General features: G+C 69.7%; 52 protein-coding genes, 9 tRNA genes and 1 riboswitch (1 of these 62 running past the window's edge). Of the genes, 35 read left to right on the top strand and 26 right to left on the bottom strand.

The window, feature by feature from the left end:
• The 3 genes from ACH4TV_RS14720 to ACH4TV_RS14710 form a co-directional block, all read left to right on the top strand.
• Positions 1 to 366, top strand: partial view of a hypothetical protein gene (locus ACH4TV_RS14720; protein ID WP_398398805.1) — the end only. 1443 nt of this gene lie to the left of the window's left edge; the window shows 366 of its 1809 coding nt (coding positions 1444-1809); the start codon falls outside the window, past its left edge; it ends in the stop codon at positions 364 to 366.
• 353 nt (positions 367 to 719) lie between these two features.
• On the top strand, positions 720 to 2249 hold the full coding sequence (locus ACH4TV_RS14715) for a N,N-dimethylformamidase beta subunit family domain-containing protein (RefSeq protein WP_398397922.1): 1530 nt from the start codon (positions 720 to 722) through the stop codon (positions 2247 to 2249).
• Positions 2250 to 2346: 97 nt separating this feature from the next.
• Positions 2347 to 3246 (top strand): phosphoribosylaminoimidazolesuccinocarboxamide synthase, encoded by a 900-nt coding sequence (locus ACH4TV_RS14710; protein ID WP_398397920.1) that lies wholly within the window; start codon positions 2347 to 2349, stop codon positions 3244 to 3246.
• A gap of 59 nt (positions 3247 to 3305) precedes the next feature.
• Here the strand turns inward: ACH4TV_RS14710 and ACH4TV_RS14705 are convergent.
• The 8 genes from ACH4TV_RS14705 to ACH4TV_RS14670 all read right to left on the bottom strand — a co-directional run bounded on the left by ACH4TV_RS14705 (position 3306) and on the right by ACH4TV_RS14670 (position 8027).
• Positions 3306 to 3381 (bottom strand) — tRNA-Gly (locus ACH4TV_RS14705).
• 52 nt (positions 3382 to 3433) lie between these two features.
• Positions 3434 to 4063 carry a response regulator gene (locus tag ACH4TV_RS14700; RefSeq protein WP_398397917.1) on the bottom strand — a complete coding sequence of 210 codons (630 nt, stop codon included), beginning with the start codon at positions 4061 to 4063 and terminating at the stop codon, positions 3434 to 3436.
• Entirely contained in the window at positions 4060 to 5379 is a 1320-nt protein-coding gene (locus tag ACH4TV_RS14695) for a histidine kinase (protein ID WP_398397915.1), read from the bottom strand. The genes ACH4TV_RS14700 and ACH4TV_RS14695 overlap by 4 nt, the downstream gene beginning before the upstream one ends.
• A 23-nt stretch (positions 5380 to 5402) precedes the next feature.
• A complete protein-coding gene (locus ACH4TV_RS14690) occupies positions 5403 to 6197 on the bottom strand; it encodes an ABC transporter permease (RefSeq protein ID WP_398397913.1) in 795 nt (264 codons plus the stop codon).
• Positions 6194 to 7177, bottom strand: coding sequence for an ABC transporter ATP-binding protein (locus ACH4TV_RS14685; protein ID WP_398397911.1), 984 nt, complete (start codon positions 7175 to 7177; stop codon positions 6194 to 6196). The genes ACH4TV_RS14690 and ACH4TV_RS14685 overlap by 4 nt, the downstream gene beginning before the upstream one ends.
• A 150-nt stretch (positions 7178 to 7327) precedes the next feature.
• Positions 7328 to 7403, bottom strand: a tRNA-Gly gene (locus ACH4TV_RS14680).
• Between the two features lie 80 nt (positions 7404 to 7483).
• Positions 7484 to 7555: transfer RNA gene (locus ACH4TV_RS14675), tRNA-Gly, on the bottom strand.
• 154 nt (positions 7556 to 7709) lie between these two features.
• Positions 7710 to 8027 carry an Lsr2 family protein gene (locus tag ACH4TV_RS14670; RefSeq protein WP_398397909.1) on the bottom strand — a complete coding sequence of 106 codons (318 nt, stop codon included), beginning with the start codon at positions 8025 to 8027 and terminating at the stop codon, positions 7710 to 7712.
• Between the two features lie 349 nt (positions 8028 to 8376).
• Between ACH4TV_RS14670 and purS the strand changes: the two genes are divergently transcribed.
• From purS to ACH4TV_RS14650, 4 genes are all read left to right on the top strand, one after another.
• Entirely contained in the window at positions 8377 to 8640 is a 264-nt protein-coding gene (gene purS / locus ACH4TV_RS14665; protein ID WP_006377276.1) for a phosphoribosylformylglycinamidine synthase subunit PurS, read from the top strand.
• Positions 8637 to 9317, top strand: a complete 681-nt coding sequence (purQ, locus tag ACH4TV_RS14660; RefSeq protein ID WP_398397907.1) for a phosphoribosylformylglycinamidine synthase subunit PurQ — start codon at positions 8637 to 8639, stop codon at positions 9315 to 9317. The genes purS and purQ overlap by 4 nt, the downstream gene beginning before the upstream one ends.
• The gene (purL, locus tag ACH4TV_RS14655; protein WP_398397905.1) at positions 9314 to 11572 is read left to right on the top strand and encodes a phosphoribosylformylglycinamidine synthase subunit PurL; all 2259 of its coding nucleotides are present in this window, start codon (positions 9314 to 9316) and stop codon (positions 11570 to 11572) included. The genes purQ and purL overlap by 4 nt, the downstream gene beginning before the upstream one ends.
• A 99-nt stretch (positions 11573 to 11671) precedes the next feature.
• Positions 11672 to 11905 (top strand): hypothetical protein, encoded by a 234-nt coding sequence (locus ACH4TV_RS14650; protein WP_398397903.1) that lies wholly within the window; start codon positions 11672 to 11674, stop codon positions 11903 to 11905.
• Positions 11906 to 11941: 36 nt separating this feature from the next.
• Here the strand turns inward: ACH4TV_RS14650 and ACH4TV_RS14645 are convergent, their stop codons facing one another.
• The 3 genes from ACH4TV_RS14645 to ACH4TV_RS14635 all read right to left on the bottom strand — a co-directional run bounded on the left by ACH4TV_RS14645 (position 11942) and on the right by ACH4TV_RS14635 (position 14082).
• Complete coding sequence (locus ACH4TV_RS14645) at positions 11942 to 12526, bottom strand: Uma2 family endonuclease (RefSeq protein ID WP_398397901.1); 585 nt, start codon at positions 12524 to 12526, stop codon at positions 11942 to 11944.
• Between the two features lie 137 nt (positions 12527 to 12663).
• Complete coding sequence (locus tag ACH4TV_RS14640; RefSeq protein ID WP_398397899.1) at positions 12664 to 13554, bottom strand: GNAT family N-acetyltransferase; 891 nt, start codon at positions 13552 to 13554, stop codon at positions 12664 to 12666.
• Between the two features lie 3 nt (positions 13555 to 13557).
• Positions 13558 to 14082 carry a hypothetical protein gene (locus tag ACH4TV_RS14635; protein ID WP_398397897.1) on the bottom strand — a complete coding sequence of 175 codons (525 nt, stop codon included), beginning with the start codon at positions 14080 to 14082 and terminating at the stop codon, positions 13558 to 13560.
• A 212-nt stretch (positions 14083 to 14294) separates the two neighbouring features.
• Here ACH4TV_RS14635 and ACH4TV_RS14630 point away from each other — a divergent pair, with 212 nt between their 5' ends.
• From ACH4TV_RS14630 to purM, 7 genes are all read left to right on the top strand, one after another.
• The gene (locus ACH4TV_RS14630; RefSeq protein WP_398397895.1) at positions 14295 to 15191 is read left to right on the top strand and encodes a helix-turn-helix domain-containing protein; all 897 of its coding nucleotides are present in this window, start codon (positions 14295 to 14297) and stop codon (positions 15189 to 15191) included.
• Entirely contained in the window at positions 15188 to 15406 is a 219-nt protein-coding gene (locus ACH4TV_RS14625) for a DUF397 domain-containing protein (RefSeq protein ID WP_398397893.1), read from the top strand. The genes ACH4TV_RS14630 and ACH4TV_RS14625 overlap by 4 nt, the downstream gene beginning before the upstream one ends.
• Entirely contained in the window at positions 15403 to 15585 is a 183-nt protein-coding gene (locus ACH4TV_RS14620) for a DUF397 domain-containing protein (RefSeq protein ID WP_398397891.1), read from the top strand. The genes ACH4TV_RS14625 and ACH4TV_RS14620 overlap by 4 nt, the downstream gene beginning before the upstream one ends.
• A 92-nt stretch (positions 15586 to 15677) precedes the next feature.
• The gene (locus ACH4TV_RS14615) at positions 15678 to 16484 is read left to right on the top strand and encodes a sterol carrier family protein (protein WP_398397889.1); all 807 of its coding nucleotides are present in this window, start codon (positions 15678 to 15680) and stop codon (positions 16482 to 16484) included.
• A gap of 134 nt (positions 16485 to 16618) precedes the next feature.
• A complete protein-coding gene (locus ACH4TV_RS14610) occupies positions 16619 to 17455 on the top strand; it encodes an META domain-containing protein (protein WP_398397887.1) in 837 nt (278 codons plus the stop codon).
• 83 nt (positions 17456 to 17538) lie between these two features.
• Positions 17539 to 19068 (top strand): amidophosphoribosyltransferase, encoded by a 1530-nt coding sequence (gene purF, locus ACH4TV_RS14605; protein WP_398397885.1) that lies wholly within the window; start codon positions 17539 to 17541, stop codon positions 19066 to 19068.
• Between the two features lie 50 nt (positions 19069 to 19118).
• On the top strand, positions 19119 to 20210 hold the full coding sequence (gene purM, locus ACH4TV_RS14600; RefSeq protein ID WP_398397883.1) for a phosphoribosylformylglycinamidine cyclo-ligase: 1092 nt from the start codon (positions 19119 to 19121) through the stop codon (positions 20208 to 20210).
• A 264-nt stretch (positions 20211 to 20474) separates the two neighbouring features.
• On the opposite strand, the gene ACH4TV_RS14595 is transcribed toward purM, so the two are convergent.
• Complete coding sequence (locus tag ACH4TV_RS14595; RefSeq protein WP_398397881.1) at positions 20475 to 20738, bottom strand: DUF3073 domain-containing protein; 264 nt, start codon at positions 20736 to 20738, stop codon at positions 20475 to 20477.
• Between the two features lie 299 nt (positions 20739 to 21037).
• On the bottom strand, positions 21038 to 22132 hold the full coding sequence (locus ACH4TV_RS14590; RefSeq protein WP_398398803.1) for a Leu/Phe/Val dehydrogenase: 1095 nt from the start codon (positions 22130 to 22132) through the stop codon (positions 21038 to 21040).
• A gap of 241 nt (positions 22133 to 22373) precedes the next feature.
• On the opposite strand from ACH4TV_RS14590, the gene ACH4TV_RS14585 reads away from it, so the two are divergent.
• Together ACH4TV_RS14585 and bldC are read left to right on the top strand one after the other, a co-directional pair.
• Positions 22374 to 23228, top strand: coding sequence for a hypothetical protein (locus ACH4TV_RS14585; RefSeq protein WP_398397879.1), 855 nt, complete (start codon positions 22374 to 22376; stop codon positions 23226 to 23228).
• Positions 23229 to 23739: 511 nt separating this feature from the next.
• A complete protein-coding gene (gene bldC / locus ACH4TV_RS14580) occupies positions 23740 to 23946 on the top strand; it encodes a developmental transcriptional regulator BldC (RefSeq protein WP_003949541.1) in 207 nt (68 codons plus the stop codon).
• Positions 23947 to 24418: 472 nt separating this feature from the next.
• Here bldC and ACH4TV_RS14575 read toward each other — a convergent pair whose 3' ends face one another.
• The 5 genes from ACH4TV_RS14575 to ACH4TV_RS14555 all read right to left on the bottom strand — a co-directional run bounded on the left by ACH4TV_RS14575 (position 24419) and on the right by ACH4TV_RS14555 (position 29358).
• Positions 24419 to 24631, bottom strand: a complete 213-nt coding sequence (locus ACH4TV_RS14575; RefSeq protein WP_398397878.1) for a DUF6274 family protein — start codon at positions 24629 to 24631, stop codon at positions 24419 to 24421.
• Positions 24632 to 24773: 142 nt separating this feature from the next.
• Positions 24774 to 24848: transfer RNA gene (locus tag ACH4TV_RS14570), tRNA-Asp, on the bottom strand.
• Between the two features lie 94 nt (positions 24849 to 24942).
• A complete protein-coding gene (gene hrpA, locus ACH4TV_RS14565) occupies positions 24943 to 28998 on the bottom strand; it encodes an ATP-dependent RNA helicase HrpA (protein ID WP_398397876.1) in 4056 nt (1351 codons plus the stop codon).
• A 177-nt stretch (positions 28999 to 29175) separates the two neighbouring features.
• Positions 29176 to 29252, bottom strand: a tRNA-Phe gene (locus tag ACH4TV_RS14560).
• Positions 29253 to 29283: 31 nt separating this feature from the next.
• A tRNA-Asp gene (locus ACH4TV_RS14555) sits at positions 29284 to 29358 on the bottom strand.
• A 372-nt stretch (positions 29359 to 29730) separates the two neighbouring features.
• Between ACH4TV_RS14555 and ACH4TV_RS14550 the strand changes: the two genes are divergently transcribed.
• Both ACH4TV_RS14550 and ACH4TV_RS14545 read left to right on the top strand, forming a co-directional pair.
• Positions 29731 to 30738 carry a Ppx/GppA family phosphatase gene (locus tag ACH4TV_RS14550; RefSeq protein WP_398397874.1) on the top strand — a complete coding sequence of 336 codons (1008 nt, stop codon included), beginning with the start codon at positions 29731 to 29733 and terminating at the stop codon, positions 30736 to 30738.
• A 59-nt stretch (positions 30739 to 30797) separates the two neighbouring features.
• Positions 30798 to 30992 (top strand): CsbD family protein, encoded by a 195-nt coding sequence (locus ACH4TV_RS14545; RefSeq protein ID WP_398397872.1) that lies wholly within the window; start codon positions 30798 to 30800, stop codon positions 30990 to 30992.
• 165 nt (positions 30993 to 31157) lie between these two features.
• On the opposite strand, the gene ACH4TV_RS14540 is transcribed toward ACH4TV_RS14545, so the two are convergent.
• The gene (locus ACH4TV_RS14540) at positions 31158 to 31973 is read right to left on the bottom strand and encodes an ANTAR domain-containing protein (RefSeq protein WP_398397870.1); all 816 of its coding nucleotides are present in this window, start codon (positions 31971 to 31973) and stop codon (positions 31158 to 31160) included.
• A gap of 133 nt (positions 31974 to 32106) precedes the next feature.
• On the opposite strand from ACH4TV_RS14540, the gene ACH4TV_RS14535 reads away from it, so the two are divergent.
• A complete protein-coding gene (locus tag ACH4TV_RS14535; RefSeq protein ID WP_398397868.1) occupies positions 32107 to 32478 on the top strand; it encodes a helix-turn-helix transcriptional regulator in 372 nt (123 codons plus the stop codon).
• A gap of 189 nt (positions 32479 to 32667) precedes the next feature.
• A complete protein-coding gene (locus ACH4TV_RS14530; protein WP_398397866.1) occupies positions 32668 to 32916 on the top strand; it encodes a hypothetical protein in 249 nt (82 codons plus the stop codon).
• 135 nt (positions 32917 to 33051) lie between these two features.
• Here ACH4TV_RS14530 and ACH4TV_RS14525 read toward each other — a convergent pair.
• Together ACH4TV_RS14525 and ACH4TV_RS14520 are read right to left on the bottom strand one after the other, a co-directional pair.
• Positions 33052 to 33124, bottom strand: a tRNA-Glu gene (locus ACH4TV_RS14525).
• 60 nt (positions 33125 to 33184) lie between these two features.
• Positions 33185 to 34801 carry a metallophosphoesterase gene (locus ACH4TV_RS14520; protein ID WP_398397864.1) on the bottom strand — a complete coding sequence of 539 codons (1617 nt, stop codon included), beginning with the start codon at positions 34799 to 34801 and terminating at the stop codon, positions 33185 to 33187.
• Between the two features lie 102 nt (positions 34802 to 34903).
• Here ACH4TV_RS14520 and ACH4TV_RS14515 point away from each other — a divergent pair, with 102 nt between their 5' ends.
• The 6 genes from ACH4TV_RS14515 (at position 34904) to ACH4TV_RS14490 (ending at position 42724) form a co-directional block, all read left to right on the top strand.
• A complete protein-coding gene (locus ACH4TV_RS14515) occupies positions 34904 to 35254 on the top strand; it encodes a metallopeptidase family protein (RefSeq protein WP_398397862.1) in 351 nt (116 codons plus the stop codon).
• A gap of 117 nt (positions 35255 to 35371) precedes the next feature.
• A complete protein-coding gene (locus ACH4TV_RS14510) occupies positions 35372 to 35950 on the top strand; it encodes a hypothetical protein (protein WP_398397860.1) in 579 nt (192 codons plus the stop codon).
• 238 nt (positions 35951 to 36188) lie between these two features.
• A complete protein-coding gene (locus ACH4TV_RS14505; RefSeq protein ID WP_398397858.1) occupies positions 36189 to 38558 on the top strand; it encodes a DEAD/DEAH box helicase in 2370 nt (789 codons plus the stop codon).
• A gap of 214 nt (positions 38559 to 38772) precedes the next feature.
• Positions 38773 to 40863 (top strand): LamG domain-containing protein, encoded by a 2091-nt coding sequence (locus tag ACH4TV_RS14500; protein WP_398397856.1) that lies wholly within the window; start codon positions 38773 to 38775, stop codon positions 40861 to 40863.
• 92 nt (positions 40864 to 40955) lie between these two features.
• Positions 40956 to 42521, top strand: a complete 1566-nt coding sequence (locus ACH4TV_RS14495) for an amino acid permease (protein ID WP_398397854.1) — start codon at positions 40956 to 40958, stop codon at positions 42519 to 42521.
• Positions 42522 to 42651: 130 nt separating this feature from the next.
• Positions 42652 to 42724, top strand: a tRNA-Lys gene (locus ACH4TV_RS14490).
• A 102-nt stretch (positions 42725 to 42826) separates the two neighbouring features.
• Here ACH4TV_RS14490 and ACH4TV_RS14485 read toward each other — a convergent pair.
• Genes ACH4TV_RS14485 through ACH4TV_RS14475 form a run of 3 tightly spaced genes read right to left on the bottom strand, consistent with a single transcriptional unit; the run spans position 42827 to position 43976 of the window.
• Positions 42827 to 43093, bottom strand: coding sequence for a DUF4235 domain-containing protein (locus ACH4TV_RS14485; RefSeq protein WP_398397853.1), 267 nt, complete (start codon positions 43091 to 43093; stop codon positions 42827 to 42829).
• Entirely contained in the window at positions 43090 to 43560 is a 471-nt protein-coding gene (locus ACH4TV_RS14480) for a DUF3618 domain-containing protein (RefSeq protein WP_398397851.1), read from the bottom strand. Before ACH4TV_RS14480 ends, ACH4TV_RS14485 begins: the two co-directional genes overlap by 4 nt.
• Positions 43557 to 43976: a phage holin family protein gene (locus ACH4TV_RS14475; protein WP_398397849.1), complete on the bottom strand. Its 420-nt coding sequence runs from the start codon at positions 43974 to 43976 to the stop codon at positions 43557 to 43559. Before ACH4TV_RS14475 ends, ACH4TV_RS14480 begins: the two co-directional genes overlap by 4 nt.
• A 293-nt stretch (positions 43977 to 44269) precedes the next feature.
• On the opposite strand from ACH4TV_RS14475, the gene ACH4TV_RS14470 reads away from it, so the two are divergent.
• From ACH4TV_RS14470 to ACH4TV_RS14450, 5 genes are all read left to right on the top strand, one after another.
• The gene (locus tag ACH4TV_RS14470) at positions 44270 to 45691 is read left to right on the top strand and encodes an ATP-binding protein (RefSeq protein ID WP_398397847.1); all 1422 of its coding nucleotides are present in this window, start codon (positions 44270 to 44272) and stop codon (positions 45689 to 45691) included.
• A 268-nt stretch (positions 45692 to 45959) separates the two neighbouring features.
• A complete protein-coding gene (locus tag ACH4TV_RS14465; protein WP_398397845.1) occupies positions 45960 to 46424 on the top strand; it encodes a hypothetical protein in 465 nt (154 codons plus the stop codon).
• Positions 46425 to 46491: 67 nt separating this feature from the next.
• The gene (locus tag ACH4TV_RS14460; protein WP_398397843.1) at positions 46492 to 48132 is read left to right on the top strand and encodes a hypothetical protein; all 1641 of its coding nucleotides are present in this window, start codon (positions 46492 to 46494) and stop codon (positions 48130 to 48132) included.
• A 75-nt stretch (positions 48133 to 48207) separates the two neighbouring features.
• On the top strand, positions 48208 to 48906 hold the full coding sequence (locus tag ACH4TV_RS14455; protein ID WP_398397841.1) for an ABC transporter ATP-binding protein: 699 nt from the start codon (positions 48208 to 48210) through the stop codon (positions 48904 to 48906).
• On the top strand, positions 48903 to 50099 hold the full coding sequence (locus tag ACH4TV_RS14450; RefSeq protein WP_398397839.1) for an FtsX-like permease family protein: 1197 nt from the start codon (positions 48903 to 48905) through the stop codon (positions 50097 to 50099). Before ACH4TV_RS14455 ends, ACH4TV_RS14450 begins: the two co-directional genes overlap by 4 nt.
• A gap of 101 nt (positions 50100 to 50200) precedes the next feature.
• Here ACH4TV_RS14450 and ribA read toward each other — a convergent pair whose 3' ends face one another.
• Both ribA and ACH4TV_RS14440 read right to left on the bottom strand, forming a co-directional pair.
• Entirely contained in the window at positions 50201 to 50869 is a 669-nt protein-coding gene (gene ribA / locus ACH4TV_RS14445; protein WP_398397837.1) for a GTP cyclohydrolase II, read from the bottom strand.
• 129 nt (positions 50870 to 50998) lie between these two features.
• Positions 50999 to 51547, bottom strand: a complete 549-nt coding sequence (locus ACH4TV_RS14440) for a MarR family winged helix-turn-helix transcriptional regulator (protein WP_398397835.1) — start codon at positions 51545 to 51547, stop codon at positions 50999 to 51001.
• 91 nt (positions 51548 to 51638) lie between these two features.
• Between ACH4TV_RS14440 and ACH4TV_RS14435 the strand changes: the two genes are divergently transcribed.
• From ACH4TV_RS14435 to ACH4TV_RS14420, 4 genes are all read left to right on the top strand, one after another.
• The gene (locus ACH4TV_RS14435; RefSeq protein ID WP_398398801.1) at positions 51639 to 52772 is read left to right on the top strand and encodes a dihydrofolate reductase family protein; all 1134 of its coding nucleotides are present in this window, start codon (positions 51639 to 51641) and stop codon (positions 52770 to 52772) included.
• 58 nt (positions 52773 to 52830) lie between these two features.
• Positions 52831 to 52904: transfer RNA gene (locus tag ACH4TV_RS14430), tRNA-Met, on the top strand.
• A 211-nt stretch (positions 52905 to 53115) separates the two neighbouring features.
• The gene (locus ACH4TV_RS14425; protein WP_398397833.1) at positions 53116 to 54255 is read left to right on the top strand and encodes a PP2C family protein-serine/threonine phosphatase; all 1140 of its coding nucleotides are present in this window, start codon (positions 53116 to 53118) and stop codon (positions 54253 to 54255) included.
• Positions 54256 to 54509: 254 nt separating this feature from the next.
• Positions 54510 to 54666: riboswitch (cyclic di-AMP (ydaO/yuaA leader) on the top strand.
• 11 nt (positions 54667 to 54677) lie between these two features.
• The gene (locus tag ACH4TV_RS14420) at positions 54678 to 55745 is read left to right on the top strand and encodes a M23 family metallopeptidase (RefSeq protein WP_398397831.1); all 1068 of its coding nucleotides are present in this window, start codon (positions 54678 to 54680) and stop codon (positions 55743 to 55745) included.
• Positions 55746 to 55814 lie beyond the last annotated feature (69 nt).

Raw genomic sequence — 55814 nt, 5'->3', positions numbered from 1 at the left:
GAAGCGGCGGCGCCGACTGCGGCACGACCGGCACCGGCAGCAGGTCTGACAGGCGGCCAGGGCCCGGACACCGCGCTCTGGGACGACGGCACACTGCCGCTCTTCCCTCTCCAGCCCCCGCGCACGGGCCGCGAACTGCTCGCCGACCACGTCACCGCGATGGTGTGCTGCGCGGCCATGGACACCGCGGGCGCGACACCGGGCCTGGACTGGCTCGACGGCCCCTCCCTCCTCCTGAACGGCGAACGGGCCGCCGACCTGGGCCCCAGGGTCCTGACCCTGATAGAAACCGGCGACCCGACCCCCCTCCAGGCCTGGCTCCACACGACAGGGGTACGCCCGGAGAAACCGGTACGCCTGGTGTGAGGACTCTCCGGCCAAGGCGGTACCTCTCCAGCGCCGGCCGGCACCCCCAGCCCGTCCGGCGATTGAGGACAAGGCCCGTTCAGGGCCGTAGCGGGGGTCTGGGGGCGCAGCCCCCAGGAAGGGGATGGGACGGGTAGGGGCGGCGGGGGCGAGAAAACCGGCCGGAACCCTCCCTTCCGTTTCTGGCTAATTAGCGACGAACGGTGACGGAGTGCGTGCGTAATGTGATGTGCTGGGACCGATCGCGCACGTGGCAATCGCTCGGGACATAGGACAGCAAGCAAGCAAGCACAGCGCCCGGGCGCAAGACAGCCGGCACAGAGCTGACGGGGGAGCCAGGGAGGGAAACAGTCATGGGGTCGCAGTCGATCCGCCGCTGGGAGTCGGGAGCACTCGCGCACGCCGTCACGGACCCCTTCGGGCTGGGCCCCGTCCCCTGGCTCCGAGGCAGCGAGACCTACTTCGACGACACGGGCCACGTCGTCCCCTGGTACGTCGACCCCTTAGACCCCACCCCCGACCCCGCCTCATCGCCCCCCGCCGCACACCCGGCAGGCAGAATCCCCTCGCCCCGCACCGCACCCCGTGCCCTCGGAGGCCCGCGCGCGGCCGACGACGTGCACCGTCAGATCAAGGGGTTCACCTCCACCGGCCCCGCCGCCCCCGGCGAGTCCATCGACTTCCACATCACCGTCGACCCGCCGCAAGAGTTCGCCGTGGACATCTACCGCATCGGCCACTACGGCGGCGACGGCGCGACCAAGATCACCACCAGCCCCCGCCTCTCCGGCATCGTCCAGCCCCCGCCCCTCACCGCGGACCGCACCGTCTCCTGCCACCACTGGTGGCTCTCCTGGCGCCTCCAGATCCCGTCGTACTGGAACATCGGGGCGTACGTCGCCGTACTCACCACCCTCGACGGCTACCGCTCCCACATCCCCTTCACGGTCCGCGACAACCACCCGGCGGACCTGCTGCTCCTCCTGCCGGACATCACCTGGCAGGCGTACAACCTCTACCCTGAGGACGGCCGCACGGGTGCGAGTCTCTACCATGCCTGGGACGAGGGCGGCCGGCTCCTCGGGGAGTCCGAGGCCGCGACCACCGTCTCCTTCGACCGGCCGTACGCCGGCGCCGGCCTCCCCCTCCATGTGGGCCACGCCTACGACTTCATCCGCTTCGCCGAGCGCTACGGCTACGACGTCGCCTACGCCGACGCCCGCGACCTGCACGCCGGCCGTATCGACCCCAGCCGCTACCGGGGCCTGGTCTTCCCGGGCCACGACGAGTACTGGTCCACGGCGATGCGCCGCACCACCGAACTCGCCCGCGAGACCGGCACGTCCCTCGTCTTCCTCTCCGCCAACACCATGTACTGGCAGGTCGAGCTGGGCCCGTCCCCGTCCGGCGTCCCGGACCGCCTCCTCACCTGCCGCAAACGCCGGGGCCCCGGAAAACCCGCGCTCTGGCGGGAGATCGACCGCCCCGAACAGCAGTTGATCGGCATCCAGTACGCGGGCCGGGTCCCCGACCCCACTCCCATGATCGTCCGCAACGCCGACCACTGGATGTGGGAGGCGACCGGCGCGCACGAGGGCGACGAGATCGAGGGCATGGTGGCCGGCGAGGCCGACCGGTACTTCCCGCGCACCCAGCTCCCCGAGCACGACGACCGCATCCTCCTCGCGCACTCCCCGTACGCCGACGCCGAAGGCACCCTCCGCCACCAGGAGACCTCCCTCTACCGTGCCCCCTCCGGCTCCCTGGTCTTCGCATCCGGAACGTTCGCCTGGTCCCCCTCCCTGGACCGCCCGGGCCACGTGGACGCCCGTGTCCAGCGGGCCACCGCGAACCTCCTGGACCGCATCTGCAAACGAGACTGACCGCCGGCCCGAAGCCCCCCGCGACGACCCCAGGCCGGAACCAGTACCCGGCATACGGGAGAATCGAGCCACTTGGTCATCACCACGGGGAGGAACCGTGTCCGGATTCGTAGAAAAGCCCGAGCCCCTTCAGGTTCCGGGCCTGGTGCATCTGCACACCGGCAAGGTGCGCGACCTGTACCAGAACGAGGCGGGCGACCTCGTGATGGTCGCCAGCGACCGCATCTCCGCCTTCGACTGGGTGCTGCGGACGGAGATCCCCGACAAGGGCCGCGTCCTCACCCAGCTCTCGCTCTGGTGGTTCGACCAGCTCGCCGACCTGGCCCCCAACCACGTCCTGAGCACCGAACTCCCGCCGGGCGCCCCCGCCGACTGGGCGGGCCGCACCCTCATCTGCAAGTCCCTGCGCATGATGCCGGTGGAGTGCGTGGCCCGCGGCTACCTCACCGGCTCCGGACTCACCGAGTACAACGAGTCCCGTACGGTCTGCGGCCTGGCCCTCCCCGAGGGCCTCACCGACGGCTCCGAGCTCCCCGGCCCGATCTTCACCCCGGCCACCAAGGCCGCGGTCGGCGAGCACGACGAGAACGTGTCGTACGAGGAGGTCGCCCGCCAGGTCGGCGCCGAGTCCGCCGCCCAGCTCCGCCAGGCGACCCTCGCCGTCTACTCCCGCGCCCGCGACATCGCCCGCGACCGGGGCATCATCCTGGCGGACACGAAGTTCGAGTTCGGCTACGAGGACGACAGGCTGATCCTGGCCGACGAGGTCCTCACCCCGGACTCGTCCCGCTTCTGGCCGGCCGACCAGTGGGAGCCGGGCCACGCGCAGCCGTCGTTCGACAAGCAGTTCGTACGCGACTGGCTCACGTCCCCGGAATCCGGCTGGGTACGGGCTGAGGAGCAGCCCCCGCCGCCGCTTCCGCAGCACGTCACCGACGCGACGCGCGCCAAGTACATCGAGGCGTACGAACGCCTGACAGGAATCACCTGGTCATAGCCGCCGTAGTACAGACAGCGCACGACAAAGCCCCCCGGTCGAAACCGGGGGGCTTGATCTGGAGCGGACGACCAGGTTCGAACTGGCGACCTCAACCTTGGCAAGGTTGCGCTCTACCAACTGAGCTACGTCCGCATCGCGTCCCAGACACGTCGTACGAGTCGTACGTGCCGTGGCGCGAGGCCAACTATACCCAACCCCGCAGCCGTGCGAGCCGTACAGCCGCGTGCCGGTTCTCCGCCCCGAGCTTCGAGACGGCCGACGACAGATAGTTCCGTACGGTCCCCTGCGACAGCGCCGCCCGTTCCGCGATCTCCGCGACCGGCGCACCGTCGGCGGCGAGTTCGAGCACCTCGGCCTCGCGCGAGGTGAGCGGTGAGTCCCCGGCGGAGATCGCGTCGGCGGCCAACTCCGGGTCGACGTAACGGTTTCCGGCGTGCACGGTACGGATGATCTCGGCGAGCCGCTGCGCGCTGACCGTCTTGGGGACGAACCCGCGCACACCCGCCTCAAGCGCCCGCTTCAGATGCCCGGGGCGGCCGTGACTCGTCACGATCAGCGCGCGGCACTCCGGCAGTTCGGCCCGCAGGGATGTGGCGACCTTCACACCGTCCGCGCCCGGCATCTCAAGATCGAGCACCGCGACGTCGGGCCGGTGCGCCCGGGCCATGGCCAGCGCCTCGGGCCCGGTGGCCGCCTCGGCGACGACCACGAGATCGTCCTCCAGGCCGAGCAGCGCGGCCAGCGCACCCCGGATGAGGTGCTCGTCGTCGGCGAGCAGCAGCCGTACGGGATGCGCCGCCCCCGCACCCGTCATGAAGTGACCTCACTCACAGCTGCCCGCCCACTCGACCCAGACCCAGACCCAGACCCCGAACCCGACGGCAACGGCACCGTGGCGACCACCCGGAACCGCTCCTCACCTGCATCCGCATCCGCACCCGCACCCGCACCCACGACCCCGGCCTCCAGCCGCCCGTCCACAGCCGACAACCGCTCCCGCAGCCCGACAAGCCCGGACCCGGAGCCCCCGCCAGATATCCCGCCGGAGTCCCCGCTGTCGGTAACCCCGTCGTTCTCCACGGTCAGCACGACCCGCCCGTCACCGACCCGGACGCTCACCCCGCACCACCCCGCATCCCCGTGCCTCAGCACGTTGGTCGTCGCCTCCCGCACCACCCACCCGAGCGCCGACTGCACGTCACCCGGCAGCCCGACCGCTTCCCCGGTCACCTCGCACCGTATGCCTGCGGCCGTCAACACCCCTTGCGCGCCCAGGAGTTCAACACCGAGGTCGGCCTCGCGGTACCCCCGTACGACGTCCCGTACCTCTCGCTGCGACTCGCGCGCGATCCGCTGCACCTCGATCATCTGGTCGACGGCCTCGGACCGTTCACGCCGGGCGAGCTGTACGGCCAGCTCGCTCTTGAGGGCGATCACCGCCAGGTTCCGGCCCATCACGTCGTGCAGATCGCGCCCGAACCGCAGCCGTTCCTCGGCGACGGCGAGCCGTGACCGGGTCTCGCGGGCCTCGTCGAGTTCGTACACGGTGTTGAGCAGCCAGAGGGAGATGGCGCAGGTGAGCGTGATGAATCCGGCGGCGAACAGCACCGCGAGGCCCGTAGCGAGGGCCGCGGCCCCCGGGAGGCCCAGTGGGAAAGCCACGGCGACCGAGGCCGCGGCCATGCCCGCCACCAGCGCCAGCATCCGCAGCCGACTTCGCATCCCCAGGGTGAGGGTGCCGGCGCCGAAGGTCAGCACTCCGATGAACAGTCCGCCGGCGACGGTCTCGGTGTCGTCACCGCCCGGCCCGTGTGTGGCCAGGACGAGGGCCGAGACCCCGATCACCGCGGTGACCGCGCCGAGTACGGCCAGCAGCCTCAGAGGCTGTTCCCGCCTCCCACGCACCCAGTCCAGTGCCCGGGAGGCTGTCACCGCGCAGAGCACCGCGTGCATGCCCACCACCAGGAACAGCCCGCCCGCGAGCCTCGCGCCCATCTGCCCGAACAGGGGCAGCCCGAACGCGATGACCTCGACGAGGGGGAACAGGTAAAACGACCAGCGCGTGTACGTCTCCACCTTCGCCGGCGTGCTCTTGCGCCCCCACCAACTCACCGGCCCTGACCTGCCCATGTCCCCGTGCCCCCCGTCGTCCCCTACCGCCGCGGTTCCCAGCGGAACCACCGTCGTACAGCAAACACCGACAGGACGGTCCAGGCCAGGCCGGTCAGTACGGCACCCAGGGCGTCGTACGCCGACAGGTCACCGGTCCAGCCGCCGCGTATGAGTGTGATCACAGGTGTCAGCGGGAGCAGTTCGCAGAAGGAGGCGACCCGGTCGGGCAGCACCTCCAGCGGGACGGTGATCCCGGAGCCGAGGGCCGACACGAACAGCAGCGGCAGCGAGGTGACCTGCGCGCTCTCGGTGGTCCGGCTGTAACTGGCGGTGAGCGCCGCCAGGGCCACACACATCACCAACCCCAACAGCAGCCCGATGACGGCGAGATGGGGCGCCGCGGGCGCGTCGAGATCGAGCAGGACGGCACACCCGGCAGCCAGCAGCAGACTCTGTACGAGGCCTGTCACGGCCGCCGGAAGCGCCGCCCCGGTGAGTATCTCGACGTCGCGCAGCTCCCCGGTGCGCAGCCGCTTGAGGACGAGTTCCTCGCGCCGGGCGGTGAAGACGCCGACGAGGGCCGCGTACACGGCGAAGAGCAGCGCGAAGCCGATGGAGGCGGGCAGGATGACCGCCCCGACACTGAGCCCGGCCTCTTTCAGGTCCATCCCGTCGATGGCGGACCGCACGCTCACGGGCATCACCAGCGGCACGAACAGCGCCGTGACGAGCGCCCCCTTGTTCCGCAGGAACAGCGCCGACTCGGCCCGGGCCAGGGCCCGCATCCGCCCCGCAGGCGTGGTGGTACCTGTACCGGCACCGACAACCGCACTCATGCGACACGCTCCTCAGCCAGACCGGCCACAGCAGCGGAAGTTCCTCCGGCCTCGGACGCCTCCCGCGCGATCCGCAGAAACGCCTCCTCCAACGAGGCCGACCGCACGTCCAGCCCCCGCAGCGCGACCCCCGCACCCTCGGCCCACACCAGCAACCGCGTTGCCGCGCGCTGGAGTTCATACGTGCGCAGCCGTACGACCCGCCCCTCCTCCTCGTACCCGCTCACCCCGAGCGAGCCGAGCGGTGGCAGATCGCCCACGAAGTACCCCTGGGGCAGCTCGAAGGAGATCCGGGACGGCTGCGAGGCGGTCACCTCGGCAGGCGTACCCGCGGCGGCGATGCGCCCCTCGTGCAGGATGGCCAGCCGGTCGGCGAGATCCTCCGCCTCCTCCAGGTAATGGGTCGTGAGCAGCACGGTCGTCCCGCCGGCGCGCAGTTCCCGTACCAACTCCCAGGTGTCCCGGCGCCCTTCGGCGTCGAGGCCGGTCGTCGGTTCGTCGAGGAACAGCACCTCGGGGTTGCCGAGGAGCGCGAGCGCGAGGTCCAGCCGCCGCCGCTCACCCCCGGACAGCTGCTTCACGCGTACGTCGGTCCGCCGCGCCAGCCCGACAAGCGCGAGCGCCTCCGCCTCGGGCCGCGCTCCGCTCGTACACCCTGCCCACATCCGCGCGGTCTCGCCGACGGTCAGGTCGGACGGGAAGCCGCCCTCCTGGAGCATCACGCCGGTACGCGGCCGTACGGCGGCCCGCTCGGTGTACGGATCATGGCCCAGCACCCGTACGCGTCCCCCGGCGGGCGGCGCGAGTCCCTCCAGCAGCTCGACCGTCGACGTCTTGCCCGCGCCGTTCGTCCCCAGCAGGGCGAAGATCTCCCCACGGCCCACGGAGAACGACACCCCGCGCACCGCCTCGAACCCGCCCCCGTACACACGCCGCAGGTCAGTGACCTCAATCACGTGTTCGTGTCCGTTGGTTTCCATACCTTCAGCATTCCGGCCGCGGGGCGGGGAGGGCAGTGCGCGGTGTCATCACCCGCCATGACAAATGTCAGAACCAGAACCAGAACCCGAACCCATGAGACGCGAACACGAAGAAGACCCCGGTCGAAACGACCGGGGTCTTGATCTTTCTGGAGCGGACGACCAGGTTCGAACTGGCGACCTCAACCTTGGCAAGGTTGCGCTCTACCAACTGAGCTACGTCCGCATTGCCTCCAGTCGGCTTTCACCGACTGGCGCGAGCACCAGCCTACCTGATCCACAAGAGTGGTCAGGCAGACGTTGCAGAGCGGGTGACAGGAATTGCACACTGCGCCTTCCCCCTGGAAGGGGGATGTTCTGCTACTGAACTACACCCGCAAGCCTCCGTGAGCCGGGCCTTTCGGCCTTGCCCCTCGGCGTGCTTCAGACTCTAGCTGATCAGCAGGGGGGCAACGCAAGTCGGTTGCGCCGAGGGGCCGGTGACCCGGACCCGGGTCCCGGCCGACCGGCGCTCACCGGCTCACGGACCGACTCACTGGGCGGCGGTGAACGCCTCGTACACCTTCTTGGGGATGCGGCCGCGGGACGGCACGTCGAACTTGTTGGCCAGGGCCCAGGCCCGGACGGCCGACGGGTCGGGGGCGACCTCGGTCTGCTTGTACGCCTTGCCGGAGCGCGACCGCTTACGGCCGGCGTCCACGTAGGGCTCCAGGGCCTTACGCAGTTTCTTGGCATTGGTTTGATTCAGGTCGATCTCGTACGACTTGCCGTCGAGTCCGAAGGCGATCGTTTCCGCCGCTTCCGAGCCATCGATGTCGTCGGAGAGTGTGACCACGACACGCTGAGCCACGAATATCGGTCCCTTCGTGCGACATCTCTGCCGCGACGTGCGAAGACGCCGGGAGATGTCGGCTGTCCGACTGTTATTGGGCAAAGTATCGGCTAATGCCTTTTCCTTTGTACAGTGCCCGGCATTGCAATGGGAAGCCCGACTAAATCTGTCCGCGTGTCTCCCCGCAATAGACATCCTGGATGCGAACCCGGATCTTTCCCAGAACTTTTCGTGACAGCCCCGCTCCGATACCGGATCGTGATGCCGTCCTCACGGTTTCCCGTAGATTCCTACGAATCTACCCGCGTAGAAATTTTGTACGGGTAGTCTGAAGCGACCTGCTCAGCACCACACACCGGGAGTGCCAGTGGCACGCGTCGTAGTCGACGTCATGCTCAAGCCGGAGATCCTCGACCCCCAGGGCCAGGCGGTGCAGCGTGCACTGCCGCGTCTCGGTTTCGAGGGCGTCTCCGACGTACGTCAGGGAAAGCGATTCGAACTGGAAGTTGACGGACCGGTGGACGACGCCGCGCTCGCCCGCATCCATGATCTTGCGGAATCCTTCCTCGCCAACACCGTGATCGAGGACTTCACCGTGAAGGTGGAGGAGATGGTGGGGGAAGAGAAGTGACTGCTCGTATTGGAGTCGTCACCTTTCCGGGTTCTCTGGACGACCGGGACACCCAGCGCGCGATCCGCCTCGCGGGTGCGGAGCCGGTAGCTCTCTGGCACAAGGACAAGGACCTGGGTCAGGTCGACGCCGTGGTTCTGCCCGGCGGATTCTCGTACGGCGACTATCTGCGCGCGGGTGCCATCTCCCGTTTCTCGCCGGTGATGGAGTCGGTCATCGAGCAGGCGAAGTCGGGTATGCCGGTTCTCGGCATCTGCAACGGCTTCCAGATCCTCACCGAGGCGCACCTCCTCCCGGGCGCGATGCTCGGCAACAACCACCTCCACTTCATCTGCCGCGACCAGAAGCTGCGGGTGGAGAACGCGGACACGGCCTGGACCGTCGACTACGACGCCGGCCAGGAGATCCACATCCCGCTGAAGAACATGGACGGCCGATACGTCGCCGACGAGCACACGCTCGACATGCTGGAGGCGGAGGGCCGGGTCGTGTTCCGGTACCTGGACATGAACCCGAACGGCTCGCTCCGGGACATCGCCGGCATCAGCAACGCCGCCGGGAACGTCGTGGGCCTCATGCCGCACCCCGAGCACGCCGTCGAGCCCCTCGTCGGGTCCGGCCGCACCGACGGCCTCCCCTTCTTCACCTCGATCCTCAAGAAGCTGGTCAACGCATGAGCCGGACGCCTCTGGACACGGTCGAGCACGCGGCCGAGACCCCCGACGTCGAGCTGCCCTGGGCCGAACTCGGCCTGAAGAAGGACGAGTACGAGCGGGTCGTCGAGATCCTCGGCCGCCGTCCGACGGGCGCCGAGCTGGCCATGTACTCGGTCATGTGGTCCGAGCACTGCTCCTACAAGTCCTCGAAGGTCCACCTCCGCCAGTTCGGCGAGAAGGCCCCCCAGTCGGACGCCCTCCTCGTCGGTATCGGCGAGAACGCGGGCGTGGTCGACGTCGGTCAGGGCTACGCGGTCACCTTCAAGGTCGAGTCGCACAACCACCCCTCCTACGTCGAGCCCTACCAGGGCGCGGCCACGGGAGTCGGCGGCATCGTCCGCGACATCATCGCGATGGGTGCCAGGCCGGTAGCGGTCGTCGACCCCCTGCGCTTCGGCGCGGCGGACCACCCGGACACCAAGCGCGTCCTCCCGGGCGTGGTCGCGGGCATCGGCGGCTACGGCAACTGCCTGGGCCTCCCGAACATCGGCGGCGAGGTCGTCTTCGACGCCTGCTACCAGGGGAACCCGCTGGTCAACGCCGGTGCGATCGGTGTGATGCGGCACGAGGACATCCACCTGGCGAAGGCGTCGGGATCGGGCAACAAGGTCATCCTGTACGGGGCTCGTACGGGCGGCGACGGCATCGGCGGCGCGTCGATCCTGGCGAGCGAGACGTTCGACGACGCCAAGCCGTCGAAGCGCCCCGCCGTGCAGGTGGGCGACCCCTTCCAGGAGAAGCTCCTCATCGAGTGCACCCTGGAGGCCTTCAAGGAGAAGCTGGTCGTCGGCATCCAGGACCTCGGCGCGGCGGGCCTGTCCTGTGCCACGTCCGAGCTGGCGTCCAACGGCTCCGGCGGCATGCGCGTGACCCTGGACGACGTACCGCTCCGCGACTCGACGCTCTCGCCCGAGGAAATCCTCATGAGCGAGTCGCAGGAACGCATGTGCGCGGTCGTGGAGCCGGCGAAGGTCGACCGGTTCCTGGAGATCTGCGACAAGTGGGATGTCATCGCCACGGTGATCGGTGAGGTCACCGACGGCGACCGCCTTGAGATCTTCTGGCATGGCGGCAAGATCGTCGACGTCGACCCGCGCACGGTCGCGCACGACGGTCCGGTCTACGAGCGCCCGTACGCCCGCCCGGACTGGCAGGACGCCCTCCAGGCCGACGACGCCAACAAGCTTGCGCGGCCCGGGACTTCGGAGGAGCTGAAGGCACAGGTCGTCCAGCTGGTGTCGTCCCCCAACCAGGCCTCGAAGTCCTGGATCACCTCCCAGTACGACCACTTCGTGCAGGGCAACACGGTGTTGGCCCAGCCCGAGGACTCCGGGATGATCCGCATCGACGAGACGACCGGTCTCGGGGTCGCCATCGCGACGGACGGCAACGGCCGGTACGCCAAGCTCGACCCGTACGCGGGCGCGCAGTTGGCGCTGTCGGAGGCCTACCGGAACGTGGCGACGACGGGTGCGAAGCCCCTCGCGGTGTCGGACTGCCTGAACTTCGGTTCGCCCGAAGACCCGGCGGTCATGTGGCAGTTCGCGGAGGCGGTACGCGGACTCGCGGACGCCTGCCTCCAGTTGGGCACGCCGGTGACCGGCGGCAACGTCTCCCTCTACAACCAGACGGGCGACGTCGCCATCCACCCCACGCCGGTCGTGGCAGTCCTGGGAGTCATCGACGACGTGGCGCGCCGCACCCCGGTCGCGTTCCAGGAGGAGGGGCAGCTGCTGTACCTCCTCGGGGACACGCGCGAGGAGTTCGGCGGCTCGGCGTGGTCGCAGGTCGTGCACGACCACCTGGGTGGCCTGCCGCCCAAGGTCGACCTGGAGAGGGAGCGTCTCCTGGCCGAGATCCTCATCTCCGCGTCCCGTGACGGCATGATCGACTCCGCCCACGACCTGTCCGACGGCGGCCTGATCCAGGCGGTCGTCGAGTCGGCGCTGCAGGGGGAGAAGGGCGCGCGTCTCGTCGTACCCGACGGGCTCGACGCCTTCACCTTCCTCTTCTCGGAGTCGGCGGGGCGCGCGGTGGTCGCCATCCCGCGCTCGGAGGAACTGCGCTTCAACGACATGTGCGGGGCGCGGGGTCTCCCGGTCACACGGATCGGCGTCGTCGACGGCGACTCCATCGAGGTGCAGGGCGAGTTCGACCTGCCCCTCACCGAACTGCGCGAAGCGCACGAGGGGACGATTCCGGCGCTGCTGGCGTAGTCGCCTCTGGCTGTACGAAGTTGAGGTCCCGTCCGGGTTCTTCCGGGCGGGACCTTTTCGCTTGCTGGCCAAGGGGGGCGTACGGGTTACGGGGGCTTCGTGTTCCTCGTGCTGGTCCTGGTGCTGTGCGTGCTCGGCGTCGCCTGGGTCGTCGTCGGAGTGCACGCCCTGCTTCTCGGCCGAATGCCGGGCAAGCGGCTCCCACGCCTGGTGAGGCAGCCGAGGCTGTGGGGAGCGGGCGCCCTCCTTGTACTTGCCAGCGCCGGGTCGCCGTCACTGTTCGCCGTTGCCGTCGGCCTGATGGCGCTGGGGCACGTCATGAAGTCCCGGTGATGAGTGGGCAGTTGGCCGGGGTGGCTGCTGTTCGGCTCACCGCACGTAGTTCTTGAGGATCTCCGTGTCGAGCTCGATGCCGATTGGATCGGGGAGCAGCACCTTCTCGCCGAACTTCGCCGTGTGAATGTCGCGGTAGCCGCCGACTTTCCGGTCCGGTGAGCTGTGCACCGTCACGGTGCAGGAGTCCCGGTCGATCAGGAGGTACAGGGGGATGCCGGACTGGCCGTACGCGGCCGGCTTCTCGTGGCGGTCCCGTCGGTCGGTGTCCGAGTCGTACGAGGTGACCTCGACGGCCATGAGTGCTCCGTCCGGGTCGGCCCATTCGCCGTGCCCCGTGAAGTGGGCCTCGGGCGTGATCACTGCATCCGGTTTCGCCCTGCCCTCCCGGTACGTCTCCACCCGGAGACCTGTTCCCCCGTACAGGTCCAGGTCGGGCCTGGACTGCATGCAGCGCCGGGCCAGCCAGGTGACGATGGTGCTGCGGTCCCCGTCGGCCGTCTTCTTGACCCCGATCCGTCCGTTGATGAACTCCAACGTGACGGTCTCGGGAGCGGCGGAGGCGATCGTTTCGAACTCCTCCACCGACATCTGGGCCTCGCGTTCGGCCATGGCCGTCATGCGACACCTCCTTCCGGGCGAAGGCCAGTGTTGTCCGAGGTCCGGCGGTGTAGGCCGGTTCTCGCAGCTGATCACACTCCCGGGTGACCATCCCGTGGTCCCACGGAAGCCCCGCGCCCGGACGCGCACTCGTCGCGTTACCGACCGCCCTCCGGTTCGGTATCGGCGTACGCGAAGTCGTACACGCCCCAGTCGGTGAGCAGGCGGTAGCCGATGCGTTTGTAGAGGGCGTTGCTGGTGGGGTTGTTCGGGTCGGTGTACAGCACGACGTCCGTGGCGCCCGCGGCCAGCGCGGCGCGGGTCACCTCGACGGTCACGGCGGCGGCGTAACCGTGACCGCGCAGGTGGGCCGGGGTGTAGACGGGGTCCACCCGGACCTGGCCGCCGACCATGGGGTTCACGCCCGCCATGGAGACGGGTGTGCCGTCCAGGGTCTCCCAGTAGGTGTAACTCTTCTCGCCGAAGCGGGTGTTGGCCCAGGTGTCGGCGTTGAGAGTGACGTCTTCCCCGAAGAACTCGGCGCTCTCACGGCACCACTGCATGAGGTGCTCATGGTCCGCCTCGCCCACGGGCCGCCCCCGGCCCGCCGCCCCCGGCTCCGGCGGGGTGAGCGTGCCGAGGCGGTACAGGTGGATCCGGGTACGGAAGGTCGGCGTCGCGCCCGTGTGCCGCTGCCAGGCCTCGGCGAATGCGGTCGCGGTACCGACTTCCGCGCTCACGCCGGGGAGGCGATGACCGAGGGCGACCAGCTGGGCGGCGAGGCCGTCGGCCTGCTCGGCGGTGAGGGAGGTGACGCTCAGCAGTTTCTGCGGGGTGAGGCGATAGAAGACCGCGCTGACCTCACCGGCCTGCTCCAGCCGGCCGAAGACGGGGTCCTGGGCGGTGCTCGCGCCCGGTCCGCCGGTGCGCACCTGCTCGATGGTCGTCAGTGCGGTGGTGTGCAGGGCGGGCCGTGAGCGCAGGAAATCTCCGGCCCGGTCGAAAAACTCGTGCACGTCTTCGGTGAGGTACCAGCCATCCGATCGCATGCCTCATGGTTTCTGATCTACGCGGCTGCCAGCAACGCGATTGGCTGCGCAGGCCGCGCACGCGTACGTGGTCCGGCCCGGGCCGGTGCCCTGGTCGACCGTGGCCAGCGCGACCAGCGGTGCGTTGCCGGGCTGTTGGCAGAGGGTGCAGATGCGGGTGCGGTGGAGGCACGCGGAACACATGCGGCCGGTGTTTTCCAGGGTGCCGTAGCGCAGGAACGGGGCGCGGCCGATCTTGCAGATGTCACAGAGGGGCCCGTCCTCGACTCCGGCGGCGACATCGCTCACGTGGCACTGGCGTTCGGTGTGGTCGGCGAGCCGTACCCAGAGCAGGTCGCCCTCGGCGTCGGCCTCCGGGTAACCGGACCCGACCTGCACGACGACCCCCTCGACAGGCTCGGGCGCCTCACGCTCACGAAGGGCGGACGGGACATAGGCGGTGCCTTTGACCCGGTCGCCCACGATGAAGGGAACGTCGACGCCGGCGCGGGTAAGGCGGGGGCGGGGGCGGGGATGCGGGGTTGTCATGGGGACAACGGTTCCGTGGCTCCAGTGGCTACGCAATCGAACGAGGGAATCCCACATAAAGTGGTATATGCCTAAACGACGGGAAGTGCCTGCAGCGGGCGGGCTGAGGCTGTCACACTCAGGGCACGGACAGTGATTTGCCCGGCACAGGGAGCCAACTGGCAGGCATCGACGTACGGTTGACCTGCTTGGTCGCGAAAGGAACGGACACGGTGGCAGCGAAGACGGGGCCGACGATTCGGCGGATGCAACTCGGCCAGGAGTTGCGGCGGTTGCGCGAGCAGGCGGAGAAGGATGACGGCTCGGGCAAGGGGATGACGAGGGCCCAAGCGGTCAGAGGAACCAGCGTCTCCGAGTCGACGCTGCACCGGGTGGAGAAGGGGCTGACCGGCCTTCCCAAGGTGCAGGACCTCAAGGAACTGCTGGACCGGTACGGGGTTGGCGACCCGGACGACGTGGAGTTCCTGCTCGACATCCACAAGAACTCGCTGAATCGGGGCTGGTGGTCGCCGTACCGCAACTTCATGCCGTCGGGATTCAGCATGAGCGTGGGGTTGGAGGGTGATGCCAAGATCCTGCGGATCTACCAGCCGAGCGCGGTTTTCGGGCTGTTCCAGACCGCCGGGTACGCGCGAGCCATGTTCGAGACCGCTAAGCCCGTGGACGAGCGGAACACCGAGTTTGTCGAGCGGAACGTCGAGATCCGAGTGCGGCGCAAGGAGGCCATCACGCGCAGCGAAAACCCGGTTGAGGTCCACGCGATCCTCGACGAGGCAGCCGTCCGTCGTGTCTACGGAGGCCCGGAGGTTATGCGGGAGCAGTACGAGCACCTGATCGAGCTGGCGCAGTTGGAGCACGTGACCGTGCAGATCCTGCCGTTTGCCGAATCCGGGTACCGCGCCACGGAGAACTTCATCCTCATGGAGTTCACGCCGCCGCTGCCCACTTTGGTCAGCGTGGACACACACGACGGGGTCAGCGTCACTGACAAGGACACGGAGATCTGGCGGCACGCGCGCCGATTCGACGCCATGCGGGCCGGAGCACCTGGGCCTCAGGAGACACCGCGAATCCTGGAACGACTAGCACGAGAGTTGAAGCATCCATGAGTACACATCCCAACGCCCTCGAACTGGCCGCAGAACACGCCTGGTTCAAGTCCTCGTACAGCGACGATCAGGGCGGCAGCTGCGTCGAAATCGCCCACGTCGCCTCGGTCACCATCGCCGTCCGGGACTCCAAGACCCCTACCGGGCCTGCCCTGTTGCTCTCCCCGACCAGCTTCACGGCCCTGACCGAGTACGTGAAGGAGGCGGGCCGATGAACGAACCCTGGTTCAAGTCCTCGTACAGCAGCGACGCGGGCGGCAACTGCGTCGAAGTCGCCAACCTCAGCTCTGCCTACGCCCGTATAGGCGTCCGCGACTCCAAGTCCCCCGAGAGCCCCGCCCTCCTCCTTCCCCCAGAAGCCTTCTCGGCGTTGTTGGACCACGTACGCCGCTGAACGTGTGGATTCACGCCCCTCAGCTCAGCCTGAGGGGCCACCTCTTCCTGACCTCGGAGAGCAACGCACCGCCCCGTCGTAGGCTCGTCGGCATGCCTCCGGCCAGGAAACGCACCCGCACCTACGACCCCGCCAAGACCCGCACCGCAGTCCTCACCCAGTACGCCAACATCCGCACCGCAGTCCGCACCCTCACCCCCGACCAACTAGCGCTCCCCACCCGCCTGGGCGACTGGACGCTCCTGGACCTGGTCGCGCACGTCACCATGGCCGTGGAGACAGTCAGCCGCAACCTCGACCGGGACGAGCCGCCGGAGACCGAACTCGCCCTCCTCGACTGGCCGTTCGCCACTACTGACCGTGCCGCCGACATCGCCGAGGGCACCCGCGAGCTGGCCGCCGCCCACCCCGGCCCCGATGACCTCAACGCCCTCTACACCCTCACCGAACAGCGCCTCACCCAACGCCTCTCCACGGCCCCCGGCACTCGCCGGCTCGCCACCCGTACCGGCGCCATGACCCTCGCCGACTACCTGGTCACCCGTACCGTCGAACTGGTCGTCCACACAGACGACCTGAACGCCGCCGTCCCCGGCCTCGACATCCCGTACGACCGCCAAGCCCTAGCGACCTGCACTCGCCTCCTCGCCGACACCCTCGCCGTCAAGGCGCCCGGCGGCTCGACGGAGGTCCGTATCCCGCCGTACGCCGTGGTGCAGTGCGTCGAAGGGCCGAGGCATACCCGTGGCACCCCGCCCAACGTCGTCGAGACCGACCCGCTGACCTGGATCCGCCTGGCCACCGGCCGGGCCCGGTGGGCGGACGCCCTCGACGACGCCCAGGTCAGCGCGAGCGGCGAACGTGCCGATCTCGGCGGGCTGCTGCCCCTCATGGCCTGACGGCAGCCCCGTACGAAAAGCACAGGGGCAGCCCCCGTACGGAGAATCCGCAGCCCCCGTACGACGACAACGCCCCGAAAGCAAAAGTGGCCGCCGGACGGGAACCGCCCACCCGCCCCTTCCGTCCCACCGGCATGAAGACCCAGCGACTGACGAGCGTGAGCCTCAGCCTCCTGACCCTGACCCTGCTCCCCCTCGCCGCGGCCTGCGGCAGCGAGAAGGACGGCGGCAGCCAGACCGTCGGGTCAGGGTCGGGGGCGGGATCCGCAGCGGCGGAGGTCACCGGCCTCCACTGGACCGTCGACGATCTCACCGTCGACGGGAAGAAGAGCCAGGCCCCCGCCGGCACCTACCTGAAGATCGACAAGAACGGCGAGGTCGGCGGCAACCTCGGCTGCAACGGCTTCGGGGCCGATGCCACCGTCGACGGCGACAAGATCGCCCTCAAAGAGTTCCTGTCGACCAACATGGCCTGCGGGAACGACCTGATGACGTTCGAGGGCAACCTCGGCAACGCGCTCAGGGACGGCACCCTCACCGCACAGGTCAAGGACGACGGCTCGCAGCAGCTCACCCTCACCACCAAGACCGGCGACACCATCCACCTCACCGAGGAGAAGGCCGCCTCCCTCTACGGCACGAAGTGGACGATCACGACAGTCGGCGACACCAACTCCGTCGCGCCCCTTCCCTCCGGCGGCGAGGCCTACCTCGTCCTTGACCAGAAGAAGGGGACCGTCAGCGGCAAAGCTGGTTGCAACAACGTTTCTGCTGATGCCACGGTCAGCGACGGCACTATCACCCTCGGCAGCGCGTCCACCACCCGAAGGATGTGCGACGGCTCACTCATGGAAGCCGAGAAGAGCGTGCTGAGCCTCTTCGACGGCAAGACGAAGTACAAGATCGATCACCGCAGCCTGTCGCTGACCAGCGCAAACGGGACCACGGTGAGCGCGACCGCCGCCAAGTGATCCAATTCTCGGGGTCGGCCTCTCCTGTCACTTCTGCATTCCCTAATTCGGACCAGTGGTCGATCTCGCCTACACTCGGTGGCGTGCCACGTGGTGACGGTCGACTCAGTCATGATCTGCTCCCCGGCGAGAAAGGCCCCCAGGACGCTTGTGGCGTCTTCGGGGTCTGGGCCCCCGGCGAAGAGGTCGCCAAGCTCACTTACTTCGGGCTCTACGCCCTCCAGCATCGAGGCCAGGAATCCGCGGGAATCGCGGTCAGCAACGGCTCCAAGATCCTTGTCTTCAAGGACATGGGCCTCGTTTCCCAGGTCTTCGACGAGACTTCGCTCGGTTCGCTCAAGGGTCACATCGCGGTCGGTCACGCCCGCTACTCGACCACCGGCGCCTCCACCTGGGAGAACGCCCAGCCCACCTTCCGTGCGACCGGCCACGGCTCCATCGCCCTCGGCCACAACGGCAACCTCGTCAACACGGCGCAGCTCGCCGAGATGGTCGCCGACCTGCCCAAGCAGCACGACGGCCGCACTCCGCGCGTCGCGGCGACCAACGACACCGATCTGCTGACGGCCCTCCTGGCCGCCCAGACCGACGACGACGGCAAGCCGCTGACCATCGAAGAGGCCTCGGCGCGGATCCTTCCGCAGGTCCAGGGCGCCTTCTCCCTCGTCTTCATGGACGAGCACACCCTCTACGCGGCCCGCGACCCCCAGGGCATCCGCCCGCTGGTCCTGGGCCGGCTGGAGCGCGGCTGGGTCGTCGCCTCCGAGTCCGCCGCCCTCGACATCTGCGGCGCCGCCTATGTGCGCGAGATCGAGCCGGGCGAGTTCGTCGCCATCGACGAGAACGGTCTGCGTACGTCACGATTCGCGGACGCGAAGCCCAAGGGCTGTGTCTTCGAGTACGTGTACCTCGCCCGCCCGGACACCGACATCGCCGGCCGGAACGTGTACCTCTCCCGCGTCGAGATGGGTCGGAAACTCGCCAAGGAGGCCCCTGTCGAGGCCGACCTGGTGATAGCGACTCCTGAGTCCGGCACCCCGGCCGCCATCGGTTACGCCGAGGCCTCCGGGATTCCCTTCGGGGCCGGGCTCGTGAAGAACGCGTACGTCGGGCGGACGTTCATCCAGCCCTCCCAGACGATCCGCCAGCTCGGTATCCGGCTGAAGCTGAACCCGCTGAAGGAAGTCATCAAGGGCAAGCGCCTGGTCGTCGTCGACGACTCGATCGTGCGCGGCAACACCCAGCGGGCGCTCGTGCGCATGCTGCGCGAGGCGGGCGCGGCGGAGGTCCACATCCGGATCTCCTCTCCCCCCGTCAAGTGGCCCTGCTTCTTCGGCATCGACTTCGCCACCCGCGCGGAACTCATCGCCAACGGCATGACCATCGACGAGATCGGCACCTCGCTCGGCGCCGACTCCCTCTCGTACATCTCCCTCGACGGCATGATCGCGGCGACCACCATCGCCAAGCCGAACCTGTGCCGGGCCTGCTTCGACGGCGAGTACCCGATGGACCTCCCGGACCCCGAACTGCTCGGCAAGCAGCTCCTGGAGACCGAGCTGGCCGCGGGTCCCGCAGCCACGGCCGCGGCCGACGCCATCCGTCGCCCGTAAGCCTCATACGTACTTACGTACGTCATCACCAACCCGAAAGACTCCAGGCAATGTCTGAGACGACCCCTGTGACCTCTGCTTCCGGTGCTTCCTACGCCGCCGCCGGCGTCGACATCGAAGCGGGCGACCGCGCCGTCGAGCTGATGAAGGAGTGGGTGAAGAAGACGCAGCGCCCCGAGGTCCTCGGCGGCCTCGGCGGCTTCGCCGGCCTCTTCGACGCCTCCGCCCTCAAGCGGTACGAGCGCCCGCTGCTCGCCTCCGCGACCGACGGCGTCGGCACGAAGGTGGACATCGCCCGGCAGCTCGGCGTGTACGACACCATCGGCCACGACCTGGTCGCCATGGTCATGGACGACATCGTGGTGTGCGGTGCCGAGCCGCTCTTCATGACCGACTACATCTGCGTCGGCAAGGTCCACCCCGAGCGTGTCGCCGCGATCGTCAAGGGCATCGCCGAAGGCTGCGTGCTGGCAGGATGCGCTCTGGTCGGCGGTGAGACGGCCGAACACCCGGGTCTGCTGGGCCCGGACGACTTCGACGTCGCCGGGGCCGGTACGGGCGTCGTGGAGGCCGACCGGCTGCTCGGCGCGGATCGTATCCGCACGGGGGACGCGGTGATCGCCATGGCGGCCTCCGGGCTTCACTCGAACGGGTACTCACTCGTCCGCCACGTCCTCCTGAACCAGGGGGGCATGTCCCTGGACGCGCACATCGCGGAGTTCGGGCGGACGCTGGGCGAGGAACTCCTCGTCCCCACCAAGATCTACTCGCTGGACTGCCTGGCCCTCACCCGCACCACCGACGTGCACGCCTACTCGCACGTCACCGGCGGCGGCCTGGCCGCCAACCTGGCCCGTGTGATCCCGGACACCCTGCACGCCATCGTGGACCGCTCCACCTGGACCCCGGCCCCGGTCTTCGACCTCGTCGGAAAGACGGGTTCCGTAGAACGCCTGGAGCTGGAGAAAACCCTCAACATGGGCGTAGGCATGATCGCCATCGTCCCCGAGGCCTCAGCCGACGTAGCCCTGGCCACCCTGGCAGACCGAGGCGTAGAGGCCTGGGTAGCAGGCGAAATCACCACCCGCACCCCCGACCACACAACAGGCGCGGAACTGGTATCCAACTACGCACCCAACTAGTCGCCTGACGGCAAGGCGGCGCAGCCGCCAAGCCGTCAGGGGCGCGGGGAACTGCGCGAGCAACCACAACGCACCCGCAGCCGCCAACGAACAGCGCACCCCCCCGACTGGCGGAGGCGCCCCGCCCAACCCCAGCGGAGCGGCAACGCACGAAACCCGGTCTGGGGCGAGAGCGCCCGGACCGGGTGAGGTGCAGCTGATGCCCTACAGGAAACTGTGCAACCTGTTCAGCGCGCCGCAGCAGACGTAAGACGTCGAAAGACGTCAAGCCCCACGGCGTTGTTGAGACGAGGGACTTGAGGATTGATCTTCCTCGTCCTCATCGTCGTCGTTGTACAGATCCGCATACTGGGCATACGGGTCATCTTCTTCTTCGTCGTCGTCCTCGAACGGCTCGCCATTCGGCGGCTGGCTCGAAGTCGAAGCGCCCAGCTCATTGGCCAGACGCGAGAGGTCAGTCCCGCCGCTGCTGTACTTCAGCTGGCGGGCGACCTTCGTCTGCTTGGCCTTTGCCCGGCCGCGCCCCATGGCTCGACCCCCTCGGATACGGAGCTCGGTGGCCCCAGAGTCTTGACACGCGTTCATGTTCTGGAACGGGCTCTCCGTGGAGAGACCGGTCCGTAGGGCTTCCACGGTACCTGAGCCCACGCCCATACGGTACGTCGCCCGCAGGAAGTGGCTGTGCCCAGGACCCGCGAGGTGCCCTGTCCTCGCTGGTCAACGGCGATTTTAACCACTTCTTCGCGGGCGACCCGCCGACGGGAGTGAGAGTTCTCTCCAACACCCCGCCGACAGGTACCTCCCGCGGGCGGGCGCACCGGCTCCGGTTACCGCCTTTGACGGGCCTCGGCCATGCGCTGCTCGGCGATCCGGTCGGCCGCCGCGGCCGGCGGAATCCCGTCCGCCTTCGCACGTGCGAATATGGCCAGCGTGGTGTCGTAGATCTTCGCCGCCTTGGCCTTGCACCGTTCGAAGTCGAACCCGTGCAGTTCGTCGGCCACCTGGATCACGCCACCGGCGTTCACGACGTAGTCCGGCGCGTAGAGGATCCCGCGGTCCGCGAGGTCCTTCTCGACGCCGGGGTGCGCGAGCTGGTTGTTGGCCGCCCCGCACACGATCTTGGCGGTCAGCCGGGGCACGGTGTCGTCGTTCAGGGCTCCGCCGAGCGCACAGGGGGCGTAGATGTCGAGGCCCTCGATCTCGATCAGGCGCTCCGTGTCCGCGGCCACGCCGACGGACGGGTCCTGGTCGGCGATGCGCCACACCGCGTCCTGCCGTACGTCCGTGATCACGACCGTGGCGCCGTCCTCGCGCAGATGCCGCACCAGGTGGTGCCCGACCTTGCCGACACCCGCGACGCCGACCAGGCGCCCGCTCAGCGACGGGTCGCCCCACAGATGCTGGGCGGAGGCCCGCATCCCCTGGTAGACGCCGAAGGCGGTGAGCACGGACGAGTCGCCCGCGCCGCCGTTCTCCGGGGACCGTCCGGTCGTCCAGCGGCACTCGCGCGCGACCACGTCCATGTCGGCCACATACGTACCGACGTCGCACGCGGTGACGTACCGCCCGCCGAGCGAGGCCACGAACCGGCCGTAGGCGAGAAGCAGTTCCTCGCTCTTGATGACGTCCGGGTCGCCGATGATCACGGCTTTGCCGCCGCCGTGGTCGAGACCGGCCATGGCGTTCTTGTACGACATCCCGCGGGCGAGGTTCAGCGCGTCGGTGACGGCCTCCGCCTCGCTCGCGTACGGATAGAAGCGCGTACCGCCGAGTGCGGGGCCCAGGGCGGTGGAGTGGATGGCGATGACGGCCTTGAGGCCGGTGGCCCGGTCCTGACAGAGCACGACTTGCTCATGACCCCCCTGCTCCGAGTGGAACAAGGTGTGCAGTACATCAGCAGGCGCGCCGGTTACGTCGGTCACTGTGGTGACTCCAGGGAAGTAGCGGCGGTCGGGGCTGGAGCCCGTACGGGTGGCGGGCTCCGTGGGCATGAGATTAGAGCCCATCCCGGGGCCGCGTGTGCCGACCGCCGCCGCAGTGCCGAGGATCACCCACCGGTGTCATGGGACCGTGCGACGGTTTGCATAATTTTCCCGTGCTGCGCTGTGCTGGTTCTGCAGCTTGTCTGGGTTTTCCCGGTCGTCCAGGGGGGAGGGAGCAAGCGTGCCCAAGGTGTCCTCGGTGATCGTCCCGTACGCGTCCTACTTGCGCGTCTACGAGCCGCTGGCGGCCTTCCCGGAGCCGGAGCGCGGCCACTGGGCGCGCTACGCCCGACGGCCCGACCGGCCCTCGTACCAGGACGAACTGCGCCGCTCCCTGGCCGACTTGCTGCCCACGCCGCCGGTCGCGGTGCCGGTGCGGGAGAGCGCCGACGCGTTCGTGACCGAGGTCGACGGGGTGCTGTGCGTCTGCCCCTGGCGTACCCGGCTGCGCGGCTGGCAGGCGCTGGGCGCGCTGGTGGACGAACTGCCCGCGCCGGTCCTGGACGCCGTCCTGCCGCCCGTCGTACGCCAGCAGGCCACCCAGGACTACGAGCGCTGGCTGACCCGCAACCCGGACGCCCGCCCCTGGATCCGCACGGCGACCTGGCAGGTGCCGCTGAACTGGTTCGTGCTGGTCTCCGACGAGGAGCGCGAGTACGACGAGAAGGGCGCGGGGGAGGCGGAGGACGCGGCGCCCGTGCTGCGCTACCGGACGCCCATGGTGCAGGCGCGGCGGCGTGTGGCGCGGGGGCTGCGGACCCTGCGGGACACCCTCGACGAGGGGCCGCTCGTCGAGGGGCTGCTGGACGTCGGGCGCTGGCTGGAGGAGTTCCATCCGCGCTCACTGGTCGAGCTGGACTACGGCGGGCTGGTGCATGTGCTGCCGGCGGGTGAGCTGGCGGGCGACCACTCGGCCGCGGACGTGGCGGCGGGCATCTCGGCGCTGCGCGACGGGGACGGGGCGGCGGCCGGGGAGGCGTACGGGCGGCTGGTGGAGCGGTGGCGCTCGGTGCGGGACCGGAGGTCGGCGAACTGACGGTTCGTCAAAGAAGGGCTCCCTGGAACGTGAGTTCCATTTTTGTGGGACGCTCTTGGAGCTGCTTGGGACGTAGGTCCCGATCTGGGCGTTTGTGTCAAGCGTGACGGACCGCACGTACAGGTGGCTTGCGTCCCTTGCCCCTCCTCGTGCCAAAATAGGACAAGGAGTCCGGGGGAGGCTCTATCTGCCCATCTATGGGTGGAATCTCAGCATTGCACGCTATGGGGGGTCTCGTGACTCCTGATCGCCACTGTGACTGATCGTCACAGTGGCGTGACTGTCCGCTATGGCATGGTCCATCGGCTTCCGTCGCTGATGGGCACCTGGGAGGGCAATTCCATCGGTTTGGCCTACGCGGTTGGACAGATGGTGTAGTTGTAGTGCCGAGGACAAGCCGTTCGTCCTATAACCGACTCGACCCGCATCCGCCATTTCGGGCAACGCGGGTCAAGGTGCAGAATTTAGAGGAATGAACCGAGAAGGTTCGGTTCTCCCGAGGAGGCCGCTCATGACCGCTCGCACCCCTGATGCCGAGCCGCTGCTGACCCCGGCTGAGGTCGCCACCATGTTCCGTGTGGACCCTAAGACGGTGACGCGGTGGGCGAAGGCCGGAAAGCTCACGTCCATCCGGACGCTCGGCGGACACCGCCGTTACCGCGAGGCCGAGGTCCGCGCACTGCTTGCGGGCATTCCGCAGCAGCGCAGCGAGGCCTGACCAACTGAATAGTCGGACGTTTCGGCAGGTCCCCCAACTATCGGCCGTGCCGTCCGGCGTGCAGGACCAGAGTCACCAGCTTCATCAGAGTCACCAGCTCTAACAGCTTTGGCACCAACAGCTCCAAGCGACGCGGGTCCTGCCCCAACAGGCCCCACGCCCAAGGCAGTTCCACCCAGTTCCACAGCTTCAAGGGTGCGTCGTAGAGGTCGCGCTGGACTCCGCCGAGTCCAGCGCGATCTTTTTTGTGCGTCTGAGACGCTGCTCGCGGGGGTGGCACGGAGTGCTGTGAGCGAGCTTGTGGGAGTCTGGGGAGCGGTGTCGGATCCGCTGTGGAAGCCCGCTGAGGCTGGTGCAATTGCACATATTAAATTGACCAGTTGTATGACAGTGGTAAGAACCCGGGTTTCAAAAACTCATGCCGTGACACCCGTCACATGCCCTGCTCCTTGTTGACGGTGGGGCATATGCGCTAGAGAGACCCGCTGTTGGCACCGGGTGCCTCGACCGCGCCGGCCTCACCGGGCCCACCGGTCTCGGTGTCCGCGTCGGGGCGCTCCAGGGCGAGCCTCAGTAACCGGTGGCAGATCGGGCAGTGCCGCGTGAGATGGCGGTACTCGCTGGCGGCCGACAGATGTGCCCGAAGCAGAGCACGCGTCTCGTACCGTCGCGTGGACGCCGCCATACGCACCTCCGGAGGGGGTCAGGGCGTCGAGGGCCCTGTTCTCTGGTTACCGGGGGAGGGCGGCGCCGTCAATACGGCGGCAACGCGAGAGGGCCCGAGTCCTGAGACTCGGGCCCTCTCGTTCTTCTACTGACTTCTCCTGCGGTCCTGACGGGATTTGAACCCGCGGCCTCCACCTTGACAGGGTGGCGAGCACTCCAAACTGCTCCACAGGACCAGGTTTCGCGGCACTTGATGTTGCGCTGTGCTGCGAAAAGAGACTGTACAGGAGGGGGAGCCCAGGGTCGAACTCACCCAGTGTGCCGGGGGCGTTACGGCGCCTGAGCGTCGATCGCCTTCACGATCCGCTTGTCCGACACCGCGTACGCCGTGCCCAGCGCGTGGGCGAAGTAGCTCACACGGAGTTCCTCGATCATCCAGCGGATGTCCAGCACCGCGGACGGCACCGGCCGGCCCTGCGGCAACTGCTCAAGGAGCCACGCGTACTCGTCCTGCATCTCGTGCACCTTCTCCATGCGGGCGGTGTCCCGCTGGGCGTTGGTGGGCATCTGCTGCAGGCGCCGGTCCGCGGCGACGAGGTAGCGCATCAGGTCGGGCAGGCGTCGGATGCCCGCCGCCGTCACGAAGCCGGGGCGTACGAGGGCGTCCAGCTGCTTCCGTACGTCCGTCAGGTTCGGGAGGAGCACGGCGCTGCGTACGCCCTTCAGGCGGCGCTCACAGGCCTGCCAGGCGGCCAGCACCTGCTGCACCTGGCCGACCGTACGGACCGTCGTGTCGACGATCTCCGCGCGCACCTTCTCGTAGAGCTTCCGGTACGACTCCTCGTCCCATGCCGGACCCCCGAAATCGGTGATCAGTTTGTCGGCCGCGGCCATCGCGCAGTCGTCGAACAGGGCCTGGATCGAACCGTGCGGATTCGCCGACAGTGCGAGCTTCTGAGGGTTGGTCAACTTCTCGGACGCGAACTTCGCAGGATTGACCGGGATGTTGCGCAGAATGAGCCGCCGGGTGCCCTTCCACATCGCCTGCTGCTGCTCCGCCTCCGTGTCGAAGAGGCGTACGGAGACGGTGTCGCCGTTGTCGACCAGCGCCGGGTACGCCTTCACCGGCTGGCCGGCCCGGCGGGTCTCGAAGAGGGGCGTCAGGGTGCCGATCGACCAGTCCGTGAGGCCCGTACGTTCTAGGGACTCGCCGCCGGCGCGCTCGGCGGTGGCCGCCGCGGCCTGGGAGATGGCCTGGCGGGCCTTCGGCTTCAGCTGGAGGCGCAGTACCTCCAGGTCCTTGTCCTCGGCCAGGTTGCGGCGCCGTTCGTCGACGATCCGGAAGGTGATGCGGAGGTGGTCGGGGACCCGGTCCCAGTCGAAGTCGTCGGGGCTGAAGGGGACTCCGACCATGCGCCGCAGCTCGCGGGCCATGGTGGTCGTCAAGGGCTCCTGGAGGGGAGCGGAGACGTCCAGGAAACGCTTGGCGAAGTTGGGGGCCGGGACGTAGTTGCGGCGGATCGGCTTGGGGAGCGAGCGGATGAGTTCGGTCACCAGCTCCTCCCGCAGGCCCGGGATCTGCCAGTCGAAGCCCTCGTCCGTGACCTGGTTCAACACCTGGAGCGGGACATGGACGGTCACACCGTCGGCGTCCGCGCCCGGCTCGAACTGGTACGTCACCCGGAACTTGAGCGGGCCCTGGTGCCACACGTCCGGATAGTCGTCCTTGCTGACGTCCCCGGCGCGCTCGTTGATGAGCATCGCCCGCTCGAAGTCGAGGAGTTCGGGCTCCTCATGCCGCTTGTGCTTCCACCACGAGTCGAAGTGGGCGCCCGACACCACGTGTTCGGGGACGCGCTCGTCGTAGAAGTCGTACAGCGTCTCGTCGTCCACGAGGATGTCGCGGCGGCGGGCCCGGTGCTCCAACTCCTCGACCTCGGTGAGCAGTCGGCGGTTGTCGGCGAAGAACTTGTGGTGCGTGCGCCAGTCGCCCTCGACCAGCGCGTTCCGGATGAACAGCTCACGGGACACCTCCGCGTCGATGCGCCCGTAATTCACCTTGCGCTGCGCGACGATCGGTACGCCGTACAGCGTGACCTTCTCGTACGCCATCACGGCCGCCTGGTCCTTCTCCCAGTGCGGCTCGCTGTACGTGCGCTTCAGGAGGTGCTCGGCGAGGGGCTCGACCCACTCGGGCTCGATCCTGGCGTTGACGCGGGCCCACAGGCGGGACGTCTCGACGAGTTCTGCCGACATCACGAAGCGCGGGGGCTTCTTGAAGAGGGCGGAGCCGGGGAAGATCGCGAACTTGGCGTTGCGGGCACCGACGTACTCGTTCTTGCCGGAGGTGTTGCGCGCGCTGTCGCCGGTCGTCGTGGACGCTCCGGTTCCCGCCGGCGTGGTCTTCACGTCCTTCATCCCGATGTGGGAGAGGAGGCCGGCCAGGAGGGAGACGTGGACGCTCTGCTCGGGGGCGTCGTCCTCGTTGGGATGGATGCCCATCTGCCGGGCCACGGTCCGGAGCTGGGAGTAGATGTCCTGCCACTCGCGGATGCGCAGGAAGTTCAGGTACTCCTGCTTGCACATGCGCCGGAACGACGACGAACCGCGTTCCTTCTGCTGCTCGCGGACGTACCGCCAGAGGTTGAGGAAGGCGAGGAAGTCGGACGTCTCGTCCTTGAAGCGGGCGTGCTGCTGGTCGGCCTGCGTCTGCTTCTCGGCGGGGCGCTCGCGCGGGTCCTGGATGGAGAGCGCGGCGGCGATCACCATGACCTCGCGGACACAGCCGTTCTTCTCGGCCTCCAGGACCATCCGGGCCAGCCGGGGGTCCACGGGGAGCTGCGCGAGCTTGCGGCCGGTGTCCGTGAGCCGTTTCCGGGGGTCCTTCTGGGCCGGGTCGAGGGCGTTCAGTTCCTGGAGGAGCTGGACGCCGTCACGGATGTTGCGGTGGTCCGGCGGGTCGATGAAGGGGAACTTCTCGATCTCGCCCAGGCCGGCCGCGGTCATCTGGAGGATGACGGACGCGAGGTTCGTACGGAGGATCTCCGCGTCCGTGAACTCCGGGCGGGCCAGGAAGTCGTCCTCGCTGTACAGCCGGATACAGATGCCGTCCGACGTACGGCCGCAGCGGCCCTTGCGCTGGTTGGCGCTGGCCTGGGAGACCGCCTCGATGGGCAGCCGCTGGACCTTGGTGCGATGGCTGTAGCGGGAGATACGGGCGAAGCCCGGGTCGATGACGTACTTGATGCCCGGGACGGTGAGCGAGGTCTCCGCGACGTTGGTCGCCAGAACGATCCTGCGCCCTGTGTGTTGCTGGAAGACGCGGTGCTGCTCGGCGTGCGAGAGGCGGGCGTAGAGAGGGAGGACTTCCGTGAACCGATAGTTCTTCTTCGTCAGCGCGTCCGCCGTGTCGCGGATCTCGCGCTCGCCGGAGAGGAAGACGAGGATGTCGCCCTTGCCCTCGTCCTGGAGTTCCTCGACGGCGTCGCAGATCGCGGTGATCTGGTCGCGGTCGGAGTCGTCGCTGTCCTCTTCGAGGAGGGGGCGGTAGCGGACGTCCACCGGGTACGTACGGCCGGAGACCTCCACGATGGGCGCGTCGCCGAAGTGCCGGGAGAAGCGCTCGGGGTCGATGGTCGCGGAGGTGATGACGACCTTCAGATCCGGCCGCTTGGGCAGCAGCTGCGCCAGATATCCGAGCAGGAAGTCGATGTTGAGGGACCGCTCGTGGGCCTCGTCGATGATGATCGTGTCGTAGGCGCGCAGCTCGCGGTCGGTCTGGATCTCGGCGAGCAGGATGCCGTCGGTCATCAGCTTGATGAACGTGGAGTCCTGGTTCACCTGGTCGGTGAACCGCACCTTCCAGCCGACGGCTTCGCCGAGGGGCGTGTCGAGTTCGTCGGCGATGCGCTCGGCGACGGTACGGGCGGCGATGCGGCGGGGCTGGGTGTGCCCGATCATGCCCCGGACGCCACGCCCCAGCTCCACACAGATCTTCGGGATCTGGGTGGTCTTCCCGGACCCGGTCTCACCGGCCACGATGACGACCTGGTGATCGCGGATCGCGTCGGCGATGTCGGCCTTCTTCTGGCTGACGGGGAGTTGCTCGGGATAGCTGACGGCGGGCACGAGCGTGCGCCGCTCGGCCATGCGCAGCTCGCCCTTGGCGACCTCCGCCTCGATCGAGGCGAGGACGGCGGCACGGGCTTCCGGCTTACGGATCCCGCGCGCACCTTCGAGCCTGCGCCCGAGCCGGTGCGCGTCGCGCAGGGACAACTCGGTCAGGCGGGGGGCGAGGTCACCGAGGGCGGGAGCGCCGGAGGCAGGAGCCCCGGAGGCGCTGACGCCGGGGCCGTGGCCGGGGGCGGAGGCGGGATGCGTAGACATACGCGATCCAGGATCTCACCTCGGCCAAATTACTGGCGAACCCTTTTGCCGCCGCGGTCCGGGAGAGGGGGCGGGAGAACGGCGAGAGGGGGGCGGGAAGGGGGCGGGAGGCGGGCGAAACGGGGTGTGCGAAGGGGCACGACGAAGGCCCCGTCCATGGGGGACGGGGCCTTCGGATGGTGGCTGGGGCCGGGATCGAACCGGCGACCTATCGCTTTTCAGGCGATCGCTCGTACCAACTGAGCTACCCAGCCACGAGGTTTCACGTGAAACATGTAACCTCAGCGGTCCTGACGGGATTTGAACCCGCGGCCTCCACCTTGACAGGGTGGCGAGCACTCCAAACTGCTCCACAGGACCTTGCTGTTGTGCGCGAACCAGCCGACCAGCTGACTGGTGAGGCAAGTGTCGCACACCGTGTTGCGTGCTCCCAACGGGATTTGGCCGGCCCCCACATGCTCGCGAAGCCCGTCCCGTCGTGAACTGACGCTCACTGCGACTGTCGTATCGCCTGGTCTCCGTGGCCGGTCCGGTGATTCTCAGTGACCGGTCGGAGACTGGCTGGCGGGCCGATGTCGCTGGAAAAGCGTATCAGACCACGGAGGGTGCCCCGCGCAGGCGACGAGCGGCTCCATGGCCCTCGCCGGGCGGAAGATCCGCAGGTCGGAGGGGAGGTGGAGCGACGGCCCGACCGGGGCGAGTGGGGGGTGCGGCACCGGGTACTCCGGGTCCATGCGAATGAGCGTGGTGGATGTGGGGTCGAACACGGTTCGGCTGGTGGTCGCGGACGCCGAGGACGGCGTACCCCTGCCGGCGCACACGGCGAAGGGGAAACTGCGGCTCGCCGACCAGGTGGAACCCGGTGGAGTGATCCCCGAGGAATCCGTACGGCGGCTGGTGCGGGCGGTCGCGTCGGCCGCCGAGACCGCCCAGCGGTGGGGGGCGGGAGGGACGCTGGCCTTCGCGACGGCGGTGGTGCGGACCGCGCCGAACCGGCTCGACGTGCTGCGGACGGTGCGGACCGAGACCGGCGTACAGCTGTGCACGCTGCCCGGAGAGGCCGAGGCCCAGCTCACGTTTCTGGGTGCCCGGCGGTGGATGGGCTGGAGCGCCGGGCCGCTCGCGCTGTTCGACATCGGCGGCGACTCGCTGGAGGTGGCCTTCGGGCGGGGCAGGCTGCCCGACTTCGCGGCGTCCCTGCCGCTCGGCGCGGCCCGGCTGACCCGGGAGTACTTCGGCGCCGACGATCCGCCGACCGAGGAGGACATGAAGGCGCTGCGCCGCCAAGTACGGCACCAGCTGCGGGACGTGGCCGCACGGCTCCGGTGGGAGGGGCCCCGCACGGTGGCGGCGACCTCGCGGACGTTCCAGCAGCTGGCCCGGTTCTGTGGTGCCGCGTCGGGGCGCCGGGGACCGTTTGTGCCCCGGCAACTGTCCCGGAGTGATCTCCGCGCGGGTCTGCTCCGGCTCGCGGCCCTGCCGGCGGCCGAGCGGGCCGGGCTGCCGGGCGTCTCGGCGCCGCGGGCCACCCAGAGTTTGGCCGGAGCGGTGGTGGGGCACACGGCGATGAAGCTGACGGGCGTCACGACGCTCGCCATCTGCCCGTGGGCCGTTCGCGAAGGAGTCCTGCTGCGGTACGTCGAGGACGGCGGATCGTGGTGGGCGGAGATCACCCGGGAAAGTGACGAAGCGGCACCCGCGGGTCCGACGCCGCTGCGGATCGCGACGCCGGAGGCCTGAGCCGCCTCCGTACGTCCCTCCCGCCAGGCGGGTTCAACCCCTCACTCCCAGGAGGAGCCATGGCCGACAAAGGCCGTATGGACAAGTTGAAGGGCAAGGCCAAGGAAGTCACCGGGAAGGCCACCGGCGATCGCGAGCAGCAGACGGAGGGCAAGCTGCAACAGGCTCGCGGCGAAGCCAAGAAGATCAAGGAAAAGGTCCGGGAGCGCACCCAGAGGGCGGGGCGTTCGGCCAGGCGGGACCGGGGCCACTGAGTCTCGTTCGGCGCGTCCGTCGGGGGGTCGCGGTCGGGGCGGGGATTCTCGGCCGGTCCCGGCGGGCGCCCTGGAAAGGAAAGAAGCCGAGGAGGGACTGCGCGCGCAGTCCCTCCTCGGTGGTTTCGGACTCGGTGGTCTCGGAGCCCTGGAGAGGGCGGGTGCTCAGCCGGAATCCACCCGGGGCGTGGCCGATTCCGGCTGAGCGGTACGGAGCTTGGCGACCGTCTCGGCGACCTGTAGCCGGAAGAGTTCGGGGAGCGGGTCGCCTGTGACGGCGCTGACGAGGTGGTCGGCCACCTGGTGGAGTTTGGTGTTGGTGTTCTGGGAGACCGAGACCAGGACCTTCCAGGCGTCCTCGGCGCTCAGACCGAAGGACGCCATGAGAACCCCGCGGGCGAGGTCGATGACGGGCCGTGTCTGCATGGCCCGCCGGAGCTGGCCCAGTTCGATCCGCAGATCCTGGTTCGCCTCGCCCGGCGAGATGCCGGCCGCCTCCGGGGCGTGGGCCGCTCGGGGGCTCACGCCCCGGGCCCGGTCGGTTTCGTTGGTGTCGCCGGCCTCGTCCTCGAGGTTTCCCGCGCACGCGAGGGCGAACAGCGACAGGGTGCCGGTGATCGAGAGGAGCCGGAGCACCGAGGCGCTGGCCCTCCGGATGATGATGAGCTTGCTCTCGTCGAGGGCGCGCCTTCGGAGGCGCAGGAGCACGTTGAGCCCGGAGCAGTCGCAGAAGTCGACGCGGCTCAGATCGAGGTCGATGCCGCGATCCGAGCGGTCGAGTGCTTGGCGCAGACCGTGCTGCAGTGCCTGCTCCGTGACGATGTCGATCACGCCGGACACGACGACGAGTGTCCCGTGGCCCGCGGGGTGTGTCTCGATCCCCAGCAGGGGTGCCCGGTGATCGCCCGGCGGGTGGACGGACGGTGCCACGGGCACTCCGTCCACCGCTGTGAGCTGCGTGGGAACTGCACGTTCGGACATGACGGCCACTCCATTGGCATCAGGCAATTCACGCCTCCTCCAGACTCCGTCCATGACCTTCATACGTCAAGGGATACGTGAAATCAAGTTCGCCCTTTTGAATACGTGAATCAAAGGGCCTATGCTGGGCGCCATGCGTGGAGTACCCGAATCACACACCGGCTGGACGTTCCTCACGAACCACTCCCGTGTGCTGGCCGCGATCGCGGAGGATCCCACCACCCGCATCCGCGACATCGCCGCACGCTGCAGGCTCACCGAGCGGGCCGTCCAGAAGATCGTCGCGGATCTGGAGGAGGCCGGTTATCTCACCCACACCCGGCAAGGACGCTCCAACGCGTATCGCATCGAGGACGGGACGATCCTGCGGCATCCCGCCGACGGGGGGCTGACGGTGGCGGATCTGCTGGCTCTGCTCGCCCAGCACGATGTCGAACACAGTGACGGGCCACGGGAGTTGCAGTCGACGGCTCCCCACGCGAGAAGCTCGGAAGACGACCAGTGACGCGTTGAGCGACGCAACCGCTCGCTGGCCTTGTCTGCTACGGACTGGGCGCGGACGCCTCCTTCGGCACCCCGCCACCCAGGGTGCGATCGAGGCGGGGAACGGGTATCGCCGCCGACCGGGGTACTCGCGGGTGCGACCGGGTCCCGCCGACGACAGCCGAGACCAACCAGCCGAAGGGGAAGCGCTGTGAGCGACTACCGCCCCACCCCCGGGGACGACGGAGCCCAGGAGCCGAAGCCCGTCCCGAGGGACATGCCCGACCAGCAGGCGGGTGCCGACGGGGACCCCTGGGAGGCGGACGACAACCCGGCGAAGGACGAGCGGCCCGACCCGGAGGTACCCGACACCGACGAAGCCGGTACGGGCCGGCGGGGCGCACCGCACTCCGGCAGCCCCCGCCCCGAGCATCCCGTGCCCGACGAGCCGCCCGCCTGACACGGCGGCGCGCAGTGTGAACTCCCGTATGCCTTCGCCGCGTTCGTGTACGCGGCGGCAAAGCCCCTGACGCACGAAATGGCGGCCATCCCACTGACTCGGGATGCCGCCAACCGTACTTACCTGACCTACCAGTGCCCCCAACGGGATTCGAACCCGTGCTACCGCCTTGAAAGGGCAGCGTCCTGGGCCGCTAGACGATGGGGGCGAGGACGTGAGAAGCATAGGTGATGCCGGCGACCTTCGCCAAAACGGTTTTCGGGAACGTTCACGGGCTCGGAGCGGCTGACGGCGAGGGTGAAGGGGACGGAGAAGGCGAGGGGGAGGGAGCCGGTGTGGCGCCCGGCTGGTTCTCCTTCGGGAGGTGGCGGCTCACCTCTGCTGTCGTCAGTCCCAGACCGCCCAGTTTGATCTCGTCCCAGGCCTGGAGGCGACGGGTGTCGCGGTCCAGGTACAGGACGGACGCCTCGATCTGGTCCGGGTACCGCTTCTCCAGGGCGCGCAGACCGCTGCCGCCCGTGGAGCCCTCGATGCGCAGTCGCGTGCCCTTCTCCATGACCTCCATCTCCGCGTGGTGGAGGTGGCCGGCGAGGACGAGCGGGACCACGCCGTCCGTCCGGCGGGCCGCGTCCGGCTCGTGGGCCATCGCGATGTCGACCGGGGTGCCGAGGGTCTGCTGGTCGCGGATGGCCGAGGCCAGCTGATCGCCCGCCAGCTCCTGGGCCGGGCCGCCGTCCTTGTCGCCCTCCGAGCGGTCCGGGGTGAACGCCGGGTCGCCGATGCCCGCGAAGCGCAGCCCCCCGACGGTGACCGCGCGGCCCTCGTCCAGGACGTGCACGTTCTTCATGCGTTCCAGATAGCGCTGGGTGAGCTGCGAGTCGTGGTTGCCGCGGACCCAGACGTACGGGGCCCCGAGATCCCTGATCGGGTCCAGGAAGCCGTTCTCCGCCGCCGTGCCGTGGTCCATCGTGTCGCCGGTGTCGACGATGACGTTGATCTCGTACTGCTCCACCAGCGACGCGATGATCTTCCAGCTCGCCGGGTTGAGATGGATGTCCGAGACGTGCAGGACCCGGATCGTGGCCGGGTTGGGCTGATACGTCGGGAGCGTGGACGTGACGTCGTACAGCTTCGTCACGTTGGTCACCAGCCGCGCCAACTCCTTCTGGTAGATGTCGAATTCGGTGACGATGCTGCGCGCGTTGCCCACCAGGGAGGGGGCCGAGGAGAGGAGGCCGGAGAACCTTGGCTCCAGTACCGATTTGGGGTTCCAGGTCGCGTACGCCGTCGCTCCCGACGCCGCCAGGAGGGTGAGGGCCAGGCCGCCGGCCGCCAGGGCGCGGCGGGGGCGGCGGTAGACCGCGAGGCCGAGGGCGGTGGCCCCGGACACGACGGCCACACAGGAACGTACGGCCAGGTCGAGGGTGCCGTGTCCGACGTCCTGGGCGACCTCGTCCTGGAGGCCGGAGAGGCGTTCGGGGTGGTCGACCAGGGCCTGGGCGCGCACGGGGTCCAGCTGGTCGACGTTGACGTCGAGGCGGACCGGGCCGGTGTGGCTGCGCAGTTCCAGGGCGCCCAGCGGCGAGACGTTGATCTTCGTGCCGCCGGTGAGCGAGGGGCGCAGGGTCATCGTGGTGTTCATCGGACCGACCGGCGTGCGTACGTTGCCTACGATCAACAGCCCGAGCCAGGCACCCAGGATGACCACCGCCACCAGTCCCAGTGCGCGGGTCCAGGGGTGCGGCGGATGGACCAGCTCGGCGGCCGGGTGCGCGCGCCCGGCGCGGTAGTGGCCGGTGAGGGCGGCCAGGGCGCGGGCGAGACGGCCGGGGGTGGTGGTGCCGGTGCTCTTGGGGTGCGGGGTGGTGGCGGGTACGCGTGCCATTGGTCCCGTATGCCCAAGGTGCGGCGCGGCTATGCGGGCGTGATCCTCGTACGGTCGGGTCCGCAGCCTTCGTACGGGCGATCCGTACCGGACAATGGGCGTGTGCTGGAGATGACACGCGAGGAGTTCGAGGAACTGGTCGCCGAGGCCCTGGACCGGATTCCGCCGGAGCTGACGCGGCTCATGGACAACGTCGCGGTGTTCGTCGAGGACGAACCACCCAAGGACGACCCCGAGTTGCTCGGACTGTACGAAGGGACGCCGCTGACCGACCGAGGCGAGTGGTACGCGGGGGTGCTGCCCGACCGGATCACGATCTACCGGGGGCCGACCCTGCGGATGTGCGACACACGGGACGACGTGGTCGCGGAGACCGAGGTGACCGTCGTGCACGAGATCGCCCATCACTTCGGCATCGACGACGAGCGCCTGCACGCCCTCGGGTACGGCTGACGGGGCCGCGGCTGAGGGCCGGGGGCGTACGGAGGCTGCTGCGGGGCGCGTGTCTTCTTGTGGGCTACGGGAGTTGAGCAGGTTGACTCCCCGACTCTCCACCGGAGGTGGCTGCCCGTGCGCCCCTTGCATGTACCTGTCCGACTGGCCGCAACGGTCGTGGCCGTCGCCGCTGCCGCCGGCTGTATGAGTGTGGGTGACGGCGACGCCGGCCGGGTCAAGCCCTCCCACTCGGTGGGCCAGAAGGACGGCAAGGCGCCCGACGGGGGTTCCGCGGTGACCGGAGGCGGTGATTCCGGGTACGCCGGCGGGGCCGGGGGTGACGGAAAACACGGGGACGGGAAGGGCAAGGGGGACGCGAAGGGGGCGAGCGGGGCGCCCGCCTCCCCGGGCGCGTCGCCCTCCGCCGGGCAGAGCGCGTCGGCGTCGGCGTCGGCCAAGCCCGGCGGTGGCAGTGCCGGGCCCGTCGTTCCCGGCCTGCCCACACCGACCGACGCGCAGCCCACGCCGACGAAGACCGCCGAGCCGGAGCCGGAGCCGCCGGTGGAGTCACCCACGCCTCCGCCGCCCCCGCCGTCGTCCCCGGTCGCGGAGCCGTCGTCCTCGGCGCACGAGCCGCCGCAGCAGGCCCAGACGCAGCTGGTGACGCGCGAACCGGCACCGGAGGCAGGGTCGCCCGTCCAGGACAGGTCCTAGGCGCGCACGGGCGTGCGAACGTCGCTGACCTGCGAGGACGGGCCCGGTTTGCCTAAGAGGGTGAGGGGTGCGTATGGTAGTAGATCGTTTGATCCCATTGCCTGGCGCCATGAAAAGACGCGCCGCGTGTGGCGCGTACTCTCCCTTGCCGTGGCTGACCGCATTGAGGCGGTCGAATTGCGAAATCACGGAGTTGACGGGCGCGTGCCGACGAGACTCCGGAAGGTTTCGCATTCGCATGTCCATTTCCAGTACTGATCACATCGTCGTGCCCGAGAACGATGAGGCGTCGTCCGACGCCGTCGTCGTCGAGGCGACCGTCGAGGTGACCGAGGCCGTCGAGACCATCGAGGCCGACGACGACACCACCACCGCTGACGCCGAGGCTGAGACCGAGGTCGAGGTCGTGGCAGAGGTCGAGGACACCAACACCTTCGGTGCTCTCGGTCTCCCCGAGGGCGTCGTGCGCAAGCTCACGCAGAACGGTGTGACCAGCCCCTTCCCGATCCAGGCCGCGACCATCCCGGACGCCCTGGCCGGCAAGGACATCCTCGGCCGTGGCCGTACCGGCTCCGGCAAGACGCTCTCCTTCGGTCTCCCGCTGCTGACCAAGCTGTCCGGCGGCCACACCGAGAAGAAGAAGCCCCGCGGCATCATCCTCACGCCGACGCGTGAGCTCGCGATGCAGGTCGCGGACGCCCTCCAGCCGTACGGCGACGTCCTCGGCCTGAAGATGAAGGTCGTCTGCGGCGGCACGTCGATGAGCAACCAGATGTACGCCCTGGAGCGCGGCGTCGACGTCCTCGTCGCCACCCCGGGCCGGCTGCGCGACATCATCAACCGCGGCGCCTGCTCCCTGGCCAACGTCGAGGTCGCGGTCCTCGACGAGGCCGACCAGATGTCCGACCTGGGCTTCCTGCCCGAGGTCACCGAGCTGCTCGACCAGATCCCGGGCGGCGGCCAGCGCATGCTGTTCTCGGCCACCATGGAGAACGAGATCTCCACGCTGGTCAAGCGCTACCTGACCAACCCGGTCACGCACGAGGTCGACAGCGCCCAGGGCAACGTCACGACGATGTCCCACCACATCCTCATCGTGAAGCCCAAGGACAAGGCGCCGGTCACCGCCGCGATCGCCTCCCGCAAGGGCCGCACGATCATCTTCGTCCGCACCCAGCTGGGCGCCGACCGCATCGCCGAGCAGCTCTGCGACGCCGGTGTGAAGGCCGACGCGCTGCACGGCGGTATGACGCAGGGCGCCCGTACCCGCGTGCTTGAGGACTTCAAGAAGGGCTACGTCAACGCCCTCGTCGCCACGGACGTCGCCGCGCGCGGCATCCACGTCGACGGCATCGACCTGGTCCTGAACGTGGACCCGGCCGGCGACCACAAGGACTACCTGCACCGCTCCGGCCGTACGGCCCGCGCCGGCCGCTCCGGCACGGTCGTGTCGCTGTCCCTGCCGCACCAGCGCCGCCAGATCTTCCGCCAGATGGAGGACGCGGGCGTCGACGCCTCGCGTCACATCATCCAGGGCGGAGCTGCGTTCGAGCCGGACGTCGCCGAGATCACCGGCGCCCGTTCGATGACCGAGGTCCAGGCGGAGGCCGCGGGCAACTCGGCCCAGCAGGCCGAGCGTGAGGTCTCGCAGCTCACCAAGGAACTGGAGCACGCCACGCGCCGTGCGTCCGAACTGCGCGAGGAGGCCGACAGGCTGACCGCGCGGGCCGCGCGCGAGCGGGGCGAGGACCCGGAGGCCGCAGTGGCCGCGGTGGCCGAGGCCGCTGCCGCCGTCGCGGAGGCCGCAGCCGTGGAGGCGTCGGCCCAGGCCGCCGCCGCCGAGGCGCCGCAGCGCCGCGACGAGCGGGGCAACTACGAGCGCCGCGACCGTCGGGACGAGCGCCCCTCGGGTGGCTTCAACCGCGACAACGACCGTGGTGGCCGTTCCTTCGAGCGTCGTGACGAGCGTCCCTCGGGCGGTGGCTTCCGCCGCGACAACGACCGTGGCGGCGACCGCGGTGGCCGTTCCTTCGACCGTCGCGACGACCGCCCCTCGGGTGGCGGCTTCCGCCGTGACAACGACCGTCCCTCGGGCGGTGACCGTGGCGGCCGTTCTTTCGAGCGCCGTGACGACCGCCCGTCGGGTGGCTTCAACCGCGACAACAACGACCGTGGTGGCCGTTCTTTCGAGCGTCGTGACGAGCGTCCCTCGGGTGGTGGCTTCCGCCGTGACAACGACCGTCCCTCGGGCGGTGACCGTGGCGGCCGTTCTTTCGAGCGCCGTGACGACCGCCCCGCCGGCGGTGGCTTCCGTCGCGACAACGACCGTCCCTCGGGCGGCTTCAACCGCGACAACAACGACCGTGGCGGCTTCCGTCGCGACGACCGTCCGGCCACCGGCCACCGGGGCAGCGACCGCCCCTTCAACCGTGACCGCCAGGGCGACCGCCCTGCCGGCGGCGGCTTCCGCGCCGGCGGCCACGACCGCCCGTACGGCCGCCGCGACGACCACCGAGGCACCGGTTCGGGCTCCGGCACCGGTACCGGCTCCGGCACCGGTTCCTCCTTCGGCCGCCGCGACGAGAAGCCGCGCTGGAAGCGCAGCTGATCATCGAGTGATCACTGAGTGATCGTCGGCTGAGCGCTGATTGATCGCTGGGAAGGGCCCGTACGACTTCGGTCGTACGGGCCCTTCCGCGTTGCCCGAAAATCCCAACTCGGTTGTCAGCAGCGGCTGTTACGCTCCGGCGCGGAATCGGTTGATCCGGCGGGGAGCCGGATCCGGGGGAGGGAATCCGTTGAATCCGTTGGCTCGTCATGCCTTGGCACTACGCTGCGGGGTCGCCGCCGTGCTCGCGTCGTCGGCCGTGGTCGCCACACCATGGGCAGCTTCCGCGGCGGAGAACCGGCCGCCGTCCCAGCCCGCGCTGTCCGAACTGACCACCGAGGACAAGGCGTGCGTCGGCGGAGCGGACCGCCCGTACGTCGCTACGCGACCGACGCTCAGGGCAGTCCTTCACGACCCGGACGGGGGCCGGGTGAGCGCCGAGTTCGAGGTGTCCTGGACGGACGGCTCGGGTGTACCGCAGGTACGTACGGTCCAGACGACCGCCCTTGCCAGCAGTTCGCCGTTCAGCTGGACCGTGCCGGCCGACGTGCCGGCGTTCACCGAGGTGGGCTGGCGGGTGCGGGCCAGCGACGGCACCGCGTGGGGACCGTGGAGCTCCGACGGCGCCGTCGGGCCGTGCGAGTTCGTGTACGACACCGAGGCACCCGCGAAGCCTTCTGTGGCGTCGCCCCAGTACCCGGACGACACCGAGGGCTGGCACGACGGGGTGGGCGTGTACGGCACGTTCACTGTCGACTCCACGTCGGTCGACACGGTGTCGTACCGCTACAACTTCCGTGGCGGGCCGCAGCGGACGGCGGTACCGGCCGAGCCCGGCGGGCCGGTGGAACTGCGCTGGCTGCCCCAGTCGGCCGGCCGCCATTGGCTGGACGTACAGGCCGTCGACCGGGCGGGCAACGTGAGCTCGTCCGCCATCTACGAGTTCCGGGTGGGTGAGGGCCGTACACCCGTCGCCGCCTGGACGCTCGCCGACGCGGCCGGGGCGGGTGAGGCCTCGGCGGAAGCGGGCGGCCGGTCCGCGGTGGCGGGCGGCGGGGTCGTGTTCGGTGCGGCGGGTCCGGCGCGGACCTCGGTGCCGGGGGCCGTCGTGCTCGACGGGTCGGAGTCCGCGTATCTGACGAGCGGCGCATCGGCGGTGAACACCGGCGGAGCCTTCGCCGTGAGCGCCTGGGTGCGGCCGGACTCGGCCGACGCGGACATGACGGCGGTCGGCCAGGACGGCGGCGGGACGGCCGGGTTCGGGCTCGGGACGGAGGACGGCGCCTGGTCGTTCACGGTGGGCGGCTCGGTCGTACGGGGCGGGGTGCCGGAGGCCGGTGACTGGGCGCAGCTCACCGGGGTGTACGACCCGGTGGCCGGCTCGGCCCGGCTGTATGTGAACGGGCGGGAGGCCGGTACGGCCGAGAACGTCACCGCGTTCTCGGCGGCCGGGAACCTCCAGATCGGGCGCACGCTCGCCGGTGACGGGGAGAGCGCGAGCCGGAACTGGCGCGGTGCGCTGGCCGGCGTACGGGTGTGGGACCGGATCGTCGTGGCCGCGGAGGCCGCCGGGGAGGCGAAGCGCGCCACCGTGAGCGAGGGGTACTGGGCGCTCGACGAGGCGACCGGCGGCGCCAGCCCCGAGCGGGACGGCGGGCGGCCTCTGACACTCGGCGGCGACGCGGCGATCTACCGCGACGACGCCCCCTGCGACTGGCTCGACCCGGACTGTCTGCCGGCACAGTCCCCCCTCTTCGGCTCCGGGCACCTGCTGCTGGACGGCGACGGGGACTTCGCGGCGACGGACGGCCGGTCCATCGCCACCGGGGACAGCTTCTCGGTCGCCGCTCATGTGCGGGTCGACGCGGCGGCACAGGACCGGCCGATGACGGTGCTGTCGGTGTCGGGCGCGGACAACTCCCTTGCCGAGGTGCGCTATTCGGGGGCCTCGCAGCAGTGGGAGGTGGCACTGACGGACGCGAACGGGGAGCCGTTCACGCTCACCTCGCAGGCCGCGTGGGCATCCCCGGACGATGTCCACCACCTGGCGCTCGTGTACGACGACGAGGCCGACGAGATCCTGCTCTACGCCGACGGACAGCTGTCGGCGAGGGCGTCGTACCGGCCCGGCTGGACGGCGACGGGTGAGCTGCAGATCGGCCGGTCGCAGGCCGTGGACGGCGTGAACGGCGTGGGCGGCTGGGGCCGTTACCTGGCCGGAGCGGTCGACGAGGTGCACGTCTACGCGGGCGTGCTCAGCGCGACGCAGGTGGCTCAACTGAGGGTCGGCGCGACGGACGTCTGACAGCGGGGAGCGGGGCAGGCACGGACAAATTTCGGCCAGATGACCGCCTCTGTGGCGCATGTCATACCCCTGGCAAGGGAATTGCTGGGGGCATGACAGATGACGCCATAGTGAGTGGGCGGTCGGACGAAGAGCTCGTACCAGGAGCTCTCTCGGACGAGGAACGGCTTGCCCAGCTCGGTTACACCCAGGTCCTCGCCCGCCGCATGTCGGCGTTCTCCAACTACGCGGTCTCCTTCACGATCATCTCGGTCCTGTCGGGCTGCCTGACCCTGTACCTGTTCGGCATGAACACGGGCGGCCCGGCCGTGATGATGTGGGGCTGGGTCGCCGTAGGCCTGATGACGCTCTTCGTCGGCCTCGCGATGGCCGAGATCTGTTCGGCCTACCCGACCTCCGCCGGCCTGTACTTCTGGGCGCACCGGCTCGCTCCCCCTCGTACCGCCGCCGCGTGGGCGTGGTTCACGGGCTGGTTCAATGTGCTCGGCCAGATCGCGGTGACCGCCGGCGTCGACTTCGGGGCAGCCTCCTTCCTGGGCGCCTACCTGAACCTCCAGTTCGACTTCGAGGTCACCCCGGGCCGCACGATCCTGCTCTTCGCCGCGATCCTCGTCCTGCACGGCCTGCTCAACACCTTCGGCGTACGCATCGTGGGTCTGCTGAACAGCGTCAGCGTGTGGTGGCACGTGGTGGGTGTGGCCGTCATCGTCGGCGCGCTGACCTTCGTACCGGACGAACACCAGTCCGCGTCCTTCGTGTTCACCGAGTTCGTGAACAACACGGGCTGGGGGAGCGGTGTCTACGTCGTCGCCCTCGGCCTCCTGATGGCCCAGTACACCTTCACCGGCTACGACGCCTCCGCCCACATGACCGAGGAGACCCACGACGCGTCCACGGCGGGCCCCAAGGGCATCGTCCAGGCCATCTGGACCTCCTGGATAGCGGGCTTCGTCCTGCTCCTGGGCTTCACCTTCGCCATCCAGTCGTACGAGGGCGCCCTGACGTCCCCGACCGGCGTACCGCCCGCGCAGATCCTCCTCGACGCGATGGGCGCGACCGCCGGCAAGCTGCTCCTGCTCATCGTCATCGGCGCCCAGCTGTTCTGCGGCATGGCATCGGTCACCGCCAACTCCCGCATGATCTACGCCTTCTCACGCGACGGCGCCCTCCCCTACTCCCACCTCTGGCACACGGTCAGCCCCCGCACCCGTACCCCCGTCGCCGCGGTCTGGCTGGCGGCGCTCGGAGCATTGGTCCTGGGCCTCCCCTACCTGATCAACGTGACGGCATACGCGGCCGTGACGTCGATCGCCGTGATCGGCCTCTACATCGCGTACGTCATCCCGACGCTGCTCCGGCTGCGCAAGGGCGAGGCGTTCGAGCGGGGCCCGTGGCACCTGGGCCGGTGGTCGCGCGTGATCGGCGTGGTGTCGGTGGTGTGGGTCGGCGTGATCACGGTGCTGTTCATGCTGCCCCAGGTCGCGCCGGTCACCTGGGAGACCTTCAACTACGCCCCGATCGCGGTCCTCGCGGTCCTGGGATTCGCGGCGGCGTGGTGGGTGGCTTCAGCTCGGGAGTGGTTCCTCAATCCCGAGCATGAGCGGACCCGGGCACGGGAGGCGGCTCGGAAGGGGGCGCCCGAACCGGTCGATCCGTAGCGAGGGCGGCTATTTCGCCGCCCGGCCGGTGCTCCGGCCGTGGAGTGACCCGGCCGTGTCCCCGATACCCGATCGGAGTCCCGGCCGGGTCCGGCTATGCTCGGGGAGGCAACATCGCGCAACATCGCCTGGACCCTTAGCTCAATTGGCAGAGCAGTGGACTTTTAATCCATTGGTTGTGGGTTCGAGTCCCACAGGGTCTACCGGCGGTAGGCGGGGGATATGGCCTCCGACCTGCTGTGAAGCGCCCCGATCGGTTCCGACTGGTCGGGGCGCTTCGTCGTCTTCGGCCGCGAGCGGGCGGATCAGCCCGGCCAGGTGCCCGTCAGGCGGCGGGTGGCGGTGGCGCCGCCGCGGTCGACGGCGGCTTTCACGCCGGCGAAGATCGCGCCCTGGAGGACGGCTGCCGACAGGACCTCGCGCCAGCTGCGGTGCTCGTCCGTGGCGTCGGGGGCGTCCTCCTCGTGGCGGAGCTTTTTCCAGGTCTGCTTGAACAGTGCCCCGGCCAGGGCGCCACTGAGGGCGCCCATGGCCATACCGAACGGCTTGTAAGCGACTTTCGAGGCTTTCATCGGTGCCTCCTGGAGCGGCGGATGAGCAGCAGCGCGATGAACGTGCCGACGGCGGCGAACAACGGGGTGCGGTTGGCGCGGGCCGCCCGCAGACCCTGATCGGCCTTCTCGCGTACCGGCTCCGGAGCCTTCTCCCGGGCGAACTGCCCGGCATGGGCTGCCTTCTCACGCATCTGTACGGTGGCCGCTGCGGCCTTGGCACGCACCGGCTCCGGGGTCTTCTCCTGCACGACGTGGGCGGCGTGCGTCGCCTTGTCCTTCAACTGGGCCCTGACCTGTGTGGTCTTCTCGGCGACCTGCTGTTTGACGGCCGTCGTCTTCTCCTCGGCGCGTGCCTTGACGTCGGCCTTCGCCGCGAGCGCCTCGACGGTCTCGCCGAGTTCCTCCCGGGTCGCCTCCACCCGCCGGCGCAGTTCCTCGGGGGACGGTGTCGCCTCGTCGGCGGGGTGCGCCTTGTCCTGGGTCATCGCTGTGCCCTTTCCTTGATTTCGGCCACATCGGCCTTGACGCTGTCCACCGTCCGCTGGAGCGTCGGCGGGGACGCCTTCTTGACCTGCCGCTTGCCGAGCGCCGCCATCAGCGCGGTGACGGCGGCCAGGACGCCGGTGACGATCAGCGCCGCCGCCCACACGTCGAGCGTGAGTGACAGCGCGGCGATCACGGTGGCCGCCAGTGCCTGCAGGGTGAGCACCCCCATCAGCCCGGCGCCCCCGAACAGGCCGCCACCCTTGCCGAACCGCCTGCCCTTCTCGGTCATCTCCGCCTGCGCCAGGCGCATCTCGTCGCGGACCAGCTGCGACAACTGCTGCGAGGCACGCTGGACCAGGTCGCCCACCGGCTCGTTCGCTCCGCCGCCCGGTCGGTGGGGGCTCTGTACTGTCATCGGTGCTCACCTGACCTTCTTCGTCGACGTTTCCCGGCAGGCGGCGACGTGGGGCGTTCGTTCGCGCGTGCACGACCATGGCCTGCCGTTGGTCTGTCCGATCGCCTGTCCGGTCCGGGTACCCCCGCATCACCACCTCACCGCCCGCCAGAGCGCACGTCGCCCCGGAAGATGCGGGGCGCGATCCAAGGGCAGCGGTCCTCCCCGTCCCACTTCCGGGTGTCGCGCGCAGGTCACTCTCATTCAAGATACTCTCATTCATGAGAGTATCTTGCAGAGTAGGGGCGTGTGCTGTGAGTGGATTCATCGGCCGGCGGACCGAACTCGGTCTCCTGGACGGCCTGTTGCAGGCGGTACTGACCGGCGGTCGCACCGGAAGGCCGGGCCGGGCGGTGCTGGTCCGGGGGCGTCGGCGGGTCGGGAAATCGCGGCTGGTGGAGGAGTTCCTGGAGCGGGCGGAGCTTCCCCACGTCTTCTTCACCGCCGTCGGCGGCTCCCGGGAGGGGGACCTGGCGGGCTTCACCGCCGAGGTGGCCGCCTCCGGTCTGCCGGACGCCGAGCGCTTCGCGGACTTCGCCGCCCCCCAGACCTGGGACGCGGCCCTGAGCCTGCTCGCCACGGCACTGCCCGTCGATACGCCCAGCGTGGTGGTGCTCGACGAGATGCCGTACCTGGTCCGGGAGGACCCCACCTTCGAGGGGGCCCTGCAGAAGGCGTTCGACCGCACACTGTCGAAGATGCCGGTCCTGCTGATCCTCGTCGGCTCCGACATCGCCATGATGGAACAGCTCAACACCTACGGGCGGCCCTTCTACCAGCGGGGCACCGAGATGGTCGTCCCCCCGCTCACCCCGCACGATGTCGCCACGATGCTCGACCTGGCCCCGACCGACGCCTTCGACGCCTACCTCGTCTCCGGTGGCCTTCCTCTCATCCTGGACGAGTGGCCGCGCGGCGCCGATCTCTGGGAGTACCTCGGGCAGGCCCTGGCCAGTCCCACGTCCGCCCTGCTCGTCAGCGGTGAACGCACGCTGGCCGCCGAGTTCCCCAGTGAGGCGCAGGCCCGTACCGTCCTGGGCGCCATCGGGCACGGCGAGCGCACCTTCACCCTCATCGGCCGGGCCGCCGGCGGCCTGCACGCCGGCTCCGTCACCCGTTCTCTGGAGCTGCTCACCGGCCGCCGTATGGTCGCCGCCGACCTGCCCCTGTCCACGAGGCCCAGCCGCGAGACCCGCTACCGCGTCGACGACCCCTACCTGCGCTTCTGGCTTTCCTTCGTCGGACCCGGCATCCCGGCCGTGGAACGCGGCCGGGGCGACCGCGTCCTCGAAGCCGTCCGCACCAGCTGGGCGTCCTGGCGCGGACGTGCCGTCGAGCCCGTCATCCGCGAAGCGCTCTGGCGCCTGGCCGACGACCGTCTCCCCGCAGGCACGCAGGTCGTCGGCGGCTACTGGACCCGTACCAACGATCCGGAAATCGACCTCGTGGGCGCCGACAGGTCCCCCGTCGCCAAGAAGATCACGTTCGCCGGGTCCATCAAGTGGCTGGAGAACAAGCCCTTCGACCACCGTGACCTCGCCCGCTTGATCACCCACCGCTCCCAGCTCCCCGGCGCGAGCGACGACACCCCCCTCGTCGCCGTCACTCGCAGCGGCTGCACGGCTCGGGGGGTCTCCGTCCTTACTCCGGAGGATCTGATCGGTGCCTGGGGCTGAGCGACGTCCACGAGGGGCTGCGGCTCGCGTACGTCACGCTCAGGTGTGAACCGGGTCGGCTCTGTGATGCCTGGAACAGGTCTGCCCGGGCCCCCTGCGAGCGATCGTTCGTGTGGCCGTGCCGCGCGTTGACGGCACACCCGTCCTCGCCTGGACCTTTTTCGCAACTTCGAGCGATTTCCCTACGTCGCTTTTCAGTCGTTCCGGATATTTCCGCAACCGGTATGGTTCCCCCGCGTCTGTGCGTCATGAACACGGGGAGAGACAAGTGAAGAAGACCCTGCTGACCCTTGGGCTCGTCGGGATTCTGCTGGCGGGGGCAGGGGCGCCGGCCGGTGCCATTTCCGACGACGGAGCGACCCCGTTGCCCGGCACGGGTGCGAAGGTCCTGGTCAATGCCTGGCATTGCAATGTCTTCGCCGACAAGTGCTCCTTCAAGACGTCCACCAAGACCACCAAGGGCGGCGCGAAGTACAAGGTCGGCAAGATCAGCAACACGGCGACCGTGAAGGCCAACGGCTGGCAGGCCACGTTGGCCCTGAGCCCGAGCGGTACGCAGGTGAGTGAGAACACCCGCCAGGTCAGCTGGACCAACAAGAACACCTGGATCGCGGACATCAGCGGTATCGCCGATCCGGGCGGCTCCCTCAACACCAGCATCACCACCTGCTCCGACGGCGGTGCCTTCACGGCCGGCGTCAAGGCGTTCGCCTCGGCCTGCGCCAACGACTGACCGATGATCCGCCTGCGGGGTCGCGAGCACCTGTGGGTGTGGCCCGGCTCATCGTTAGAGGAATCGTATGAAGAGCAGCCTCCTTCGATGGCGCGCGGCTCGTCGCGGCCACGGGATCGCGGCCGTGGCGCTGACGGCCGCCGCGGCGGCACTGGGGGTCTCGATGTTCGGCGGCGGGCCGGTGGACCGGCCCGGTCGGCCCGGCGAAGACTTGGCTGAGCAACTCGACGTCCTGCGCGGAGCGAACGACCTGGTACGTGCCACCCGAGCCGACGTCGGCCATGATCCCGCGCTGTACCCGACCGCGTACGGGCGCCTTGAGGCCGCGCTTCCCGGGATTCCCGCGGGCCGCTTGCCCGGGATCCAAGCGGGCGCCCTGGCAGATCTTGCCCGCACCGACGTCCTGGACACCCCTGCCTGGCGGGCGCACTACGTGTGCCTGTCGTTGGAGGATTCCGAGGACTCCGGGTCGGCCGATGCGGCAACGGTCTTGGAACGGGCCGGACTTCGTGAGCAGGCCGGGAGCGAAGCCCTCGCCTACCTGCGCGCGCCGGACGAGGAGGACGACGCGCTGACCTCGCTCACCACGCGGGCCGCCTTCCTCCGTACGTCGACCTGCCTCGGCCGTGACGACGAGGTGCCACGCGCCGTCCTGGACCGTCTCGCCGCGGACGCCGCCTCCGCCGCTCAGCCCGTACCGGTGCTCTATACCGTCGAGGCGCTGCGGGCGGTCGGGGTACGTGCGCACGCCACGCGGGCACTGCGCGGCGCCGGGTCGCGGATGGACGCCGACTGCGTCGGCCTCGACCCCATTCAGCGGGCCGCCCTGGCCCTGCTGCGTCACCGGCTGACGCGACAGGCGGGCGCCTGTCTGCTGCCGGCACTGTGCGACTCCGACACGCAGACCCGGTGGCTGGTCCGGCGTGCGCTCGCCCTCGGTGCCGGTGCCGGTGCCGGTGCCGGTGACCCGCCCGGGCCGCTGCCCGCCCCGGTGGGAGGCATCCGGCCCGACGGCCTCGTCGCCAAGTCCCCGGCACAGATGGGCACCCTCACCGCCACGTACAACGCGGCGCGGGCGCTGACCGCAGCCGCCCGGCAGACGCACACACCGGACTGGCTGACGAAGCGTCTGAAGCGGCTGGGCTCGGATCCCGGCCTCGACCCGTCCGACCGGGTACCGCTCGCCATGACATGCCACCGGCTGGCCCTGGCCTGTGGACCAGAGGCCGAGAAGGGCGCCAGGGCTGTCGGCCGCCTGGCCGTCCCGGCCCGCCTGACCACGGAGAACCAGCGCGTTTGGTACGGCGCCATGGCCGCGCGTGCCGAGTTCGGACTGGGCTGTCCGCGTACCTCCGTCGAGTTGCCGCCCGACGAGGTCACCGGCACCGTGCTCTCGGACTGGTCGCTGCGCACTGTCGTCGTACTAGCCGACGCGGGTTGTGCGGCCCAGGCGGAACGGCTGACGGCGGAAACCGACCTTGTCGCACAGGCCCGGCAGGCTCTGCGCGACGGGGACCTGCTGACCGCTTCCGACGCGGTCCAAGCTGCTCTTGCCTCCGCGCAGAGCATCCCGCAGTCGCTGTGGGACGAACTCCCCGGACTGCTGGAGCCCTACCGAGACCGGAAGTACCCAGACCTGTACGGCACGTCGCCGGGCGGCGCTGCCACCGCCGACGCCACGAGAGCCGCGTACTACCTCCTTGCCTGAGCCCTCCCACACACACCCGCGCCCGCTCTTCCCGGCGCATTCCAGCGCACCCCCTCCGGAAGGACAGCCCGTCGGATGAACACCGCGTCTCCACCCGCCGTCGTGGCCGAAGGACTGGCCTTCACCTATGCGTCCGGCGGAGGTCTGCACCGTGCGGACCTCACCCTTGAGGCCGGAACGATGGCCGCCGTGGAAGGGCCCTCGGGCTCGGGCAAGAGCACGCTGCTCGCCCTCCTCGGGCTGATCCTCTCGCCGACCGCGGGTGCCCTGCGCATCACCGGTACGGACACCGGCACCCTGTCCCAGGCCGACCGGGACCTGCTGCGCCGGCGCTCGATCGGCATCGTGCTGCAGGATCTGGGGCTCCTGACGTTCCTCAACGCCTGGGAGAACGTCGCGGCCGCCTTCGGTCCCCGGCTCGCCCGGCACCGTACGGCGGCCTGCGATCTGCTCGGCGACCTCGGCATGGCGCGGCTGGCCGACGCCCGGGTCACCGAACTCTCCGGTGGACAGCGGCAACGTATCGCCGTCGCTCGCGCGGCGGTGAAGCAGCCGGTGCTCATCCTGGCCGACGAGCCGACCTCCGGCCTCGATCCGAAGACCGCGAACTCCGTGATGACCGCCCTGCGTTCGTGTGCGGAACGAGGCGCGGCCGTGCTGCTCGTCACGCACGACCCCGCGGTCGCCGATGTGTGCGACCACGGCTATGTGCTCGACGACGGTGTCCTGTCGGCCGTCGGCGGGGCGATGGTTCGTAAGGAGAGCCTCGGATGAGCCGCTGGAGCCTCTACACCTGGAAGCGGGACGGACGTTCCCTGCGGAGGGCGCTGCCCACCCTCACCATCCTGGCCGCGCTGTTGACCACGTCTGCTGGGGTGGCGGCCGGTGCCGCCGGTGCCGTCGAGCGGGACGTACTGGGGTCGGGCGGGCTCACCCAGATCGAACTCTCCTCGTTCGAGGGCGACGCATCGGTCCGCTCGCTCATCACCTCGGCCCTGCGGGACGCCGGGAACGTAGCGGGTGTCCGTCAGGTCGTCGCCGACTACTCCGCCGTGCTGTACGCCGAGGAGGACGGGACGTACGACCTGACGAGCCGCACTCTGACACCCGGCGACGATCTGCCCGTCACCGGTGGTGAGATCCCCGCGGAGCTCGGCCCGGACGAGGTCGTGCTCCCCGCAAGCGCGCAGGGCACGGATTTCGCCCCGCTCCTGGGCCGGTCCGTCGCCTTCGGATACACCAGGGCTACGGGAGCCGAGTCCGGTACCACCGACGTCATCAGGCTGAGGATCGCCGCGCTGTACGACCCGGGTTGGCAGGCCGACGGACCGGGCGTCGCCTATCTCTCGGAGGACACCGCCGCGCTCCTGGCCGCGGCCCGTGCCGGGCAGGAGCCGGCGGGTTTCCGGGCCAGGGAGGGCGCGCAGGCCGCGACCGTCGTGGTCGAGCATCAGCAGCAGGTCGCCGCCGTCACCAAGTCACTGCAGGACGACGGGTTCTCGGCGTCTCCGGTGTCCGACCGGGTCCGTAACCTGCCCGGCTTGTTCGGTGCCGCGGATCTCGCGATGCGTGGCGGAGTCCTGGTGCTGGCCCTGGGCGCGATCGTGCTCGGTGCCGTCCGGGCCGCGGACAGCACCCGGGCGCGGATCGGACAGTTCGCCATCCTGCGTGTCCTCGGTGCCGGACGGCCCGAACTGCGCCGGATCCTGCTCGGCGAAGCCGTGCTCTCCGGTGGGGTCGCGGGCCTGGTGGGGGCGGGCGTCGGCGCCGCCCTGTCCGTTGCTCTGGCCGGCCCGCTCAGTGACGTACTCGGACTGGACATCACCCGCACGGACGCCCTGCCCGGACCTGCCTGGGCCGCCGCCGCGTTGCTGCTGCCCGCAGCCGGTCTGGCCGTCGGAACCCTCCTCGGCAGCCGTGAGGTCCTCCGCCAGGATCCCTACCTCACGGCACGAGCGCACAGCTGACACGGACACCGACACCGACACGGACACGCACACGAGTTGTCGCCCGGGCTGTGTGGCCCATGAGGTGGCTCTCGGCTCCGTCAGCCCATTCTGAGCCCCGCTCAGCCCACACTCAACTCCGTCAACCCGCCATGCCCGCCCACCCCGCCCAACTCCCCCAACGGCAACGTGTGTTGAGTCTGCAGGACCTTCGCGCGGAGGTAGCGGACGTTGGCCGGGGTGGTGAACACGCCGGTCGGGACGCGGTCGTGGACGTCGATGCCCAGGGTGCGGAGCTGGTTCGCCTTGTCCGGGTTGTTGGAGAGGAGGTCCACCGAGTCGATGCCCAGGGCCTGGAGCATCTGGGCCGCCGCCGTGTAGTCGCGGGCGTCCTCGGGGAGGCCGAGGGCGGCGTTCGCGGCGTAGGTGTCGAGGCCCTCGTCCTGGAGGGCGTACGCGTCGAGCTTGTTGTAGAGGCCGATGCCGCGGCCCTCCTGGCGGAGGTAGAGGAGGACGCCGCCGTGCGCGGCGATGCGCTCGACCGCCTCACGCAGCTGCGGGCCGCAGTCGCAGCGGGCCGAGCCGAAGGCGTCGCCCGTGAGGCACTCGGAGTGCAGGCGGACCAGCGGGGTGGTGCCGGGCGCGGGGTCGCCGAGGACCATCGCCACGTGCTCCTGGCCGTCGGTCAGGCCGTGGAAGGTGACCAGTTCGGTGTCGACGCTGTAGCCGTCGTGGAAGCGCAGCGGTACCCGGACGCGGGAGCGCGGGGTGGCGGCGGGGAAGTCGGGCATGCGGGTCTCCGGGTGGTTCTCGATCCTCGGACCTGTTTCAGTTTTGAAGCAGATCGTCACTCGAATGGTGACCCTACCCCATGCTTCAAAGTTAAAGCAATGGATTTGCGGGGCGGCGAGTCGGGCCCTTCAGCCGTCGCTTCGAGTGTCCGAGTCGCACGGCGGCGAGGACGACGACCTGCGCAGCCACGGCAGACCCTCCGGCGACGACGCCGACTCGGTTCCGTCCCCCTGGAACGCGCGCCCGACCCCCGTAAAGATCTCCTCCAGCTGACCCACCTGCTCCGGGGTCAGATGGTCGAAGAGGGCCGCTCGGACCGTGTCGACATGGCCCGGGGCGCTGCGCTCCAGGATTGCCATGCCCTCGTCGGTCAGGACCGCGACCGTGCCCCGCTTGTCCCACCGGCAGGCCTCGCGCCGTACGTGGCCATCCTTCTCCAGTCGCGCCACCGCGTACGTCAGCCGGCTACGCGTGATCTTCAGCTTCTCGGCGAGATCGGTCATTCGCAGGCGTTGTTCGGGTGTCTCGGAGAGGTAGGCCAGGATCGTGTAGTAGAGGTGCGGCATACCGGCGTCCTGTTGGAGCTGCCGGTCGAGCGCGTCCTCCAGGAGCAGGGAGGCCCCGATGTACGCGCGCCACGCGCGCTGCTCCTCAGGGGTGAGCCAGCGGGTCGTCATGCGACCAGTGTAGGTTGTTTAAAACTTGAACCAAGCCCTCGTGGGCCTGGAAGTCCTCGCAGCCCCGGAAGTGCCGGAAGAGAGCGCGCCCATGCCCCTCCCCTACGTCCTCCTGTCCGCCGCGGTCTCCCTCGACGGATACCTGGACGACACCGGCCCCGACCGTCTGCTGCTCTCCGGCCCCGCCGACTTCGACCGGGTCGACGAGGTACGGGCGTCCAGTGACGCGATTCTCATCGGCGCCGGCACCATCCGCGCCGACAACCCGCGTCTCCTGGTCAACTCGCCCGAGCGGCGGGCCGCGCGGGTGGCGGCCGGAAAGCCGGAGTACCCGCTCAAGGTGACCGTCAGTGGATCGGGGGAGCTGGACGCGGCCGCCAACTTCTGGCACACGGGCGGCGAGAAGGTCGTCTACACGACGGACAAGGGCGCCGAGCAGGCCCGGCGCGCGGATCTCGGTGCGAGCGTCGATGTCGTCGCCCTCGGCCCCGGGCCCCTCGACTGGCGAGTCCTCCTCGAACACCTGCACGACGTGCGCGGCGTCCGGCGCCTCATGGTGGAGGGTGGCGGCACCGTCCACACCCAGCTTCTCCAGCAGGGCCTCGCCGACGAACTCCAGCTCGTCCTCGCGCCCCTCTTCGTCGGCACCCCCGACGCCCCCCGCCTCTTCGGCCCCGGCGGCTACCAGGGCGGCCGGCTCCGGCTCGTCGAGACGCGCCCCATCGAGGACGTCGTGCTCATGCGGTACGAGCCCACCGCCCCCGGCGCCGGCCCGCTCGCCGCCGGCGCCGACCGGCACTGGCTGGCACTGGCGTGCGAACTGGCCCAGCGGTGTCCGCCGTCGCGCACGGCGTTCAGTGTGGGGGCGGTGGTGGTGGCCGCCGACGGTACGGAACTGGCGCGCGGGTATTCGCGGGAGGGCGGCGACCCCGTCGTGCACGCCGAGGAGGCCGCCCTCGGGAAGCTCGACCCGGCCGACCCCCGGCTCCCGACGGCCACCGTCTACAGCAGCCTGGAGCCCTGCGCCCACCGTGCCTCCCGCCCCGCGCCCTGTGCCCGGCTGATCCTCGACGCGGGCGTACGCCGGGTCGTGACCGCCTGGCGCGAGCCGGACACGTTCGTGGTGGCGGCGGACGGGGGCGGGCTGCTGGCGGGGGAGGGCGTCGCGGTCGTCGTACTCCCCGAGTACGAGGAGCGGGCCAAGGCGCCCAACGCCCACCTGTGACCCCGAATCAAACGTGGTGATCAGGGTCCCGCGAATGGCGTATAGTTGTGTTCAGCGGCGCGGGGTGGAGCAGCTCGGTAGCTCGCTGGGCTCATAACCCAGAGGTCGCAGGTTCAAATCCTGTCCCCGCTACTGAAGGCCCAGGGCCGGAAACCAAGAAATTGGTTTCCGGCCCTGAGTCGTTTCCCGTCGTTCCCCCGTCGTGTCGTACCGCGTCGCGGCTTAGCCCGCTCGGTCCACCCGATTCGCCCGCCGTACCCGCTGCCGGAAACCTGGACAGTGCGGCACGGACGGGACGGGGTGGGATGGGATGGGGCGGGTGATCCGGCGGGAGACGAGACGAGTGGCGCGGTCCGGAGAGCCGGAAGAGCGAGAGCCGGAAGCGCCGGAAGCGTCGCGAGAGCCGGCGGAGGTGCTGATCTCGCGGGGGCAGGCACTCGTCCGCGCGCTGCCCGCGCTCCTGATCCTCGCCGGGATCGTCTACGACTACGCCACTCCGCGTGACTTCACCGCGGTCCCCTTCTTCACCGCCGCCCCGCTCGTCGCGGCCCCGCTCTCCTCGCTGCTCGCCACGGCGGTCACCGGCGCCGCCGCCCTCGTCGCCGAGTACGCCGTCCACCTCCGCGTCGGCTTCGCCGCGGACGCCGACACGCTCACCGAGACGGTCACCGTGGCCTCGGTCGCCGTCCTGGCCGTCGTCATCAACCGGATCGTGCGCCGCGGTGACCAGCGGCTCGCCTCGGCCCGTGAGATCGCGGAGGCCGCGCAGCGCGCCGTACTGCCGGAACCGGACGCGCGTATCGGAGGGTTCGAGGTCGCCGCCTGCTACGAGGCCGCCCAGGAGGGTGCGTACATCGGCGGCGATCTGTACGCCGTGCAGGACAGCCCGTACGGCGTGCGGGTCGTCCTCGGTGATGTGCGGGGGAAGGGGATGGGGGCTGTGGCGGCCGTCGCCGTCGTCATCGGGGCGTTCCGGGAGGCCGCCGAGCAGGAGGTGACCCTGGAGGCGGTCGCCCAGCGGCTGGAGCGGGCGCTCGCCCGCGAGGGCACCCGGCGAGGCGGTCCGGACGCCGCCGAGGGGTTCACCACCGCCGTCCTCGCCGAACTCCCGCACGGCGACGGAGTCGTACGGATCGTCAACCGCGGCCACCCCCCGCCCCTGCTCCTCGACCCGGACGGCACCCTGCGGACGCTCAACCCGCCCGAACCCGCGCTGCCGCTCGGCATGGGCGACCTCGGCAGTTGGCCCGACCGTGCCGAGGAGACCCCCTTCCCGGGCGGCGCGACCCTGCTCCTGTACACCGACGGGCTGTCCGAGGCCCGCGACGAGCACGGGGCCTTCTTCGACCCGGCCACCCGGCTCACGGGCCGTTCCTTCCGCGACCCGGGCGCACTCCTGGCCGCCCTCGCGGACGAGGTGCGCCGGCACACGCGCGGCGGCACCACGGACGACATGGCGCTGCTCGCCGTACGAAGACCCTGATCGTGGAAGACCTGATCGTGTCCGTCGTGACTGTGGGTTCACCGGTGGTCCCGCTCCGCATAACAACTGACACACCGTCAAAACTCAGGAGTCACTTAGGCATGGTCAACTCGCCCGTTTTTCACCGGTGGTGACCCGGAACGTCCTCGGGAAAAGCGTTAACGATCAACAGGAACAGCTTGGAATCCGGTACCCGGGTCTATTAACGTTCGATAACGCAGCGCGGTCGTCCCAGCCGTCACAAGAGTCGGCTCCGTGCGCACACGCCGAATCCCGCAAGGGAACCGGGGAACCATCCCTTGGGGTGAATCGCTCGTCCGCCTCCGTGGCACCACGGCAGGTATACGCGCGTAGGAGACCTTCCTGCTCCGAACCCGTCAGCTAACCCGGTAGGCGAGAAGGAAGGAAAGGAGCACGCCCACGTGGCGTCAAACCCGGCTGCCCCAGAGGCCCCGTTCGTGCCGAGTCAGCGCAGCAGCGAGACCGAGGACGGGAAGATCCCGACCTTCGGACTCGGTGGCCGCCGCGCCGACGAGGGCCCCTGGGAGGAGTGGAATCCCACCGCGGACTCCATCCGACCCGTTCGCGGCCGGCACCGTGTAGGCAAGCAGCGCGGCGGAGGACTCGCCCGCAGTTCCACCGTTCTCGGCGTCGGCGTCATAGCCGCTGTCGGCGGGGCCGGCATGGCCACCGCGCAGACCGGCAAGCCGCCGGTCTCCATCTCCATACCCGACCTGCCCTCCGTCGGCTCGCCCTTCGCGAGCGACGACTCGGAGGACGACGAGCCCCAGGGCTCCGCCACCGCGCTCAGCAGCGTCGGCGTGACCTCCGAGGAGACCGAGCAGGGCACCAGCGACGCGGGCGAGGCCCTGCGCGCCCGCATCATCCTCCAGGCCGAGCAGCAGAAGGACCAGGCCGAGGCCAAGGTCCAGCAGGCCGCCCAGGACGCCGCCGCGAAGAAGGCCGCCGCCGAGGCCGCCAAGGTGAAGCGCGAGGCCGCCGAGAAGGCCGCCGCCGCGAAGAAGAAGGCCGAGGAGGAAGCGGCGGCGAAGCTGGAGGCCGCGCGGCTCGCCGAGCTCGCCACGCAGTACACGCTGCCGACCTCCTCGTACACGATCACCTCCACCTTCGGTCAGTCCGGCGCGCTGTGGTCCTCCGGGTACCACACCGGCCTCGACTTCGCCGCGCCCACGGGCACGCCGCTCAAGGCCGTGCACACCGGCACGATCACCGAGGCGGGCTGGAGCGGTTCCTACGGCTACCGCACGATCCTCACCCTCGATGACGGCACCGAGATCTGGTACGCCCACCAGTCGTCGATCAACGTCAGCGTCGGCCAGAAGGTCGCCACCGGTGACGTGATCGGCCGCGTCGGCGCCACCGGCAACGTCACCGGGGCCCACCTCCACATGGAGGTCCACACCAGCAGCTCGGACAGCGCCGGGATCGACCCGGCGGCATGGCTGCGGAGCATGGGGCTCAACCCGTAAGACACGTAAGACACGTAAGACATACGTCCTCTGGTCTCCGGTGGTCCTGACGCTCCCCCCCCCCGACGT

It is taken from the genome of Streptomyces sp. NPDC020898 (assembly GCF_044333925.1).
In the GTDB taxonomy this organism is placed as follows: domain Bacteria; phylum Actinomycetota; class Actinomycetes; order Streptomycetales; family Streptomycetaceae; genus Streptomyces.
Note: the sequence above shows the minus strand (reverse complement) of the source record. Positions and strands in the feature narration are given on the sequence as shown.

Excerpts from the sequence above, each read along its gene's own strand:
- ACH4TV_RS14715 (WP_398397922.1), top strand. The coding sequence starts at position 720 with ATGGGGTCGCAGTCGATCCGCCGCTGGGAGTCGGGAGCACTCGCGCAC.
- ACH4TV_RS14700 (WP_398397917.1), bottom strand. The coding sequence starts at position 4,063 with ATGACGGGTGCGGGGGCGGCGCATCCCGTACGGCTGCTGCTCGCCGAC.
- ACH4TV_RS14695 (WP_398397915.1), bottom strand. The coding sequence starts at position 5,379 with ATGGGCAGGTCAGGGCCGGTGAGTTGGTGGGGGCGCAAGAGCACGCCG.
- ACH4TV_RS14690 (WP_398397913.1), bottom strand. The coding sequence starts at position 6,197 with ATGAGTGCGGTTGTCGGTGCCGGTACAGGTACCACCACGCCTGCGGGG.
- ACH4TV_RS14685 (WP_398397911.1), bottom strand. The coding sequence starts at position 7,177 with ATGGAAACCAACGGACACGAACACGTGATTGAGGTCACTGACCTGCGG.
- purL (WP_398397905.1), top strand. The coding sequence starts at position 9,314 with ATGAGCCGGACGCCTCTGGACACGGTCGAGCACGCGGCCGAGACCCCC.
- ACH4TV_RS14645 (WP_398397901.1), bottom strand. The coding sequence starts at position 12,526 with ATGACGGCCATGGCCGAACGCGAGGCCCAGATGTCGGTGGAGGAGTTC.
- ACH4TV_RS14640 (WP_398397899.1), bottom strand. The coding sequence starts at position 13,554 with ATGCGATCGGATGGCTGGTACCTCACCGAAGACGTGCACGAGTTTTTC.
- ACH4TV_RS14635 (WP_398397897.1), bottom strand. The coding sequence starts at position 14,082 with ATGACAACCCCGCATCCCCGCCCCCGCCCCCGCCTTACCCGCGCCGGC.
- ACH4TV_RS14625 (WP_398397893.1), top strand. The coding sequence starts at position 15,188 with ATGAGTACACATCCCAACGCCCTCGAACTGGCCGCAGAACACGCCTGG.
- ACH4TV_RS14620 (WP_398397891.1), top strand. The coding sequence starts at position 15,403 with ATGAACGAACCCTGGTTCAAGTCCTCGTACAGCAGCGACGCGGGCGGC.
- ACH4TV_RS14615 (WP_398397889.1), top strand. The coding sequence starts at position 15,678 with ATGCCTCCGGCCAGGAAACGCACCCGCACCTACGACCCCGCCAAGACC.
- ACH4TV_RS14610 (WP_398397887.1), top strand. The coding sequence starts at position 16,619 with ATGAAGACCCAGCGACTGACGAGCGTGAGCCTCAGCCTCCTGACCCTG.
- purM (WP_398397883.1), top strand. The coding sequence starts at position 19,119 with ATGTCTGAGACGACCCCTGTGACCTCTGCTTCCGGTGCTTCCTACGCC.
- ACH4TV_RS14595 (WP_398397881.1), bottom strand. The coding sequence starts at position 20,738 with ATGGGGCGCGGCCGGGCAAAGGCCAAGCAGACGAAGGTCGCCCGCCAG.
- bldC (WP_003949541.1), top strand. The coding sequence starts at position 23,740 with ATGACCGCTCGCACCCCTGATGCCGAGCCGCTGCTGACCCCGGCTGAG.
- ACH4TV_RS14575 (WP_398397878.1), bottom strand. The coding sequence starts at position 24,631 with ATGGCGGCGTCCACGCGACGGTACGAGACGCGTGCTCTGCTTCGGGCA.
- hrpA (WP_398397876.1), bottom strand. The coding sequence starts at position 28,998 with ATGTCTACGCATCCCGCCTCCGCCCCCGGCCACGGCCCCGGCGTCAGC.
- ACH4TV_RS14550 (WP_398397874.1), top strand. The coding sequence starts at position 29,731 with ATGCGAATGAGCGTGGTGGATGTGGGGTCGAACACGGTTCGGCTGGTG.
- ACH4TV_RS14545 (WP_398397872.1), top strand. The coding sequence starts at position 30,798 with ATGGCCGACAAAGGCCGTATGGACAAGTTGAAGGGCAAGGCCAAGGAA.
- ACH4TV_RS14540 (WP_398397870.1), bottom strand. The coding sequence starts at position 31,973 with ATGTCCGAACGTGCAGTTCCCACGCAGCTCACAGCGGTGGACGGAGTG.
- ACH4TV_RS14535 (WP_398397868.1), top strand. The coding sequence starts at position 32,107 with ATGCGTGGAGTACCCGAATCACACACCGGCTGGACGTTCCTCACGAAC.
- ACH4TV_RS14520 (WP_398397864.1), bottom strand. The coding sequence starts at position 34,801 with ATGGCACGCGTACCCGCCACCACCCCGCACCCCAAGAGCACCGGCACC.
- ACH4TV_RS14505 (WP_398397858.1), top strand. The coding sequence starts at position 36,189 with ATGTCCATTTCCAGTACTGATCACATCGTCGTGCCCGAGAACGATGAG.
- ACH4TV_RS14495 (WP_398397854.1), top strand. The coding sequence starts at position 40,956 with ATGACAGATGACGCCATAGTGAGTGGGCGGTCGGACGAAGAGCTCGTA.
- ACH4TV_RS14485 (WP_398397853.1), bottom strand. The coding sequence starts at position 43,093 with ATGAAAGCCTCGAAAGTCGCTTACAAGCCGTTCGGTATGGCCATGGGC.
- ACH4TV_RS14480 (WP_398397851.1), bottom strand. The coding sequence starts at position 43,560 with ATGACCCAGGACAAGGCGCACCCCGCCGACGAGGCGACACCGTCCCCC.
- ACH4TV_RS14475 (WP_398397849.1), bottom strand. The coding sequence starts at position 43,976 with ATGACAGTACAGAGCCCCCACCGACCGGGCGGCGGAGCGAACGAGCCG.
- ACH4TV_RS14460 (WP_398397843.1), top strand. The coding sequence starts at position 46,492 with ATGAAGAGCAGCCTCCTTCGATGGCGCGCGGCTCGTCGCGGCCACGGG.
- ACH4TV_RS14455 (WP_398397841.1), top strand. The coding sequence starts at position 48,208 with ATGAACACCGCGTCTCCACCCGCCGTCGTGGCCGAAGGACTGGCCTTC.
- ACH4TV_RS14450 (WP_398397839.1), top strand. The coding sequence starts at position 48,903 with ATGAGCCGCTGGAGCCTCTACACCTGGAAGCGGGACGGACGTTCCCTG.
- ribA (WP_398397837.1), bottom strand. The coding sequence starts at position 50,869 with ATGCCCGACTTCCCCGCCGCCACCCCGCGCTCCCGCGTCCGGGTACCG.
- ACH4TV_RS14440 (WP_398397835.1), bottom strand. The coding sequence starts at position 51,547 with ATGACGACCCGCTGGCTCACCCCTGAGGAGCAGCGCGCGTGGCGCGCG.
- ACH4TV_RS14435 (WP_398398801.1), top strand. The coding sequence starts at position 51,639 with ATGCCCCTCCCCTACGTCCTCCTGTCCGCCGCGGTCTCCCTCGACGGA.